Source organism: Embleya sp. L77 (genome assembly GCF_055557415.1).
The window spans coordinates 4,680,738-4,738,408 of record NZ_CM145709.1 but is presented as its reverse complement, the minus strand read 5'-3'; the positions used below and the strand labels follow the sequence as shown (position 1 = coordinate 4,738,408).

The window sequence follows — 57,671 nt, the reverse complement described above, 5'->3', positions numbered from 1 at the left end:
CCGCAAGCTCGCCTGGCGGATCGGCCCGACCGGCCTCGCCGTGCTCGGCGCGCTGCTGATCCCGCTCACCGGCGGCGCCTCCGCGCTGCCGATGGGCGCCGGCATGGCCGCCTCGGCGGGCGGCATGGTGCTCGGCGAGGTCAAGTCGACGTCGCTGACCGAGGGGCAGCGCGCGCAGGCGATGAAGGCCCTGGAGCCGATGGTCGAGGAGGTGCTCGGCGGCTTCTCCGAGGAGGTCTCCAAGCGCCTGCACACGCTCTACGCCGGGGTGATGGACGAGGCGGTGCGCGGCCAGAAGGCATGGCGGAGCGATCGACAGACCGCGCTGGCCAAGGTCGGCACCGATGGACCCGCATGGCAGGATCTCGTCTCGCGCAGCGAGCAGCTCGGGGTCCAGCTCGACACCATGCTGGGCGCCAGAGGCTGAGCAGCCGTCGAGGAGGGGAGCGTTCAGGGTGGACAGGGGTCATGGGGCGGCCGACGGGGCCTACGCGGGTTACGGCGCGTGGCGGGCACGGCAGGAGACCCTGGTCGGCCTGATCGACCGGCTCACGCCGATCGTGGCCGGACTGCGGATCGGTGCGGGCGTCAAGAAGTTGGACTCGTTGAAGCAGCGGGCCGCGTCCGAGGCGTTCAAGGTGATGATCGTCGGCGAGTTCAAACGCGGCAAGAGCACGGTGATCAACTCGATGCTCGGCGAGAAGGTGCTGCCCTCCTTCGCGCGTCCGTGTACGGCGATCATCAACGAGGTGACGTGGGGTGACACCCGCTCGGCACTGATCTATCCGCTGGAGGCGGACGGCACGGCGGGCGACCCGCTGACCGTCGGCGTGGACGAGATCGCCGACTACGTCACCATCGGCGCGGACGACGACAACACCCCGAACCCGTACGAGCGGGCCGTGGTGCGCTGGCCGCTCGAACTGTGCCGCAACGGCGTCGTGGTGGTCGACTCGCCGGGCCTGAACGAGGCCCCCGAGCGCGAGAAGGTCACCCTGAACTACCTCGAACAGGCCGACGTGCTGGTGTTCGTGGTGGACTGCCAGGCCGCGATGTCGCGCAGCGAACAGCTCTTCCTGGACGTGCACGTCAAGGCGCGCGGGCACGAGGACGTGTTCTACGTCGGGAACAAGATCAATCTGGTCGAGGAGGAGGAGCGCGAGGACGTGCAGCGGGAGATCCGCAAGCGCCTCTCCCCCTACCTCTCCCGCCCGGACCGGGTCTTCTTCGTCAACGCCCGCGCCGCGCTCACCGGCCGGCAGAAGGGCGACCCGGACCTGCTGGCCGGCTCCGGGATGCCCGAACTGGAGCGCGGTCTGGAGGACTTCCTGACCCGCGAGCGCGGCCGGGCCAAGATCCTCTCGCCCGCCCGGGAGCTCAAGTACCTGCTGATCGAGGCGCGCGAGCAGATCGACCGCAAGGAGGCGCTCCTGACCCAGGACGTCGAGGAGTTGCGGGCCACCTACGAGCGGGTCCAGGGTCCGCTGACCCGGCTGGAGCAGAATCGGCGGGTGATCGTCGCGCAGATGGAGGAGCACCTGCGCGAGACCCGCGGCGAAGTCGAGGCCGCGACCCGGCGGTTCATGGACCGGGTCGCCGCGAACATCCCGAACTGGGCGCAGGAGTACGACCCGAGCAACACCATCGGCGCCAATCCGTTCAACGCGCGCGAGAAGATGGAGGCGGCGGTCAAGGAGATCACCGACCATCTCTCCGGGCGGGTCCAGGTCGAGTTCGCGCAGTGGCAGGAGAGCGAGCTCAAGCCGCTCGTCGCGCGTCGCGTCGAGGACATGGAGCGGATGATCGACGACGACGTGAAGCAGTTCGTCACGCGGATCGACGAGATCCGTGCGTCGCTCACCGCCGGCCCGGTCGGCACCGACGAGGACGGCAAACCCTCGACGCCGATCGAGCGGTTGCTCGCGGACGCGGTCAGCTTCGTGCTCGACCCGGCGACCGCGGTCTCCGGCGGCAAGTTCAACCTCAGGTCGATGCTCACCGCGCTCCTGCCGCAGATCGCGGTCGGCACGGCGGCGTTCCTGGTCGGCCTGGGCCCGTTCGTGATCCTCGGCGCGGTGCTCGGCTCGACCGTGTTCAAGGGCGCGCTCCAGTTGAACAAGGCCAACCGCCGACTCAAGGAGCAGGTCGCCGAGCAGGTCCAACTGGAACTGCGCAAGCAGGCCGACACCGACGTGACCAACCTGGGCGAAGAGGTGGTCAAGCAACTCCGCAAGATGCGCGACGCGATCGCCCAGGGCCTGGACGCGGAGATCAAGTCGATCCGCGACGAGGTGGGCGCGGCCCTGCGCACCAAGGAACAGGGCGAGTCGGATGCCAAGCGCGAAGGCACCGAAATGCGCCGCTACGCCCAGGAACTGAACCGCATCGACGAATCCCTGGCCGACCTGATCATGGACGTGGCGATGTAGCCATGGACCCCGTCACCGACCACCGGCCGGGCCGACCACAGCCCGGCCGGCGTTCGAGGCCGAAGGCGCCGATCGACTCCTAGTCGACCAAATCCCGCACGACGGCGTCGGCCAACAACCGCCCGCGAAGCGTAAGGACCGCCCGATCCCCCGGACGGGGCTCGAGCAGGCCATCGGCCACGGCCCGGTCCGCCGCCTTGCGCCCCACCTCCGTCAGGAGCGAGCGCGGGACGCCGTCGGACAGCCGCAGTTCCAGCAGGATCCGCTCGACCCGGCGATCCTCCGCGGTGAGCAGCTCGCGCGCCTGCGCGGGAGACGTGCCCGCGGCCAGCCGCTGCGCGTACGCGGCGGGATGCCGGACGTTCCACCACCGCACACCACCCACGTGGCTGTGCGCACCGGGCCCCGCACCCCACCAGTCGGCGCCGGTCCAGTACAGCTCGTTGTGCCGGCAGCGCGCGGCGGCATCGGTCGCCCAGTTGGACACCTCGTACCAGCCGAGCCCGGCGCCGGTGAACGCCTCGTCCGCCATCAGGTATCGGTCCGCGAGCACGTCGTCGTCCGGCATCGGCAGCTCGCCGCGACGCACCCGGCCGGCCAGCCGAGTACCCTCCTCGACGATCAGCGCATACGCCGAGACGTGGTCGGGACGGGCACCGAGCACCGCGTCCAGCGAGGCCCGCCAGTCGTCGTCGGACTCCCCCGGCGTGCCGTAGATCAGGTCCAGGTTGACGTGCTCGAACCCGGCCGCGCGCGCGTCGGCCACGCACTGCTCGGGCCGACCCGGGGTGTGCCTGCGGTCCAGGATCTGCAACACGTGCCGGCGCGCGCTCTGCATGCCGAACGACAGCCGGTTGAAGCCGCCCGCGAGCAGGGTGTCCAGATAGGCCGGATCCACCGACTCGGGATTGGCCTCGGTGGTCACCTCGGCCCCGGCGGCGAGGCCGAACTCGTCCCGGATCGCGCCCAGGATCCGGGCCAGGTCCGAAGCCGGCAGCAGGGTGGGCGTGCCGCCGCCGAAGAACACCGTCTCCACCGGCCGGTCCACCTCGCCCAGCAACCGCCGGGCCATCCGGATCTCGGCGATCGCGTCGTCCGCGTACGACCCCTGCGAAGCCGATCCGCCCAGCTCGGTCGCGGTGTAGGTGTTGAAGTCGCAGTAACCGCACCGTGACGCGCAGTAGGGCACGTGCACGTAGAAGCCGAACGGGCGACTCGCGCCCGCGAACTCGGCGAGTGCGGACGCGGGCAGCGAACCGTCTTCGGGCACGGGCAGACCGTCGGGGGGTGCGGAGGGCATCTTCCCATTGTCCACGAGCCGGCGACCGGGCCCGGCGGCCGGCGTGCCCCGGGGTCGGGTGGCCGGCGCACCCCCGGGGCTCAGGTGACCAGCGTGCCCTTGTACATCTCCTCCAACAGTTCCGCGTACTGCCGCTCCACCGCCCGCCGCTTGACCTTGAGGCTGGGCGTCAGCTCACCGTGCTCGACGCTCAGGTCGCGCGGCAGGATGGCGAATTTCTTCACCGTCTGCCAGCGCTGGAGGCCGGCGTTGAGTTCGTCGAGACAGTCGGCGATGAGCGCGCGGACCTCGGCGCTGCCGGCCAGTTCCTCGTACGACTTGTCCCGCAGTGCCGGCCGGTCGGCAGCCCAGCCCCGGATCGCGTCCGGGTCCAGGGTGATCAGCGCGGAGCAGAAGTTGCGGCCCTCGCCGTGCACGAGGATGTTGCTGACGTACGGGCACATGCCCTTGAACCGGCCCTCGATCTCACTGGGCGCCACGTACTTCCCGCCGGACGTCTTGATCAGGTCCTTCTTGCGGTCGGTGATGCGCAGGAAGCCGTCCTCGATCACCGCGATGTCGCCGGTGCGCAGCCAGCCGTCCTCGGTGAGCACCTCGGCGGTGGCCTCGGGGTCGTTGTGATAACCCTGCATCACCGCCGGCCCGCGCACGAGCAGCTCGCCGTCCTCGGCGATGCGCAACTCGGAGCCGGGCAGCGCCAAGCCGACGGTGCCGATGCGGTGCGCGTCGTAGCGGTTGACCGAGCTGCCCGCGCTGGCCTCGGTCAGGCCGTAGCCCTCCAGGATGGGGATGCCGATCGCGTCGAAGAACTCCGCGACGTCGGGCGAGAGCGCCACACTGCCGGAGATACAGCCCTTGAGCCGGCCGCCGAACAGGTCGCGCAGCTTGCCGAAGACGAGCCGGTCGGCCAGTCGGTACTTGGCGTTCAGCAACGCGGAGGGGGTGCGACCGGCCTGCCGGGTCTGGGACATCTCCCGGCCGACGCCGACCGCCCACCGGAAGATCTTGTACTTGAGCCCGCCCTCGGCCCGCATCCGCATGTGCACGGAGTTGTACACCTTCTCGAACACCCGCGGCGCGGCGGCCATGAAGGTCGGCCGCACGATCGGAAGGTTGGTGATCAGCTTGGGAATCCGACCGTCGATCGCGGTCGGGTAGCCGATCCGGATCTGGCCGGACATCATCACCTTGCCGTAGCAATGCGCGAGCGGCAGCCACAGGTACTGCAGTTCGTCCGGGTCGGTCAGCCCCATCGCGGCCTGCGCGGCGGCCTGATAGGCCCATGTGTCGTGCGCGAGCCGAACGCCCTTGGGCCGGCCGGTCGTCCCGGAAGTGTAGATCAATGTCGCGAGCTGGTCCCGGGTGATCGCGGCGACCCGGGTCTCGATCAGGTCGGGCTCCTTCTCCAGCCGGGCCCGGCCGAGTTCCTCCAGGTCGGCGAGGGTGATCACCCAGTGGTCGGCGCCGCCGTCGTCGTTGTCGGGCGCGTGGTCGAAGACGACGACCTTGCGCACCGCGCCGAGGGCGGCCCGCTCGCCGCGCAGCTTGGCGAGTTGCGCGTCGTCGGCGACGAAGGCCAGCACACTGCCGGAGTCGGCCAGGATGAAGGCCGCCTCGTCGGCGTTGGTGGTCGGATAGACGGTGGTGGTGGCCGCGCCGGCGCACATGATGCCCAGGTCCGCGAGCACCCAGTCGAGCCTGGTCTCGGCGACGATCGCGACCCGGTCCTCGGGCTCGACCCCCAGCACCACCAGACCGGCGGCGATCGCCTTGGCCCGGTCACCGGCCTGCCCCCAGGTAAGCGAACGCCATTCCTCGCGGTCGCCGTCGCCCACTGCCACCGGGTGCCGATACGCCTCACGTTCGGGCGTCGCGCGAATGCGCTCCAGAAAGTCCACGGCGATGGACGGCGGGCGATTGTCGATGCCGACTGACTCTGGACTCACTGCGGCCTCCATGTCCTGGGCGAGTTGCAGCCTGGGCGAGTTGCAGCCTGGGCGAGTTGCAGCCTGGGCGAATTGCAACCTGGGCGGATCTCGGGGAGTGCTGGCGATGCCGAGTACTGGTGTCGATACCGGTATCCACGGCGACGAGAGCCGGATATCGGCAGCGGACGGAGTGCAGGGGGTTCGGTATAGCGGGAGTAAAAACAAAGCGGGTGCATCGGGTTGTGCCCGATGCACCCGCAACGTACGCCGCCACAGGGCTACGCGGTAGTAGCTTTGCCCGGATCCGCCTGCGAATCGCGTCGCCACACCCCGCCGGCCGACCCGGCCGTGCCCTGCCTGCCGCTCCCGCTCCCTGCCTCCGCGCCCTGCGTACCGCTACTTCCCGCCGCCGTCGGCTACTTCTTGCCGCCGCTGTCGTCGGTGGACAGCGCCGCGATGAAGGCCTCCTGCGGCACCTCCACGCGGCCGACCATCTTCATCCGCTTCTTGCCTTCCTTCTGCTTCTCCAGCAGCTTGCGCTTGCGGCTGATGTCACCGCCGTAGCACTTGGCGAGCACGTCCTTGCGGATCGCGCGGATGTTCTCGCGGGCGATCACCCGCGCCCCGACCGCGGCCTGGATCGGTACCTCGAACTGCTGACGAGGAATCAATTCGCGCAGCTTCTTGGTCATCTCGACGCCGTAGTTGTACGCCTTGTCCTTGTGCACGATCGCGCTGAATGCGTCGACCGCCTCACCCTGGAGCAGAATGTCCACCTTGACCAGCGCGGATTCCTGCTCGCCGGTGGTCTCGTAGTCGAGCGACGCGTATCCGCGCGTCTTGGACTTGAGCGCGTCGAAGAAGTCGAACACGATCTCCGCGAGCGGCAGCGTGTAGCGCAGCTCGACCCGGTCCTCGGAGAGGTAGTCCATTCCGATCTGGACCCCGCGCCGGGTCTGGCACAGCTCCATGATCGTGCCGATGTACTCGCTCGGCGCCAGGATCGTGGCCCGCACCACCGGCTCGTGCACCTCGGCGATCTTGCCGCCGGGGAACTCGCTCGGGTTGGTCACGGTGTGCTCGGTGCCGTCCTCCATGACGACGCGGTACACCACGCTCGGCGCGGTGGAGATGAGCTCCAGGTTGAACTCGCGCTCCAGCCGCTCCCGGACGATCTCCAGGTGCAGCAGGCCCAGGAAGCCGCAGCGGAAACCGAAGCCGAGGGCGACCGAGGTCTCCGGCTCGTACACCAGCGCGGCGTCGTTGAGCTGGAGCTTGTCGAGCGCGTCGCGCAGCTCGGGGTAGTCCGATCCGTCCAGCGGATACAGACCGGAGAACACCATCGGCTTCGGGTCCTTGTAGCCGCCGAGCGCCTCGGTCGCACCGTGGTGCAGCGAGGTGATCGTGTCACCCACCCGGGACTGCCGAACGTCCTTCACGCCGGTGATGATGTAGCCGACCTCGCCGACGCTCAGGCCGTCGGAGGGCTTGGGCTCGGGCGAGATGACCCCGATCTCCAGGAGCTCGTGGGTCACCCCCGTCGACATCATCTGGATCCGCTCGCGCTTCTTCAGGTCGCCGTCGATCACGCGGACGTAGGTGACCACGCCCCGGTACGAGTCGTAGACCGAGTCGAAGATCATCGCGCGGGCGGGCGCGTCCTTGGCGCCGATCGGCGGCGGGACCAGGCGTACGCACTCGTCCAGCAGCTCGGCCACACCCACACCGGTCTTGCCGGAGACCTTGAGCACATCCTCCGGGTCGCAGCCGATGATGTGCGCGAGCTCCGCCGCGTACTTCTCGGGCTGGGCGGCCGGCAGGTCGATCTTGTTCAGCACCGGGATGATCTGGAGGTCGTTCTCCAGCGCCAGGTAGAGGTTGGCGAGCGTCTGCGCCTCGATCCCCTGCGCCGCGTCGACCAGGAGGATCGCGCCCTCGCAGGCCGCGAGCGAACGGGACACCTCGTACGTGAAGTCCACGTGGCCGGGGGTGTCGATCATGTTGAGGATGTGGATCTGGCCGTCGGGGGCCGTCCACGGCAGCCGCACCGCCTGCGACTTGATGGTGATTCCGCGCTCACGCTCGATGTCCATGCGGTCGAGGTACTGCGCGCGCATCTGTCGCGCATCGACCACACCGGTGATCTGAAGCATCCGGTCGGCGAGCGTCGACTTGCCGTGGTCGATGTGGGCGATGATGCAGAAGTTCCGGATCAGCGCCGGGTCGGTACGGCTGGGCTCCGGCACGTTCACTGGCGGGGTCGCGGGCACGCGGGCTTCCAGATTCTCGATCGGGTGGACTGGCGAGGGCTTGCGGGGGTCTTGCGGACTGCGGAATGCGGTCTTGCGGGGTCGTGCGGGGGTGTCCTGCGGTCCTGCGGGGGTCTTGCGGTGTCGAAGGTTCTACGTCCCGTGCAGGTCCTGCAGGTGGCACGTGGGATCGGTGTGGGATCCCCGGTGTTCCCTACATGGTCCCATGCGGCATGGGTGAGCCGTGTTGGTGGAGCCGGCCGAGCCTGTTCGGGTCGCCACCCACACGGGTGAACAGGGTGGGTATGGGCCGCGGACGGGGGCGGATCCGGCCGGGATCGCCGACCGTGTCGTGGGAGCCCGCCGATGACTGGTAATCTGATGGATCGCGTGTGGCGTACGTGTCTCTGCCACGCAAGTCAACGTCCGAACGGGCCCTCTCCCTGGATCGGATCCCGACCTAGTACTCAGAAGGCTCTTTCGTGGCGAACATCAAGTCCCAGATCAAGCGCAACAAGACGAACGAGATTGCGCGTCAGCGCAACAAGGCCGTCAAGTCGGAGCTCAAGACCTTCGTGCGCAAGGCGCGCGAGGCGGCCGAGGCCGGCAACGTCGAGCAGGCCGAGGCGCTCACCCGCCTCGCGGCCCGCAAGCTCGACAAGGCCGTCAGCAAGGGTGTCATCCACAAGAACCAGGCCGCCAACAAGAAGTCGGCGCTGGAGAAGCGTGTCGCGACGGCCAAGGCCTGATTCGCGCATCCGCACCGTGTGACACCCGAGCGCTTGCGCTCGTAGTGACTTCGAAGGCGCCGTCCCCGGATCTCTCGGGGGCGGCGCCTTTGTGGTGTCCGCGGGGCCGTGGCGTCCGCGGGGCCGTGGGGGGTGGGCCGTTGTGGTCGGCGGCGCCTGCGCGGCGGGCGACGCCTGTGGTGGGCGGCCGGTTGGGGCGGGCGACGTCTTCGCGCTTCGGATGGGGTGAGGCCGGGGCCGGGGCCGGGGCCGGGGTGGTGGGTCGAGGGCCCCGATCAGATGTTGCGGACCGTGGAGACCGTCACGACGGCCTTCTCCAACGCATAGGCCGGATCCGTACCACCACCCTTGACCGCCGCATCCGCGTCGGCGACGGCGCACAGCGCGCGCACGATGCCGTCCGGGGTCCAGCCGCGCAATTGTTGCCGCACCCGGTCCACCTTCCACGGGGGCATGCCCAGGTCGCGGGCCAGGTCGTTGGGCCGGGCATTGCGCGGGGCGGCCCCGACCCGAGCGATCTGCCGCACACTCTGCGCGAGCGCACTGGTGACCATGACCGGCGCGACACCGACCGAAAGCGCCCAGCGCAACTGCTCCAGCGCCTCGGCGGTACGGCCCTCGACGGTCTTGTCGGCGACGGTGAAGCTGGACGCCTCGGCGACCCCGCTGTAGTAACGCGCGACCACTTCCTCGTCGACCACGCCGTCGGTGTCCGCCATCAGCTGGCTGCACGCGGACGCCAATTCGCGCAGGTCGTTGCCGATCGCCTCGACCAGCGTGCGGCATGCGTCCTCGGTGAGCGAGCGGCCTGCGATCCGGAACTCGGACCGGGCGAACGCGACCCGATCGCCGACCTTGGTGACCTTGGGGCACGTGACCTCGCGCACGCCGACCTTGCGGACCGCGTCCAGGAGGTTCTTGCCCTTGGGGCCGCCGAGATGGGCGAGCACGAGCACGATCTCGTCGGCCGGATCGGCGATCAGCTTCTTGACCTCGCCGGCCAGGTCCGCCCCGAGGTCCTGCGCGGACCGGATCACGATGACCTTGCGCTCGCCGAACAACGACGGACTGGCCAACTCGGACAACATCCCCGCCTGCAGCGCACCCGGCGCGAGGTCGCGCACATCGGCATCGGGGTCCTGCGCCCGCACGGCGCGCACCACTTCGCCGATCGCCCGATCCACCAGCAATTCCTCGGGCCCGACGACAAGCGTCACAGGCGCGAGCGGGTCATCCTGCATTCTCCTGGCCACCCGACCAAGCATCCCACGCCCGACGGACACCGATCCCCCGACGCCGGGTGGTCACCACACACCCGAGGAGCGGCGGGTACCCACGCGGTCACCACGCCGAATTCGGACGGCGGCGCTGCTCGGCGGCGGACGGCGGCGGACGGGTTCGGCGGCGCCTGGTCGGTCGCCGTCGATCGGGACAGCACCCGCACAGGGCAGCGACTCGGGCTGTACGCCAGACGTGGGCGGGCGACACGGGGCGGGTCGCCCGCCCATCGGAACAGGAAGGGCAGAACCTGCCCGGCCCGATCCGCGGCACCGACAGCGCACTGCACGCACCCGATCCCCACGCGGAGCAGCCGCCCACACCCCGGATGAAACCCACACGGGCAGCGCACGGCACAAGCCACGCACCGCACGCGCACCCAAGCAATGCACAGTCGCCGTCGCCGACCGGGGCCAAACCCACGCGGGAGGCGACCGGCACGGGTGCCGGCGAGGGGCGGGCAGCCGTCGCGGGCGGGGGCGACGACCTGCACCGCCACGAGCGTGGGGCGGGTGACCTATTCGCCTCGCCGACCGGGGCTGAACCCGCGCGGGAGGCGACCGGCACGGGTGCCGGCGGAGGTGGCTGCCGTGGCGGGGCGGGAGCGATGGCCCGCAGCGCCGCGGGGGCTGTCGGGCGGGCGGCGTCGCCGACCGGTGCCGAACCGCGACCGGCACGGGTACCGGCGGGGGCGGGCAGCCGTGGCCGGGCGGGAGCAGCGGCCTGCACCGCCACGGGCGCAAGGGCGGGCGACCGATCCGCCTCGCCGACCGGGGCCGAACCCGAGCGAGAGGCGACCGGCCGGGTGCCGGCGCGGGCGGATGGCCGTCGCGGGGCGGAGGCGACGACCCGCACCGCCGCAGGCGTGAAGGCGGGCGGGCGGTCCGCGACGCCGACCGGGGCCGAACCCGCACAGGAGGGGGTTGGCGCGGGTACCGGCGGGGGCGGACGGCCGTCGCGGGGCGGAGGCGACAACCCGCACCGCCACGGGGGGCAGTCGGTCGGGCGGCGTCGCCGATCGGGGCCGAACCCGCGCGGGAGACGGCCGGCGCGGGTGCCGGCGGGGGCGGGCAGCCGTGGCCGGGCGGGAGTAACGACCCGCACTGCCACGGGCGTGAGGACGGGTGACCGGTCCGCCTCGCCGACCGGGGCCGTACCTCGGCGAGAGGCGACCGGCGGGGGCGGACGGCCGTGGTCGGGCAGGAGCAATGACCTGCACCGCCGCGGGGGTGGGGGCGGGTAGGTGGTCGGCGCGGGTGGCTGTGTCGGGGCCGCGGGCCACCGCGTTCAGATGGCTCGGGGAGCCGGTTACCGCGATAGGGCCGTCGGTGTCGGTACGCAGGAGACGGGCGCCGCTGGCCGCCACCAGGGCGCGGGCGGAGGGGGACGGATGGCCGTACGGGTTGCCCTTACCCACCGAGACGAGCGCGAGGCGTGGGTGCAATCCGAGTACGAGCCCCGGATCCTGGCGGGCCGAGCCGTGATGAGCGACCTTGAGCACGTCCACCCGCACCCCGGCCAACCGCGCCCGCAGCACCTCTTGGGCCTCGGTCTCGGCATCCCCCGTAAGCAACATCCGAACGCCGTGCCGCTCCGCAAGGACCACGAGACTCGCATTGTTGGCCACCGACCCACCCACCACACTCCCCGCCGGAAGGCCGGGCGCTGCCGCCCACTCCCGCACGTCGGGCCCGACCGGTACGTCCGATGATGACAACGCGAGACCACGAACCGAGCCCTCGGGCAACCCCGGGACCGCGAACTCGGACGCGACGGCTCTCGCCGGGGGTACGTCGGGCCGAGTACCTACGGCGGGACCGTGGACGACCTGATGGGCGGCCGGCGCATCGAGCGGCGGCGCTGAGATGCCTCCGCTGCGCACGGCGGGGCAGGGGGCGGCCCGGTGGGTGGCTGAGGCATCGGACCACAGCGGCGAGGTCGGCCCGACGCGCGGGACAGGATCGAGATCGGCCGAGTAGACGGCCGGCGCGGCAGGACACGGCAGCGAGATTTGCCCGGTGCGCGAGACGGGGCCGGGATCGGTCGAACAGGCGGTCCGCCTGACGGACCGCGGCAACGATGCGGGGCCCACACCCAGACCGGCACCGACCCGAGCCCTCTCGTCGGGCACCGGCGACCACACGACTGCAGTCCGAGAGGCGGGCGCCGAGTCGGCCGCGTGGGCAACCCGAGTACCGAGTCGCAGCAACGAGGCAAGCACGGTGTGTGCACTGGGGCGGAAATCGACCGGCCCGCGGCGCGATGGCAACGACACGGGCCGGAAGCGCGGGGCCGAGCCGGGGGTGGCCGGGTGAGCGGTCGGCGCATCGACCGGCAGGGCGGCCGGGATACATGCGGCCAAGCCACGGTTGGCAGGCACTTCGGGCGACGGCGACCACACGACCGCAGTCCGAGAGGCGGGCATCGGGTCCACCGCGTAGCCGGTCCCTGCGCCAGACGACGAGACGGGCCGGGAAGGCGGGGTCGAGCTGAAGGCGGCCGGGTGAGCGGTCGGCACATCGACCGGCAAGGCCGCCGGGATGCATGCGGCGGAGCCGCGAGGCACATCGGGCGACGGCGACCACACGACCGCAGTCCGAAAGGCGGGCGTCGAGTCGGCCGCGTAGCCGGTCTGTGCGCCAGACGGCGAGACGGGCCGGGAAGGTGAGGCTGGGTCGGGGGCGGCTGGGTGAGTGGTCGGGGCCTCAGGCGGCGAGGTGAGCGGGGCGTGGGCGGCGGAGCCGAGGTGGTTGGGCGGCTCGTCGGGCGACGGTGACGATGCGGTCGCGGTTCCGGAGGAGGGGGCCAGGTCGGGCGTGGGGGTGGCCTGCGCATCGGGCGGCGGCGGCGAGGCGTGGCTGGGTCGAGGAGGCTGGGCCGGGGCGGCTGCCCGGGTTGCCGGTGGGGCGGGCGGCGGTGGGAGCGGGGCCGGCCGGGAGGCAGGGGGTGGGTTGGGCGAATGGGCGTCGGAGAGTGGGGTGTTGGGGCGGGTGGGTGTCCCGGGTGCGGGTCTGGGGCGTGGGGTGTTTGGGAGTGGGGTGAGGGTTTGCCAGGTCAGGGCGGCCCGGGTGCGGCGTTCGCCGTCGGTGGGGGTGGAGAGCGGGATGCCGGCGGCAGTGGCCCAGCGGCGGACTCGGATGACCTCGCCCATCGGTTCGAGGACCGGCGTGCCCTGGATCAGGCCCACCGCGCGACCGCGCAACGCGCCCGGCAGGCCCTCGACATGGTCGGCATGGAAGTGGCTGAGCAGGATCAGCGGCAGGCGACGGATCCCGAGGTCGCGCAGGCAATGATCGACCGCATGCGGGTCGGGTCCGGCGTCGATCAGGACTCCGGTGCCGGGGCCCGCGTTGAGCACGATGGCATCGCCCTGGCCGACGTCGCACATCACAAGGTGCCAGTCCGGGGGCGGCCAGCCGGTCAGCGGGCGGACCACGGCCGGCGGGCGCAGCAGGAGCACCACCGCGAGGATCGCGAGCAGCGCGGCGGTCATGGCGCGCGGCCATCCGGTGGGTCGGGTCGACCGTGGACGGCGCAGGACACGCAGCGTCGGTACGGCCGCGACGGTGATCGCCGCGAGCGCCACACCGCCGAAGACGCCGGTCGGCCAGGTGACGGCCGCGCCGGGCAGCGCGGCGCCGGTGTGGGCCACGGTCACGATCCACCCGATCGGCCAGGAACCCAGCCACGCGGCCGACTGCGCGAGCGGCAGGCATACCGGCGCCAGCACCAGGGCAACGAAGCCGAGGATCGTGGCCGGCGCTACCGCCAACTCGGCGAGCAGGTTGCACGGGACGGCCATCAGGCCTACCCGGCCCGCAAAGGTCACCACGAGCGGTCCACACACGGCCTGCGCGGCCAGTGGCACGGCGACCATGACCGCAGCCCACTTCGGCCAACCACGGGCACACAGCCGCGCCGCCCAGTGCGGAGCGAGCAACAACAGCGCACCCGTGGCCAGTACGGACAGCGCGAATCCGTACGAGCGGGCCAGGGTCGGATCGAACAGCACCAGGCCCAGCACGGCGACGGCCAGCGCAGGAAGCCCGCGCCGGGGCCGGCCGGTGTACAGCGCGGCCACGGTGACCAGGCCCATCACCGCGGCGCGCAGCACGCTCGGTTCGGGCCGGGCCACGACCACGAAGCACGCCACGGCCACCGCGCCCGTGATGGGCAGCGCCCGACCGCGCAGACCGCTGCGGCGGAGCACCAGGAGGACGAAGCCCAACAGGATCGTGATGTTGGTGCCGCTCACCGCCGTCAGGTGGGTGAGTTCGGTGGTCTGGAAGTCGGCTTCGAGGTCGGCGGGCAGCATGCTCGTATCGCCGACCACCAGACCCGGAAGCAGACCGCGGGCAGCGGGTGGCAGGTCCGCACACGCCGCGCGGAGGTCGGCACGAAGCCGCCCCGCGAAGCGCTGGTGAGCCGCGGGCACGCCGATGCGCTCCGGGGCGGACCGCACCAGGAGAAGGGGCCGCCCGTCCCGCCCCGGAACGAGGCGACCATGGACCCGGATCGGCGTACTCGGAAGCAAACCGATCCAGGATCCGGCCTCGGCCCCGCTGACCAGGACGGTAACCGGGGTACGAACTCGCGTACCACTAGGGCCAGTCGGGCCACTCGGTCCACTCGGTCCACTCGGGCCCAAGGGGCCGGGTCGGCCGGATCGGCTACCGGCTGGGCCGAGTTCGACTGGCCCGCCGAAGTGGCCCGACAGGTCGAATCGGCCGCCAGCCAGGCCTGGTTGGGCAGGTCGGCCGGACCGGGCCAGGTTGCCCGATGGGTCGGATCGGCTGCCGGCCAGGTCGGGTTGACCCAAGCGGCCCAACCAGTCGAGTCGGCCGGATGGGCTCCCGATTGGGTCAGGCCGGCCCACTCGGACCGGTCCGCCGAAGTGGTCCGACAGGTCGGATCGGCCGAATCGGCTCCCAGCCGGATCAAGCCGGCCGGCCTGGGCCGGTTCGCTGAAGGGTCCCCCCAGGTCGGATCGGGCGGATCGGCTGCCGCCTGGGCCGAATCGGCTCCCAACCGGATCAAGCCGGCCGGCCTGGGCCGGTTCGCTGAAGGGTCCCCCCAGGTCGGATCGGCCGCCGGCTGGGCCGGGTTGGGCTGGTTGGTCGGGCTGGACCAGGTTGCCTGTCGGGTCGGGGCGGCCGGGTTGGGTCGGTGGGTTGGGTCGGGTCGATGAGGTGGTTCGGGTCGGTGGGGTGGGTGTGGTGCTCAGGTGGTCGATGCGCGCGGCGAAGATCGTGGGTGGTTGGCCGAGTTCGTTGCCTCGGACGCGGGTGACCCGACGTTCCGGGTCGGTGCGTACGGTCAGGTCGACGGTGGCCTCGGTGCGATGGCGGGCAGCGGCGGCGACGGGGCCGGCCCGGTCGGCGGCGGTGCGCAGGCCGGCCACCAGGCCGCCGGCCGCGAGGCATACGAGGACGACGGCAAGGACCGCCCGGCGACGGACGGTGGGCACACGTGCGAGCGCGGCGGCGCCGAGGACTGCGCAGGCGCTCGTGGTCGCGGTGGCCCAGAGGGGAACCAGGGGCGCGGTCCACGCCGCTGCCCAGGCGGCGATCGCGCCGGGAAGCAGCCGAGCATCCGCCGAACGCTCGCGCCGGCCGGCGGGGGTCGGACGGCTACGGACCATGAGCGGCAATCACGTCCCGGTCGGGCCGAGAGCGTCCCCGCCCGCACCCCCCGTCACGTTTCGGCACGGAGGCCACGAAGGCCACCAAGGCCACGGATGTGCCGACTCGGACCGGACCCGACCTGACCCCGCGCTCCTGCCCCATCATCGAGCCCATCCCGACTCCGCAACCCACCGACGGCCGCGTTCCGCGCCCCTCGCAGGCCGGCAACGGGCAGAGCCCACGGTTGCGGTGCACTGCCGGGCAGGCGGCCGGGCGATCCATGCCTGCGAGCAGACCGCTCATACTCGGACCTTTGGTTTCAGGTCGCTGTACTTCCGCTCGCCGATTCCGCGGATTTGGCGGAGCTGGTCGATCGTGGCGAAGCGGCCGAGTTGGGTGCGTTTCTCGATGATTTGGCGAGCCAGGACCGGCCCTACGCCGGGGAGTTGCTCCAGTTGTTCGGCCGTTGCCGCATTGATGTCGACGAGCGCGCCCGGAGCCGTCGGGCCACCCGTCGGGGTCGGGGCGACCTGGACCGGGGCGCCCGGGACGCCGACCGGGATCTGTTCACCGTCGGCCAGTGGGCGGGCCAGGTTCAGCGTGGCCAGATCCGCCGCCGGCAGCGCACCTCCCGCGGCCTGTACCGCGTCCGCCACCCGCGCCCCCGGCGGCAACACCACCACCCCCGGACGCGCCACCTTCCCGGCCACGTGCACCGTGATCGGCCCGACCGCGGGCGCCGGTCCGGCAGCCGACGACGGCGCCGGCGGGCCTGCCGACGTCGCGAACCCCGGCGCCGGGACGCCCGTCGCCTGCCCGGCCGGCGCGGGCGCCGCCACACTCTGCGGACGTGCCCGCCACCATCCGCCCACCGCGAGGGCAACCGCCACCAGTGCGAGCACCGCGACCGCGGCCACCGCACGCCGATCCACGCCCACCCTCAGTCGAGCCGGCAGCCGATCCGCGACCGCCTCGGCCATCCGCCGCCCGGGGGCCGGCCCCCGAAGAGCATCCGGCTCCCCCGACGCGAGCAGCGCGGCGACCCGCTCGGCACTCGACCGCGGCAACGCCGAGGACGCATGACCGGGCGACGCAAGATCGGGCGACTCACGATCAGGGGAGGCACGAGCAGGGGTGGCACGGCCGGGCGAGGCGCGACCCGAGAGTCCGGACGCATATCCGGTGGACGGCGCCGAACGCCCGAGATCCGAAAAGCCGGGCGGCGGCGAATAGGTGAAGGACGGCGACGGCGACGAGAACGGGGGCGGTGACGAGAACGGCGACGAGGGCGGTGACGAAGGCGGTGGCGATGACGGAAACGAGGACGGCGATCCGGACATGCCTCGAAGCTAGGTCTCCCCGCTCACCCGCTCCCGCTCACCGAACCCGCCTGTGCACAACCCGGCAGGTTGTGGAAACGGAACCCACCCACGTGGGTGAACCAACCCCCACCCCAACCCCAACCCAGCCCCATCGCACCCCGAGCACCCCGAGCAACCCGACCCAGCCCCGAGCAACCCGACCCCATCCACCCCCACCACCCCCGCCCCACCCCCACACCCCCTCACCGAGGCGAAACCACCACCGCCAACAACCCCGGTCCCGCATGCGCCCCGATCACCGCGCCCACCTCGCTCACATACAGCTCCCCCAGCCCGGGCAACCGCTCCCGCAACCGCCCGGCCAGCGCCTCCGCGCGCTCCGGACTGGCCAGATGATGCACCGCGACGTCGACCTCCCCGGCCCCCGCCCGCTCCACGGCCAACTCCTCCAGTCGGCTGATCGCGCGCGTCGCCGTGCGGACCTTCTCCAGCGGCCCGATCAACCCGTCGCTCACGTGCAACAGCGGCTTGACCGCCAGCGCCGTGCCCATGAACGCTGCCGCCGCCCCGATCCGCCCGCCCCGGCGCAGATACTCCAGCGTGTCCACGTAGAACAGCGCGGACGTGGTCTGCGCGCGCTTCTCCGCCGCGATCGCCGCCTCCTCCAGGGATGCGCCGTCGGCCGCCGCCTCGGCCGCGGCCAGCACGGAGAAGCCCATCCCCATGCCCAGCGTGCGCGAGTCCACCACGCGCACCGGCACCTCGGCGTCCCGCGCCGCGAGCAGCGCGGCCTCGTACGTGCCGGACAACTCGCCGGAGAGGTGGATCGAGACGATGCCCGTCGCGCCCTTCTCGGCGAGTTCGCGATAGACCTCGGCAAACGTCTCGGGCGCCGGGCGCGACGTGGTCACCACCCGGCGCCCGCGCAGCGCGTCGGTGAGTTGGGCGGGCGTGGCCTCGATGCCGTCGTCCAGCGGCCGTCCGCGCAGGACGACCTTGAGCGGGACCACCACGAGGCGGTGCCGCTCCACGAGCTCCTCGGGTAGGTAGGCCGTGGAGTCCGTGACCACGGCAAGATCGGTCGGCATCGTCGGCATGAGCGGGCAACCACCCGGATGTGAGACGACAGGGGGGCGGGGTCGGTGTCTCGGCTACCCCGTGTCGGGTCGCTGAGTCGAGACACCACATTCAATATTCGGTCACCATGCCACGCCCCGACGCGCGGGTGACGCGCGCCGCGGTGCGGCCGGCGCGTCCCGTCGTCGGGGCCCGCCGGCGGCGGCTGCTCAGGTCAGCCGCTTGGTCTCGGATCGGCTCTCGTCCGCGTGTGCGCGCAGGGCCGCGGCCTCGCGCTCGACGTCCGTGCCGAGCCGGTCCAACTCGTCCTCGCCCAAGTGGCGTTCGCGATCCTGGACGGCCCACCGCAACGAGGCCGCGGCGTGCTCGATGCGGTCCGCGCGGTCCTTGAGGCCGGGCAACTCGCGGGCGACCCGGTCCCGATCGGGCTCGCGCTCGACCAGCTTGAGATCGGTGTCCAGGGCCTTGGCGAATTCGTCCAGCCGGCGCAGCAGCGCGACCGCGTCGGAGAGCTGCGCGTCCTGCGCGTAGCCCGCTTCCAGCACCCGGCGGGTCTGGTCCAGCGAACGCCGCACCGACCCGCGCATGCGCGCCGCCTCGCCCGCACCACCCGTGAGGGTGTACGCACGAGCCTTGGATGTGGCGTCCTCCACGAGGCCGCGGACCCGGGGCGCGTGCCGGTCGATCCGGCGACGCACCGCCCGCCGCGTCATCGTGATCAGGCCCACCACCACGCCCACGAGCACGAGACACGCGAGCACACCGGCGCCCAGCACCACGCCGAGGGTCTCGGCGCCATCGGCCAACGAGTCGGTGGTCGCGGGAACGTCGGCGAGGGCCACGAGGCGTCTCCTGCCTGGTCGGGGCCGGAAGGTGTCCCCTCACACTAACGCCGCTCGGCCGCTCCGATACGCACGCGGCGGAAAACACCGCGTTCCAGACTGATCGTCACCGACCGGAAACGGTCCGGACACAGCCCGGAAATCGCTTACCGCGCACGGCCGACCGCCCAGCGAACGAGCGGCCGCCCCCACCGACGGAAGCCGACCGGAAGCCGACCGGAAGCCATCCGGACACAGCCCGGAAATCGCCCACCACGCACAGCCGACCGCCCACCGAACAGGCGGTCGGCTCCCACCGACCACCCCACCCGGCAAGCGACCGACCCACCCGACCGGCCGACCCGACCCCGACCGACTCCCACCGACCGACGCCAGCCGACCACCCGACCCCGACCGATGCCAACCGACCCACCGACCAACCGACCCACCGACCAACCGACGCCAGCCGACCCCACCGACCGCGACCCCCACCGCCCTAAGCCGGAACGATGTTCACCAGCTTCGGCGGCTTGACGATCACCATCCGCACCCCGGCCCCGTCCAGCGCGGACAGCACCGTCGGGTCGGCCAGCGCCAGCGCCTTCAGCTCGTCCTCGCCGATGCTCGGCGGGACCTCCAGGCGGGCCCGTACCTTGCCCTTGATCTGCACGACGCAGGTGACCGTGTCCTCGACCAGGTAGGCCGGGTCCGCCTGCGGGAACGCCTCGTAGGTGACCGTGTCGCCGTGCCCCAGCCGGGACCACAGCTCCTCGGCCACGTGCGGCACCAGCGGCGCGACCATCAGGACCAGCTTCTCCGCGATCTCGCGCGGCACGGCCGGCAGCTTGACCAGCGCGTTGTTCAGTTCGATCGCCTTGGCGATGGCGGTGTTGAAGCGCAGCGCGTCCATGTCCCGCCGCATGCCGTCGATCGCCTTGTGGGTGGCCCGCAGCGTGGCCTCGTCGGCCGGCTCGTCGACCACGGTCGGCGCGCCCGTGCGCTCGTCCACGATGTTGCGCCACAGCCGCTGCAGGAAGCGGTACGAGCCGACCACCGCGCGGGTGTCCCACGGCCGGGAGATCTCCAGTGGGCCCATCGACATCTCGTACAGGCGCAGCGTGTCCGCGCCGTACTCCTCGGCCATCTGGTCGGGCGTCACCGAGTTCTTCAGCGACTTGCCCATCTTCCCGTACTCGCGGCTGACCGCCTGCTCGCCCAGGAAGAACTTCCCGTCCCGCTCCTCGACTTCGCTCGCCTCGACGTACACGCCGCGCTCGTCCTTGTACGCGAACGCCTGGATGTAGCCCTGGTTGAACAGCTTGTGGAACGGCTCGGACGAGGACACGTGGCCCAGGTCGAACAGCACCTTGTGCCAGAAGCGCGAGTACAGCAGGTGCAGCACCGCGTGCTCGACGCCGCCGACGTACAGGTCCACGCCGCCGGTGTGGCCCTCGTGCTTCGGCCCCATCCAGTACTTCTCGACCTCGGGGTCGACCAGCACCTCGGTGTTGGTCGGGTCCAGGTAGCGCAGCTCGTACCAGCACGAACCGGCCCAGTTGGGCATGGTGTTGGTCTCGCGGCGATACTGCCGGGGCCCGTCGCCCAGGTCCAGCGTGACGTTCACCCAGTCGGCGTTGCGCGACAGCGGCGTCTCCGGCTTGGTGTCCGCGTCGTCCGGGTCGAAGGTGCGCGGGCGGTAGTCGTCGATCTCGGGCAGTTCGACCGGCAGCATCGAGTCCGGCAGCGCGTGCGCGACACCGTCCTCGTCGAACACGATCGGGAACGGCTCGCCCCAGTAACGCTGCCGGGAGAACAGCCAGTCGCGCAGCTTGAAGTTGATCGTGCCCTCGCCGATGCCGCGCTCGGCCAGCCACTCGGTGATCGCCTTCTTGGCGTCGACCACGCCCAGGCCGTCCAGGGAGATGCCCTCGCCGGAGCTGTTCACCAGCTTCGCGTCGTAGGACACGAACGCGTCGGCCCAGTCCGTGGTGTCGTCGATCGAGCGGTCGTCGGTGGGCTGCACCACGCAGCGGATCGGCAGCTCGAAGGCGCGCGCGAACTCGAAGTCGCGGTGGTCGTGCGCGGGCACCGCCATGATCGCGCCGGTGCCGTAGCCCATCAGCACGTAGTCGGCGATGAAGACCGGCACCCGCGCGCCGTCGACCGGGTTGGTCGCATAGGCGCCGGTGAAGACGCCGGTCTTGTCCTTGCCCTCGGTCTGTCGCTCGACGTCGCTCTTGGAGCCGGCGAAGCGGCGGTACGCCGCGACCGCCTCGGCGGGGGTGGCCGCGCCGCCCGTCCACACCGCCGGGATGCCCTCGGGCCAGGCGTCCGCAACGATGGCGTCGACCAGTTCGTGCTCCGGCGCCAGCACCATGTAGGTGGCGCCGAACAGCGTGTCGGGCCGGGTCGTGAAGACCTCGATCGGCGCCGCGTCGGTGGCGAAGGAGACCTTGGCGCCCTCGGATCGGCCGATCCAGTTGCGCTGCATGATCTTGATCGGCTCGGGCCAGTCCAGCTTGTCCAGGTCGCCCAGCAGGCGGTCGGAGTACGCGGTGATCCGCATCATCCACTGCCGCAGGTTGGACTTGAACACGGGGAAGTTGCCGCGCTCGCTGCGGCCGTCGGCGGTGACCTCCTCGTTGGCCAGCACGGTGCCCAGGCCCGGCGCCCAGTTGACCGGGGCCTGCGAGACGTACGCCAGGCGGTACTCGTCCAGCACGGCCGAGCGCTCGGTGCCGGTCAGGTCGGCCCACGCGCGCCCGTCCGGAGTGGCCCGGTCGCCCTTCTCGAACTGCTCGACCAGTTCGGCGATCGGGCGGGCACGACCGACGCCGCCGTCCGCGCCGGGCGCCTCGGGGTCGTACCAGGAGTTGAAGATCTGCAGGAAGATCCACTGCGTCCAGCGGTAATACGCCGGGTCGGTGGTGGCCACCGAGCGGCGCTGGTCGTGGCCCAGGCCCAGCCGGCGCAGCTGGCGGCGCATGTTGGCGATGTTCGCCTCGGTGGTCACCCGCGGGTGCGTGCCGGTCTGCACCGCGTACTGCTCGGCGGGCAGGCCGAACGCGTCGTAGCCCAGGGTGTGCAGCACGTTGTGGCCGGTCATGCGCTTGAACCGGGCGTATACGTCGGTCGCGATGAAGCCCAGCGGGTGTCCGACATGCAGGCCCACACCCGAGGGGTACGGGAACATGTCCATCACCATCATCTTGGGCCGGCCGGCGACCTTCTCCGGCTCGGCCAGCGGGCCGGCCGGGTTCGGCGCCTCGAACGTGCCGTCGGCCTCCCAACGGTCCTGCCACCGCGCCTCGATGTCGCCGGCCAGGACGGCGTTGTAGCGGTAGGGCTCGGTCGGGGCGTCGGTGTTGCCGGCAGAACCCTGCGTCATCTCGGTCATCGTCCTCAACCATCGGGGTGTGGGCAGCCTTCGGCTGCTTCCGGTTTCGTCGCTTGCGCGAAGCGACCGTTTCTGGAAACGAAAAGACCCCTCGCTCAGGAGGGGTCGCCGCGCCGAGTCGGGTGGGAGCGGTCCTCCACCCGGCCTGCTCAGCGCGGCCCGGTAAGCAGCAGTACGGCACGCATGCCCTCAGGTTACCGCAGGCGGCATGAGGTTACTTCAATACGGTCGCGGCCCGGTGGCAGCGCCCGGCCCACGCGGTCACGATCCCGAGGCGGCCCGGTGGCGGCACCAGCCGCCGCCACGATCCCGGGGCGCCATCCTCGCCCCACCCCGGTCCCGGGCCCCGCGCCGCCACGGTCACAGCCCCGGAGCCGGCCCGGTGGACAGCGACAACACCAGCAACATCTGGGCGAGGTGATAGGCGACCACGATCAACACCGGCGCGTACGGCGTCGGGGCACGGAACCGGTTCCAGCCGACCAGGGTGTCGGAGACGTAGAACAGGAACGCGCCGGCCACCGCACTCGGTCGGCCGGTGGCCGCCGCGGCGACCACCATCAGCGAGACCACGCCGACGTAGAGCAGCACCATGCCGACGTAGGTGGGCGCGCTCTCGCGTGCGCCGGTGACCAGGCGCACCGCGTAGGCAGCCGCCGCAAAGAGCACGACCACGATGCCGGCGGCGGCCCACAACCAGGACCACCCCATGCGTTGGAAGCCCGCCACGTAGCCGACGTGGGCGAGCAGCGAGGCCGCGACCGCGCCGGCGAACCAGCGCGGGGCGAGCAGGTCACGCAGCAGCGACAGCGCGAGCGCGACGCTGAACAGCGCGCGCAGTGCCCCGTCGACCTCGTCGAACGACCAGACGACGACCACCAGGGCACAGATCACCGCGGCCTTCAGGAGGCGATCGAGGGGGAGCCGATCGAGCGGGAGACGTCCCCGGGCGACGACCACCCAATCGGCGACCGCGAGCAGGCTCGCGAGCACCAGCACGAGTACTGCGGTGAGGGTCACGTCCGGCGACACTACTGGCCGGAAACCGGACCATTCGCCCACTCGTTCGACCCGTCACGCAACCGTGACGGGAAAGACCTCAATCGTGATCACCCGGTGCCCGCGGAACCGGTCGCGCCCGCTCACCCGCCCCGCCGGCGCCCGCTCGGATCCGACCGATCGGGGCTCCCGTCGATTCCGGCCATCCAAGCGCACCCGGCGCGCCGAGCGGGGGCTTTCGCTCTTCGAGGTGACGATCGATGAGCCATGCGACGGGCGGAGCCCGGGCCCGTACCCTGAAAGAACCCGAAGGGAGCCACAGCTGTGACGACACTGCCCGACTGGATGTATCCGCCGAACCCCGGGGGCTGGACGGCCGACGACCTGGATTCGCTGCCCGCCGACGCTCCCCGCCATATCGAATTGATCGACGGAGCACTGGTCTTCATGATGTCGCCGCGGCGTAGTTTTCATGGTCGGGTCATGGGCCGCCTGTGGCAGGCTCTGGACGAGCACGCGCCTCTCGGCTTCGTCGTCGAGATGGAGATGGCCGTCAAGCTCGGCAAGCGCAATCGGCCCGAACCGGATGTGTTGGTCGCCAACGTGCCCTACGACTCGAACCGCACGCATCACGTGGCCGCGGACGTGGTCCTCGTCGTCGAGATCGTGTCGGACGAATCCGAGGAACGAGATCGCGATACCAAGCCGCTCAAGTATGCGAAGGCCGGCATCCCGCATTTCTGGCGGATCGAGGAGGAGAACAACCTCCCGGTGGTCCACGTTTTCGAGTTGGAGCCGGCCACGGGTACGTACGTGGCGACGGCCATCGAGCGGGTGCGGCTCGAACTGCTCGTACCGTTCGCGATCGACATCGACTTGGCCTCGCTGGTGCGCTGAGTGTTCACGCCCGCGGCGGATCAGGCGGTGTCGCTCGGGCGTAGCGGGTGGCCAAGGTGCGTAGGTGGGTGACCAGTTCCGGGGGGTCGGTGACGTCGAAGTCGTGGCCGAGCATGCCCAGGTGCACGGCCAGGTTGTCGAGGGAGTCGGCGCCGGTGTCCAGGACGCAGGTGTCGGCGTCGATCGGTTCGACCGTGCCGACGGCCGGGTTGATCCGGTCCAGGACCTCGGCGGCGGGCGCGTGGACGAGGACCCGGGCGCGGTGGCGCCACGCGGCGGCGGAGACCTTGCCCGCGACGTAGGTCGCCGCGTCGCCGTCCGGGTCCTCGCGCGGCGCGAACCTGGGGCCGGTCGGGGTGCGCGGGGTGATCCGGTCGACCCGGAAGGTGCGCCAGTCGTCGCGATCCACGTCCCACGCGACCAGATACCAGCGTCGGCCCCAGTTGACCACGCGTTGCGGCTCGACGGTGCGCCGGGTGACCCCGCCGGCGTGGTCGAGGTAGTCCAGGCGCAGCCGCTCGCGGTCCCGGCAGGCCGCGACCAGGGCGGTGAGCACGTCGGTGTCCACCTTCGCGCTCGGCCGGTCCGCGGGCACCGGCACCGCGTACCGCTGCAACGTCCGCACCCGTCGGCGCAGCCGCGCCGGCAGTACCTGTTCCAGTTTGGCCAGTGCCTGTATCGCGGTTTCCTCCATGCCCGCCATCGCGCCTCGGGCGACCGTGCCCAGCCCGATGGTGACCGCGACCGCCTCGTCGTCGGTCAGCAGCAGCGGCGGCATCGCGGCGCCGGCGGCCAGCCGATAGCCGCCGGTGGACCCGCGGGTGGCATCGACCGGGTAGCCGAGTTCGCGCAGCCGCTCGACGTCCTTGCGGATCGTGCGACCGGTCACGCCCAGGCGTTCGGCCAGTTCCGAACCTGGCCACTCGCGCGAGGTCTGGAGCAGGGACAACAGGCGCAGCAGGCGCGCGGAGGTTTCCAACATTTTCTCAGCCTGACGCTTGTATGGGAACGTAGTGTTCCTAATGGGATCCTAGTCTTCTTCTCATGGAGACCAGCAGCAACACCGCAGCCGAGACCGCCACCGCCGACGCCACCGCGATCCGCCCCTTCCGGATCGAAATCGCCCAGGCCGATCTCGACGACCTGCGCGATCGCCTCGCCCGCACCCGCTGGGCCGCCGACGTCCCGGGCGTGCCCGGCTGGACGCGCGGGGTGCCGGCGGACTACCTCCGGGAACTGGCCGCGTACTGGGCGGACGGATTCGACTGGCGCAAGGCGGAGGCCCGGCTGAACGAGTTCCCGCAGTTCGTCACCGAAATCGACGGCCAAGACATCCACTTCGCACACGTGCGCTCGGCCCGGGCCGACGCTCCCGCGCTGTTGTTGATCCACGACTGGCCGGGCTCGTTCGTGCAGTTCGTCGACGTGATCGAGCCGCTGTCGCGCGACTTCCACGTCGTGGTCACCGACACCCCGGGGGTCGGCTTCTCCGGCCCGTTGTCCGGTCCCGGCTGGAACACCGGCCGGATCGCGGGTGCGTTCACCGCGTTGATGGCGCGCCTGGGCTACGCGCGCTACGGCGTTCAGGGCAACGGCGGCGGTGCGTGGATCGCGGGTGAGATGGGTCGGATCGCGCCGGAGAACATCATCGGGATCCACGTCAACGGCCTGGTCACCTTCCCGTCCGAGGACCCGGCCGACTTCGTCGGGTTGACCGAGGGCGAGCAGTCCAGGCTCGCCCGGCTCCAGGAGTTCCGGGACGACAAGATGGGCTTCAACGCGATCCAGTCGACCCGGCCGCAGACGCTCGCCCACGGGCTGCACGACTCCCCGGTCGGCCAGCTGGCGTGGATCGTGGAGAAGTTCAAGGAGTGGACGGACACCGCGAGCGAGCTGCCCGAGCACGCGGTGGACCGGGACACCCTGCTCACGAACATCAGCCTCTACTGGTTCACCGGCACGGCCGGTTCCTCGGCCAACCTCTACTACGAGACGGCGCACGACCCGAGTGCGTGGGCACCCAAGGAGCGCGGCACGGTACCGACCGCGGTGGCCGTGGCGCTGCCGCAGGACGTGGCGATCCGTCGGTTCGCCGATCGCGACCACAACGTGGTGCGCTGGACCGAGTTCGAGCGCGGCGGCAACTTCCTGTCGCTGGAGCAGCCGGAGCTGCTGATCGGCGACGTCCGGGAGTTCTTCGCGGGTCTGGACCGGTAGCACTCGGCGAGCCGATCGGGCGGGCCGAACCGACCGGGCAGGCGCGAAACGATCGGGCGGCCCGCAACGACCGAAGGCCGCTTCCTGAGGGAAGCGGCCTTCGGGATTGCCGTGGAGCTACGGAGAATTGAACTCCGGACCTCTTGCATGCCATGCAAGCGCTCTACCAACTGAGCTACAGCCCCGCGTGAATACGTCACAAGTCTACCGGGTCGGCCGCAGTGCTCACGACCAAGGGGGTCCGCAGCGGCGCCGGTTTGCGCAGCGGCCCGACCATCCGCAGCAGCACCGCGGCGGTGAGGCCGCACAGCGTCGCGAACAGGTGGCCGAAGTCCCAGATGGTGTGGTCCACGATCACCGGCAGGCCGACCGAGACGAACATCACCGCGGCGCCCGCGAGCCGGATCCAGCCGGACATGATCAGCACCGCCGCCGCGCACGAGCCCACCTCGACGTAGCTCACCCCGACGTCGGTCGCGAACGCGATTTTGTCCGGGAGACGGCCCGCCTCGATCGCCCCCTTCTCCACGGCGGCCGTCAACAACGACCCGAACACGTGCGCGCTCGCCCCGATCAGCAACATCCTGGGCGACCCGTAGCGGCGTTCCGCCCAGGCCACCAGGGTGCCGAACACGACCACGTAGGTAGCCAGTCCCGAGCCGTGGTCGGCGACCCAGAACGCGCTGGTGAGCAGCGCCTCCAGCGGATCGTCGCCGAGCCGGAGCAGGTTGGTGCTGTTCAGCTTGGTGAGCAGGTCGATCAGCCGGGGTGGCGACGTGCGTTGCACCACGGTGGACGCGGTGAAGACGGCGATGTAGGTGAAGGTGATCGGCGCGGACAACACCCACGCGTGCAACCGTGCGGTCCACGGGCTCAGCACCCGCACGCAGTACCGGGCCCAGCCCCAACGGCGGGCGAGACCGCGCAGCGCGTACCACGCGATGACGAGGCCCAGCCCGAGTCCGACGGTCACCCGCCTCCGGTGCCCGCACACGATCGAACGCAATCGTGCGGAGTGGCATGGGGCGAGGGGCTACGCCGTGGTGCGGAAGCGGGCGCGGTAGGTGGAGGGGGTGATGCCGAGGCGGCGGAGGAAGGCTCGGCGGAGCGACTCGTCGCTGCCCAGGCCGCTGTGGGTGGCGGCGGCGGTGACGGTGGCGCCGGCGGCCAGGAGGGATTGGGCTGCTTCGATGCGCACGGCCTCGACGTAGACCGCCGGGGTCGAGCCGACCCGCTCGTGGAACAGGCGGGTGAGGTGGCGTGGGCTGAAGCCGCTCAGCCGGGCGAGTGCGGGCAGCGAGTGGTCGGCCGTCGGGTCCGCGGCCACCGCGTCCAGGACCGGGCGCAGCGGGTCGTCGGCGCCGGCGCGGGCCCGGGAGGGGACCGAGAACTGCGATTGGCCGCCCGGTCGGCGCAGGAACACCACCAGGTCGCGGGCCACCTCGCGGGCCAGATCGGCGCCCTCGTCGGCCTCGACCAGGGCCAGTGCGAGGTCGATGCCGGCGGTCACCCCCGCGGACGTGTAGACCGAGCCGTCCCTAACGAAGATCGCGTCCGGCTCGACCGAGACGCTCGGATACCGCCTGGCCAGCATCGCCGTGTGTCGCCAGTGCGTCACGGCCCGACGCCCGTCGAGCAGCCCCGCCCGGGCGAGCAGGAACGCGCCGGTGCACACCGACGCGATCCGCCCGGAGGTCGCGGCGAGCGCGGTCACCGCCTCCAGGAGTTCCGCCGACGGCGCCTGGTGCGGGAAGTCGACCGACCCCGGCACGACCAGCGTGTGGGCGCCGTCGATCTCCGTCGCAGCCGCGTCCACCACCAGCCGGGTGCCCGCCGACGTGGTCACCGGCGCGCCGGTCGGCGAGCACAGCGTCAGCGTGTACGCGCCGCCCAGTCGCTCGGCCGTGCCGAACACCTCCAGGGGCGCGGTCACGTCCATCAGCCGGACCCCGTCGTACCCGAGCACCGCCACGTTCCTTCGTCGCATGACCCCGACGCTACCTGCCGGCCGTGTCCGAATGCGAGGGATCGGTGTCCGGATGGACATGGCGCCGATCGGGCACGCGGAGAGAGGCTCGAGGCACCGAAACAAGCCGCCTCATCTCGGAAAGGACCGCCCTCATGCCCGACCGCATCGCCGACGTCGACATCCCCGACAGCGCGCCGGCCAAGGAGGCCACCGAACTGGTCCGGGACACCGCCGGACCGCTGCTGTACGACCACTCGCGCCGCGTGTACCTCTTCGGCGCCCTCCAGGGACGTCGAAGAGGTCTGGACTTCGACCCCGAACTGCTCTACGTGGCCGCGATGTTCCACGACCTCGGGCTGACCGCCGAGTACCGGGCATCACAGCAGCGCTTCGAACTCGACGGCGCGGACGCCGCCCGCGACTTCCTGCTCCGACACGGCCTGTCCGCCGACCGCGCGCGGATCGCGTGGACCGCCATCGCGCTGCACACCACCCCCGAAATCCCGACCCGGATGGAGCCGGAGGTGGCGCTGGTGACCGCCGGTGTCGAGCTGGACGTGCTCGGCTTGGGCCTCGACGACATCCCGGCTCCGGCGCGCGCCGCCGTGGTCGCCGCGCACCCCCGCCCGGACTTCAAGCGGCGGATCCTGCGGGCCTTCACCGAGGGCATCGAACACCGCCCGCGGACCACGTTCGGCAACGTCAAGGCCGATGTGCTCGACCGGTTCGTACCGGGCTTCGAGCGGACGAACTTCGTCGACGTGATCGAGCAGTCGGGGTGGTCCGAGTGAAGCCGCCGCTGCCCCCGTTCACCGAGGCCGACGCGCGGGCCAAGGTGCAGGCCGCCGAGGACGCCTGGAACACCCGCGATCCCGAACGCGTCGCGCTCGCGTACACACCCGACTCGGTCTGGCGCAATCGCGACCGGTTCGTCACCGGGCGTGCGGCGATCGTGGCCTTCCTGACCGAGAAGTGGGCCCGCGAGCACGACTACGCACTGCGCAAGGAACTGTGGGCGTACACCGCCGACCGGATCGCGGTGCGCTTCCAGTACGAGTGGCACGACGGCGCGGGCGGCTTCCGGCGCAGCTACGGCAACGAGTTGTGGGAGTTCGCCGAGGACGGTCTGATGCGGCGGCGCGAGGCGAGCATCAACGACGTGGTGATCGCCGAGGCCGACCGCCGCATCCACGGGCCGCGCCCGGTCGAGGAACACGGGATCACCTTCCCGCTCGCGTGACCGCGCCGGGGGGTCGGGGCCGGGTGGAACCGGGTCTATGCCTGGTCCGCGCGGCTGCCGCACTCGGCCGCCCACGGGTGGGTCAGTTCCTGGCAGCGGCGCCAGAACCAGGCCCGGTCCGGCCGGCTCTCCCGGGTCGTCGTCCGGTAGTGGGTCGGCCGCGGGGCCCGGTCCTGCCAGAACAGGCCGGTCTCGCGGCCCGGTTCGTCGGCCGCGCACAACCACACGGCGGTGTCCGCGCCCTGTTCCGGAGTGCGCAGCAGGGGCGCGGTCAGCCGGCGGAAGGTCGGCATCGACGCACGCAGGCCCGGGGTGTCCACCCACCCCGGGTGGGTGGCGTGCACGACCGGGCCGCCGGCGCCCAGGTGTTCGGCCCACAGCTCGGTCAGCACGACCTGCATGCGCTTGGTGCGCGCGTACGCGACGGCCGCCCGGTACGGGCCGCGTTGGTACTCGATGTCGTCCACCGGCAATCGCTGGGTGTACATCCCGCCCGAGCTCATCCACACCACCCGCGCGCAGGACGCGGGGTCGGCGGCCACGAGGCGGCTGAGCAGGTGCGGCCCGAGCACGTGCACGGCGAGCGACAACTCGTGTCCCTCGGCGGTCTCGGTGCGCTCGGCGGGCATCGCGCCGGCGTTGTGCACCAGGGCGTGCAGCGGGCCGTGTTCGGAGCGCAGTGCCTTGGCGAACCGGGCCACGTCCGGCAGGCTGCCCACGTCGCAGCGGCGCACGGTCGCCTCGGCGCCCGGGACCTGCTCCAGCACCCGCCGACGGGCCGCCTCGGTGCGCTCCTCGTCGCGTCCGACCAGGACCACGGTCGCGCCGAGCCGGGCCAGGCCGGTCACCGCCGCCTCGCCGATGCCGGAGGACGCGCCGGTCACCACGACGGTCCGCCCCTTGAGCGCCGCCGGCTCCGGATCGCCGGGGAACCCGGCCCGCCGGCGCACCCCGTACCCGATCCGGCTGTATCCGGGCACGATCGTCCGGTCCATCGCCCGCTCCCAGAACCGACTCTCCGTCATCGCACGCTCACCTTCGTCGTAGTCACGGAGAGACAATGCCCGGTACGAGGCTTTCATACTATTTACCACCGACTCGGCGCCGACCCTGCCCGCGCCCGTCCGGCGCCCGCCTGGTCCGCCGCCCACTCACGAAGCGCCCGGATACGAAAAAGACCGCCTCCCGGACGGATCCGGGAGGCGGTCTTGTCTGTGGAGCTACGGAGAATTGAACTCCGGACCTCTTGCATGCCATGCAAGCGCTCTACCAACTGAGCTACAGCCCCGCTATTCAACTGAGCCGACCGGCTTACCCGCTCGACCACGAGTACTTTACACGCTCCCCCGCGCCGCATCCAAACGCCTTTGCCGGGGCCGCTCCCGGGAGGCTCCGGGGTTCGCGGTGTGTTCCCCGCGAACCCCGGAGGCGATTCAGAAGCTGCCGACGGGCCGGGTCATCCCGGCCATCGCACCGCCGTCGACCACCAGCTCGGTGCCGGTGAGGTAGGACGCCGCGTCGGAGGCGACGAAGGCGACCACCTCGGCGACCTCCTCCGGCGCGGCGATCCGGCGCAGCGGGACGGACGGGAACCGGCCCGCGCCCTGTTCCAGGCCGACCGCGGCGATCATCGGGGTGTCGATCGTGCCCGGGTGCACCGAGTTGACCCGGATGCCGTGCTCACCGACCTCCAGGGCGACGGTCTTGGACAGGCCGCGTACGGCCCACTTGGTCGCGCCGTAGGCCGCATGCCCCGGCATGCCCTCCAGGCCGGCCTGCGAGGAGATGTTGACGATCGAGCCGCCGCCGCGCTCCTTCATCGCGGGCAGCACCGCCTGCATCCCGTGCCAGACGCCGAAGAAGTTGACCTGGAGGATGCGCTCGACCCGCTCGGGCGTCTCGTCCGCGAAGCCCCTGGTCCAGTAGATCGCGGCGTTGTTGACCAGGATGTCGAGGCCGCCGAACTCGGCGACGGCGACGGCGACCACCTCGGCCCAGTCGGCCGGATCCGAGACGTCGTGCCGGACGAAGCGCGCGGCCTCGCCCAGCTCCGCGGCGATCTTCGTGCCCTCCTCCGCCAACAGGTCGGTCAGCACGACCCGGGCGCCGTGCGCGACGAACAGCCGGGCCTCGGCCGCGCCCTGGCCGCGTGCGGCGCCGGTGATTATCGCGACCTTGCCGGTCAGATCCGCCATGGGATGCCACCTTTCCTCGATCGATGCGAACGCCGCGACATCACGGCCGTCATCTCGTCAGCCGCCCATCACGTACTTCACCGTCGGCCCGGTGGTCCAGCCGCCGTCCACGGCCAACTCCGCGCCGGTCACGTAGGACGCGGCGTCGGAGAGCAGGAAGGCGACCGCCGAGCCGATCTCGCTCGGCTCGCCGACCCGGCCCATCGGGGTGTTCGGGTAGTTGCCCTCGCCGCGCAGGATGCCCACCGACGAGGTCATCGGCGTGTAGACCATGCCGGGGTGCACCGAGTTGACCCGGATCCCGGCCGTGCCCAGTTCGACCGCGGCGACCTTGCTCATCCCGCGCACCGCCCACTTGGACGCGCCGTAGGAGCCGGTCATCGCCAGGCCCATCAAGCCGGCCGCGGAGGAGATGTTGACGATCGAGCCGCCGCCGCCCGCCTTCAGGTGCGGGATGACCGCCTGCATGCCCAGCCAGACGCCGGTCAGGTTGGCCTTGATCACGAACTCGAAGTGTTCGAGCGTCTCGGTGTCGAACATGGCGCCGGTGGACACGCCCGCGTTGTTGACCAGCCCGTCGATCCGGCCGAACTCGGCGATCGTGAAGTCCACGACCGCCTTCCACTGCTCCTCGCTGGTCACGTCGTGCTTGTGGAAGCGCGCGTTCGCACCCAGTGCGGTGGCCGTGTCGGCGCCCTCGTCCAGCAGGTCGGAGATCACCACGCGCCCGCCGCCGGCGACGATCTGCTCGGCCGCGGCGGCGCCCAGCCCGCGGGCGCCGCCGGTGACGACGACGACCTTGTCGGTCAGATTGGGGCCCTGGAGTTCAGCCATGATGCGTTCCTTCGATCTGTGCCTGCCGACTTCTCGGCTCGCATTTGCATAGTACAACTAAGCAAATCCGACGTACGGACGAACGGTTGCCGAGTGGCCACCGCGTGCCGCGGCCGTTACCCCCGCACCGGCGGCACGATGCCCGCCATCGAGCCCCCGTCGATGACGAACTCGGTCCCGGTGATCCACGAGGATTCGTCCGACGCGAGGAAGACCACCAACTCGCCGATGTCCTCCGGCTCGCCGACCCGACGCAGCGGCACGGTCGGGAAGTTGCCCGCGCCGCGCGTGAAGCGGTTGCCGATCATCGGCGTGTCGACGGCGCCGGGATGCACCGAGTTGACCCGGATCCCGTACTCGCCCAGTTCCAGAGCGGCGGTCTTGGTCAGTCCGCGGATCGCCCACTTGGAGGACCCGTAGGCCGCATGCCCCGGGATGCCCTGGAGCCCCGCGAGCGAGGAGATGTTCACGATCGACCCGCCACCGTCGGCCCGCATCAGCGGGGCCACCGCCTGGATGCCGTGGAAGGTTCCGAACAGGTTGACCTTGAGAATGCGATCCAGTCCCTCGGGCGTTTCCTCCAGGATCGGCTTGGTCCACAGGATGCCCGCGTTGTTGACCAGGACGTGCACGCCGCCGAACTCGCGCACGGCGACCTCGACGACCGCCGCCCAGTCCGCCGCGTCCGAGACATCGTGCCGCACGAACCGCGCCGCGTCCCCGATCCCGGCGGCGACCGCGGTCCCCTCCTCCACCAGCAGATCGGTCACCACGACCTTCGCCCCGCGCGCGGCCAACAACCGCGCCTCGGCCTCCCCCTGCCCCCGCGCCGCCCCGGTGACGATCGCCACCTTGCCCCTCAGATCAGCCATGCGTACCGCCTCCGCAGGTTCCGTCCTCGACCCGACCACGACCGCGCCCGACAAGCGGCCCGGCCGGACCCGGTCCTCCGCACCGGATCCGACCGGGCCGGTCTCGTCCGGGACGACCACGGCGTGCGTACCACGTCCCGAACGAAGTCTCGATCCCCGTGCACCGGCCCACCCGGGCCGGCGCGCCCGTCAGGCCCCGTACTTGGCCCGGAAGTGCGGGATGACCTTCTCGCCCCAGATGCGGATCGTCTCCATGCAGTCCTCCTGCGGGATCGTGCCCATCTGGATCAGGCACATGATCTCGTCGGCGCCCGCGTCGATCAGCTTCTGCACATAGCCGATCGCGTCCTCGGCCGTGCCGTAGGCGTGGTTGATGTTGTACGTGGCGGTCGCGTTCACCGTGACCGGGATCTTCGCCTCGTGCAGCATGGCGACCTGCTGCTCGGCGGCCTCGTTGATGATCGCCACCTCGTCCCGACCCTCGACCACCGCCTCGTCCGGGATGCCGGACTTGCCGCCGGAGAACCAGTGCGCGATCGACTGCGCGAAGAAGCGCTGGCCGCGGGCACCCACTTGGCGGGCGCGGGCGCCGTCCTCGGAGACGATCGTCGGACACAGCGCGACCAGGTGGTCGTTGGTCACCGAGGACACGAACCGCTCGCCGGTGCGCTCCTTGATCGCGTCCCGATAGATCTGGTTGAGGTTGGCCACCTCCTCGGGACCGGCGAACCCGAGCACCAGCGCGCCGACGCCGTACTCCGCCGCCTCGACCAGGCTCGGCTGCTTGCTGCAGGCCAGGAACAGCGGCGGGTGCGGGGTCTGCACCGGGCGCGGCAGGATCGGGTGCGAGCCCTCGATGTCGAGCACGTCGCCGTGCCAGACCAGTTCGTCCTGCTGCCACGCGGCGCCGATGATCCGCAGCGCCTCCTCGACCTGGGCCTTGGTCTGCTCGATGTCCACCCCGCACAGCGAGGACTCCTGGAGCGTGCCGCCGCGGGCCGCGCCGACGTCGAGCCGGCCGCCGGAGAGCGTGTCGAGCATGCCGATCCGCTCGGCGACCCGGGCCGGGTGGTTGAAGTTGAACGGCATGCAGACCGCACCGTGCGCGATCCGGATCCGGCTGGTCCGCGCGGCCACCCAGGTCAGGAAGATCTCCGGGGCGCTCATGTGCGAGTACCACTTGGTCGAGTGGTGCTCGACCGCCCAGATCCGGTCGAAGCCCATCTGCTCGGCGTATACGGCCTGATCCACGGAGTTGAGGATGACCTCGCGCTCGTGCTCTGCCGTGGGGTTGGCCATCTGGGCTTCGAAGATCATCGAGAACTGCATGCCGTACTCCTGGTGCGCGAGGCGTGGAATACTTCAATTAGATATATGACGACCAGTCGGGTCAATAGCCGGCTGACGTAGAATCAGAAAAAGTTGACGCGTACCGATGGAGGCCACGATGACGGGGGATCCGCTCCCGAAACTGCCCGCAACCGCGTGGGCCGTACTCGGCCTCTTGTCGTTCCCGGGCGAGCGCTCCGGATACGACCTCAAGAAGTGGGCCGACGCGTCCCTGCGCTTCTTCTACTGGAGCCCGGCGCTGAGTCAGATCTACAGCGAGCTCAAGCGCCTGGAGCAGCTCGGCTTCGCCGTCTCACGCATCGCGTCCCAGGACGAACTGCGCAACAAGCGGCTGTACAGCATCACCGCGTCCGGCCAGGAGGCCCTGGCGGCCTGGACCCGGGAGACCCCGGCCGGACCGCCCGTGCTCAAGCACGGCGTCGCGCTGCGGGTCTGGCTCGGCCATCTCAGCGAGCCGGAGGAACTGCGCAAGACGCTGGTGGAGCACCGCGACTACGCGGCGGGCACGCTGGACGAGGTGCGCGCAAGCGAGGACTCGGCCCAGGACCGCTGGCCCTTCCCGGCCCTGGTGCTCAAGTGGAGCGAGCGCTACTGGCAGGCCGAACGCGATCTCGCCGACGGCATGCTCGCCGACCTGGAGGAGCTGTACCGCAAGCAGGCCGGGGAGGTCTGAGCACCCGCACCACCGGCGCCGGACGACGAAAACGATCCCGGAGTCGAGGGAAGCGGCCCCAGCGGGGCTCCCTCGACTCCGGGATCGTTTTCGTCTGCGACCGGATCGGTCGTCCTCGTCGCGGCCGGCTCAGACGTCGTCGCCGATGACCGGCTCGGGCAGGGTGCCGGCGTTGTGCTCCAGGAGCCGCCATCCGCGCGCCCCGGGGCCGAGCACCGACCAGCAGCAGTTGGACAGCGCGCCCAGCGCGCTCCAGGTCTCCCGGGGCAGGCCCAGCATCGCGCCGAGTCCGCAGCGAATCGCGCCGCCGTGCGAGACGACCACGAGCGTGCCGTCCTCCGGCAGCTTCTCCACCGCGAGCCCGATCGCCTCGGCCATCCGCTCGGCGACCTCGCTCTCCAACTCGCCGCCGCCGCGCCGCACCGGTTCACCGCGCCGCCAGGCGGCGAACTGCTCGGGGAAGGTCTCCTCGATCTCCCGGTTGGTCAGCCCCTGCCACTCCCCCGCGTACGTCTCGCGCAGCGCGGGATCCAGGGTGACCGGGACGTCGACCAGCCGGGCCAGTTCGGCCGCGGTGTCCACCGCGCGGGTCAGGTCGGACGCCACGATCGCGTCCGGACGCAGCGCCGCGAGCAGCCGGGCCGAGCGCCGGGCCTGGCCCAGCCCCTCGTCGGTCAGCGGGATGTCGGTCTGACCCTGGAAGCGCCGCTCGACGTTCCACGTGGTCTGGCCGTGCCGCCACAGCAGGACACGGCGCCCCTTCCCGCTCAGAGCGCGCCCTCCGCCGCCTCCGCAGCCTTGGCCTGCTCGTTGCCCAGCAGCACCGATTCGGGCAGCTCGATGCGCGGGCAGTCCTTCCACAGCTTCTCGAGCGAGTAGTAGGCCCGCTCCTCTGCGTGCTGGACGTGCACCACGATGTCGATGTAGTCGAGGAGGATCCAGCGCCCTTCGCGCTCACCCTCGCGACGGACCGGCTTGGCGCCGAGCCCGCGCAACGCTTCCTCGACCTCGTCCATGATCGCCTTGACCTGGCGGTCGTTGGACGCGGAGGCGAGCACGAACACGTCGGTGATCGTGACGACCTCGCTCACGTCGTAGGCGACGACGTCGGTGGCGAGCTTCTCTGCACATGCCACGGCAGCCGCGGTGGCGAGCTCCAGGGCGTGGGGGGTTGCGGTCACGATTCGCTTCCTGCGGACGACAAGGGGATTACCGTTCAGGGTCTCACACGCGGGGCGTGCGACGGCCACTCGTTATTCGCGCGGTCCACACCGACGCCCGTTCAACGGACCACGGTGTCCACCCGCCGCGGTGAAGTGCGGCCGACCCCGAACCGGTGTTCGGGGCCGGCCGCACCGGGGCTACGGCTTGTTCGGGGTGTAGTCCTGCCCGAGCGTGACCACCACGTCGGCGAGCATCTCGCCGGTGGCCTTCTTCACCGCGGTCGGTGGCAGGCGCAGGGTCAGCGCGACCTGATCCGCGTCGCCCTTGCGGGCGTCGTCGGCGTACTGCACGGTCGACGCCGGCTGGGTGCGCTTGCCCGCGGCACCACCCGGGACGTACGTGACGCCCGCGTTGAGCAGCCGCACGTTCGCGTCCTGCTGGGCGCCGACCTTTCCGCTCGCGTCCTCCACCATCACCCGGACCGGTCCTGCCGCGACCTTGCCCTGGCGTACCGTGCCGCCGAGCAGCTCGCGCACGATCGGCACCGCCGCCGGGCCGTCCAGGATGCCCTCCGGGGACACCGGGAGCGCCCGGACCTGCAATTGCTTCGCCTGGGTGGCCTTGGCCAGATTCGCCAGCAGCACGCTGAGCTTGTCGTCCGGCAACGAGGGGTCGGGCAGGTTGGCCATGTTGGCGAGCAGCGTCAGGATCGCGTCCGGCTGGGTCGGGAACGAGGCCAGCAGACCCTGGAGGACCCGGCCGAACCGGTCGCCGACCACCGCGGGCGCCTCGTTGGGCTGCTTGTAGGTGGCGAAGGCCAGCGCCGCGACGCCGTTCGCGGGATTGCGGCCCTGCCCGACCAGCACCTTGCCGTCCGGGCCCTTGACCTCGACGTCGGCGTTGAGCTGGATGCCGCCCGCCAGGTCGACCAGCCCCTGCAGGACCGGTTCGGAGATCACCCACGAGCCGTCCAGCTTGACGCCGAGCAGGTCGGAAAGCGCATCCCGGGACGCCCCCGGGCCCTCCTCGGCCATCAGCCGGCCGAGCGGGAACGAGTTGTTGTCGGAGTTGACGACCACGACCGAGGACACGCTGACCATGGACGCGGTGTTCTTCGCCGGGTCGACGGTGAGCAGCGCGTTGGCCGACGCCTGGCCGTCCTTGGCGCGCAGTTGCACCAGCACGCCGCCGTTCTTGCCGGGCGCGGCGACCGCCTTCTCGTCGCGGATCCAGGTGTCCCAGGCGAAGTAGCCGCCGACGCCGAGCAGGGCCACCGCGAGCACCACCGCGAGCGCGATCAGCCGCTGCCGGATCGCCCGGCGCTTCTCGTCCCGGCGCTCGGAACGGGTCTCGGCGAACGACAGCCAGTCGATCACGTCCTCGGCCTGCTCGCTCTCGTCGTCGACGAACGCGAACTCGTCCGAGCCGTAGCCGGGTCGGCCCGGCCGACCCGATCCCGGCCGCCGTGCCCTGGGCGCCGGCACCCGGCCGTCCTCGGCCGACGACCCGGACCTGCCGCCGCCGGACCCGGGTCCGGATCCGGACCCTGTCTCGACCGAATCCGGTGCAGAGGACGTCGGCGCCGAAGCCCCGGAGGCCCCGGCCGCCGCGGACCGCGAACGGTCGGACCGCGAACGGGTCGGGCCGGCCGGGCGAACCGGGATCGAGCCCGCCGCGATCCCGGTCGAGGCCGGATCCGCACCGGCCGCCGGCAGCGGCCCGGCGGGCGCCGGCCGACTCGCCGGCACCACCGGCACCACCGGCACCACCGGCGGCGCGGGCGGCGCGGGCGGCTGCTCGTAGGGGGCCGCGGGCTGCTGCGGTTCGTAATAGCCCTGGGCCGGCCCCGGGTACCCGGTCGCGCCCTGCTGCGGGTCCGGGTAGCCGCCCGCGCCACCCTGCTGCGGAAACTCCGGGGCGGCATAGGCCGTCGGGTCGTAGCCGCCCTGCCCGGCGCCGCCGTAGCCGTTCGGGTCGTACGTCCCGGCGCCCTGGTCGTACCCGTTCGGGTCGTAGCCGCCCGAGGGATGGGCCCCGGACCGATAGGCGTTCGGGTCGTACGCGTTCGGGTCGTAGCCGCCCTGGCCGTACGCGTTCGGGTCGTACGAGTACTGCTGCGGGGTGAAGCTCACCGGGTCGAGCCCGTCCGGCCCCGGCTGCCCGGGCTGCACCGGCTGCCCGTCGTACCCCGGGTAGCCGCCGTCCGGACCGTACGAGCCGTACCCGGGCTGCTGCCCCTGTGCCTGCGCGCCGTCGCCTCGCCCCGTGTCGTAAGGCTCCTGCGCCTGTCCGCCGTCCCCTCGCTCGGTGCCGTAAGGCTCCCACTCGCGCCGGTCGTCGTTGCTCACGAAGCTCCCCGGTACAGCCGCCGCTTGCTGATGTATTGGACGACCCCGTCCGGCACCAGGTACCAGACCGGATCACCCCCGGCCACCCTTGCACGGATGTCGGTCGACGAGATGGCCAGTGCGGGGACCTCCACCAGGCTCACGCCGCCGTCCGGGAAACCCGGGTCGGACAGAGTGTGCCCCGGACGGGTGCAACCCACGAAATGCGCCAGCTCGAACATCTCGTGCGCGTTGTGCCAGGAAAAGATCTGAGACAGCGCGTCGGCGCCGGTGATGAAGAATATTTCGGTCCCCTCGGGCGAGGACTCGCGCAGATCGCGCAGTGTGTCGAGGGTGTACGTCTCGCCCGCGCGGTCGATGTCCACCCGGCTCACCGAGAAGGTCGGGTTGGACGCGGTGGCGATCACCGTCATCAGGTAGCGGTCCTCGGGCGAGGACACGTCCTGTACGGACTTCTGCCACGGCCGCCCGGTCGGCACGAACACCACCTCGTCGAGCCCGAACTGGCCCGCCACCTCGCTCGCGGCGACGAGGTGTCCGTGGTGGATGGGATCGAAGGTGCCGCCCATGACACCGACACGTCTGTTCCGCTCGCTCATGGCGCGAGAATCTATCGGTCCCTACTCCTTGACCGCGCCCGAGGTGATGCCCGCGACGATCCGCTTCTGGAAAACCAGCACCAGGGCGACCACCGGAATGCTCACCACGACCGAGGCCGCGGCGATCGCGGCGGTGGGCTGCTGGAACTGCGAGGCACCGGTGAAGAAGGCCAGTGCGGCGGGCACCGTACGCGAGCTGTTGGTCGAGGTCAGCGACACCGAGAAGACGAAGTCGTTCCACGCGAAGAAGAACACCAGGATCGCGGTGGTCACCACGGCGGGCACCGCCATCGGCGCGATCACGTAGCGAAACGCCTGCCACGCGGACGCGCCGTCGATCCGCGCGGCGTCCTCCAGGGCCCACGGGATCTGCTTGAAGAACGAGGTCAGGGTCCAGATCGACAGCGGCATGGTGAAGGACAGATACGGCAGGATCAGCCCGATCCAGGTGTCGAACAGGCCGATGCGCCGCCACATGTCGAACAGCGGACCGACCACCGCGATGGTCGGGAACATCGCGATCGCCAGCGCGCCGAGCAGGATCAGCTTCTTGCCCGGGAACTCCATCCGCACGATGGCGTACGCGGTGCCGGTCGCGCAGGCGACCGCGATCACCGTGGCGATCACCGAGATGCCGATCGAGTTGCGCAGCGCGTCGGTGAACAGGTCGTTCTTGAAGACGGTTCGGTAGTTGTCCCAACTCCAGGTGCTGGGCAGGAACTTCGCGTTGTTGATGTCGTCGCCGCCCTTGAACGACAACGACACCATCCAGGCCAGCGGAAGCACCGTGATCGCGATCACCACGACGCTGACCAGGACACGGGCGCCCTCCCGGGCCGGGCTGGGCTGACTCACGCGGGACTCCCGAGCTTGCTCACGTCGGTACGGAAGAGCTTGATGAACAGGAACGCGATCAGCAGCACGCAGGCGAACAACAGCACCGAGATCGCCGAACCCAGACCCAGCGCGGTGCGGCTGACCAGTTGCCGGTAGGCCAGGAAGGACACCGTCTCGGTGTCGTTGGCGCCGCCGGTCATCACGAAGACCGAGTCGAAGATCCGGAACGCGTCCATCGTGCGAAACAGCAGCGCGACCAGGATGGCCTGCTTCATGATCGGCAGGGTGACCCGGGTGAGCCGCTGCCACGGGCCCGCGCCGTCCACCCGCGCCGCCTCGTGCACGTCCGGGGAGACCTGGATGAGCCCGCCGAGCAGCAGCAGCGACATGAACGGCGTGGTCTTCCAGATCTCCGAGAGGGCGATCACGAACAGCGCCGACCAGCGGTGGTCGAACCACGCGATGTCGGTGCCGAACCAGTCGTTGACGAACCCGGTGGACGGGTCGAACGCGTAGCGCCACGCGTAGGCGGAGACGACGGTGACGATGCCGTACGGGATCAGCACGATCGTGCGCAGGGTGCGGCGCAGGTACAACGCGCGCTGCATCAACTGGGCGAGCCCGAGGCCGATCACGAACTCCACCGACACGGTGGCCACGGTCAGCGCCAGCGTGGTCCACACGTCGGTCCACCACAGCGGGTCCTTGAGCACCACCCAGTAGTTGGACAGGCCCGCGAACGAGTTCGCATCCGGTGTGGTCAGCCGCTTGTGGAAGAGCGAGAGCCAACCCGCGTCCACCAGCGGCGCGATCGCGACCAGGATCATGATCGCCACGGCGGGCGCGGAGAGCAGCCACCCGGTACGCCGCATCCGCTGGGCGTGGTCGAGCTGCTTGCGGGGCTTCTTGTGCCGAGGCGCGGCGTCGGCCGTGGATACCGTGCTCACAGCAGCACCTTGTCGTGCAGGACCCCGGTGATCAGGTCGTCGGTCTCGCGCGGGGCGGTGTTCGGATCGACGTCCGCGGGCGGGTGGTACATGCGCTGTACGGACGCGGAGACGTCGTTGTAGTACGGGGTGCGCGGGCGCGGGCCGGCCTGGTCGAGCGATTCCTTGATCAGATCGGCCATCGGCAACGCCTCGCGCACTCGCGGATCGTCGTAGGCGGCGGCCTTGGCCGTGGTTTCCTTGGACTCCAGCATGTAGGTGATCTGGTTCTCCAGCGTGCCCGCGCAGCGCACCGCGCTCACCGCTGCCGCGCTGTGCCTGCCGTACTTGCTGACGCCCAGCGCGATGCCGCCGAAGGGCGGCTTGGAGGCCTTGCCGGCGTCGGTCTGCGGGTAGCGCGCCCAGCCGTAGTCGTCGAGCACCTCGCGCGCGAGTTGACCGTCGGCCACCGCCTCGACCGCGGCGCCGCGCGCGTACGTCCAGTTGACCATGAAGCCGCCGGAGCCGGACTGGAACGTGGTACGGGTGTCGTCCTCGATCGAGGTGGCCAGGTTGGGCGGCGCGGCGGACGAGCGGCCGAGTCGGCGCATGATCTCGGCGGCGCGCCTGCCCGAACCGCCCTCCTGGAGCGTGGCCTCGAGGTCGACGCCCTTCTCCACGTCCCGCACGATCGCACCGCCGGCGCCGGTGACCAAGCCGTTGACCCAGACGGTGATGCCCTCGTAGCGCTTGGCGGGCACCGCGAGGGTCTTGTGCGTCTTCTCGGCGGCGCTGATCACCTCGTCCCAGTCGACCGGCCGGCTCAGGTCGAGCCCGGCTGCCGCGGCCACCGACTTGCGGTACCACAGCAGTTGGGTGTTCGCCCGAAACGGCGCGGCGACCAGTCGATTGCGCCAGCCCGAGGACTCCACCGCGCTGCTCAGCATGCCCTCGGTGAGCGCCGCGGCCTCGGCCGGATCGAACGGGCGCAGGAAGCCCGCCTCGGCGAACTCCGGTACGAAGACCGGGTCGAGCGCCATCACGTCGATCGAGGAGTCCTTGGCGGCCAGGCGCCGCACCAACTGCTCACGCTGCCCGGACGCGTCGGTGGGCAGCACCGAGACCTTGACCCGATAGGCGCCGCCCGACGCCCGGCTGCACCGGTCCGCGAGCTTTTGGTAGGCCCCGTTGTCCGGTGGCACATACCAATTGAGCACCGGTGGGCCCGAACTGCCGCCTCCACACCCGACGACGGAGGCGACGAGTGCGAGCGCGACGGCCCAAAGCCCGCGACGACGCAGCATGTGGTTCACCGGGTCAGCAGATCAAGCAAACCGCCCTTGTCGCTCTATTTACCCCCAACGGTGGCGTGTCGATGCCGGTGGGCTCAGCCGCCGACGGGGGTCAGGGACCAGTCGCCGTCGGCTTCGAGTTCGATCAGGCACGGGCCCTTGGGCAGGATCGACTCGCCCTCGTAGTCGCCGATCGCGTTGGCCAGAGTGCCCAGGTAGGCGTCGTCCCCGCCGTGTTCGGCGAAGGTGCCGACGATGAAGTTGCTGACGCCCGCGTGGGTCATCGCGAGCACCGTGCGCGGGCCGGTCCAGCGCACCGTCTCCGGGCCGCTGCCGGTCAGCCGGTCGGTCAACACCCGGGCCGCCTCGGGAGCGAGCAGTCGCACGGTCCACTCGCCGTCGGCCTCGATCTTCAGCCGCGAGGTGTGGCCGCCGCGTTCGTCCACCAGGGCCCGGCCCCGGTAGGCGCCGATCGCGTTGGCCAGCAGCTTGTCCGTCTCCAGGTCGGCATCCAGCGTCCACACCACGAAGTTGTCGCTGCCGCGGGCTTCCAACTCGACCAGGAAGGGGCCGACTTCGACCGGACGGGTAATCGAGAGCACCCTGTCACCGCGACCGTCGTACACGGCGGCGGGAGCGGACGGCTCCTCGACGGCGGCGGGTACGGGCAACGGCTTTGGCTCCGGCTCCGGCTCCGGCTCCGGCTCCGGCTCCGGCTCGCGCGTCGGCTCCGAGTCGGACGTCGGTTCCCGGTCCGCCTCCGCACCCGATGCCGCTGATGCCGTCTCCGCGGCCGATTCCGCACCCGATGCCGTCTCCGGCACCGACTCCGACGGCGCGGCGGGCTCGGCGTCGCGCTCCGCGACGATCGGCGCGGCCGGCTCGGGGTTCGTCTCCGGCTCGGCATGCGTGGCCGTCGCGTCGGGACCGGCCACGTCCGGCCTCGCAATCGCCGGCGACGGGCGCACCGGCTCGGCGTCGGCCGGTATCGCCGCCACGATCAACGTCTGTTCGGGATCCCCGCCCAGGTCGCGTACGAGTTCCTCCACGCCCGCCTCGTAGCCCTGCCCGACCGCGCCGAACCGCCAGCCGTCCCGCCGATAGACCTCGGCCAGGATCAGCGCACGTTCTCGGGTCAGGTCCGCCACCGGCAGCACGAAGCGCCCGATCTCGCCGTCGGCGCCCGACAGGCGGATCAGCGACCCGGCGCCGAATCCGGGTGCCTGCGCGCCGATCGCGAACACCAGGCGGTCCACCGCGTCGTCCACGGCCGAAAGGTCCACATGGAACTCGGCCGTTCCGGCGCCGCCCGCCACCAGCGCGACCGCGCTCGTCAGCGACGCGGGCCGGGCAGTACAGACCACGTCCAGGTCCGCCGTGCCCAGGCTGAAGCAGTACGCGGCCAGGCCCTCGCCCGATACCTCGAACTCCACCCCGATGGCCGAATCGTCCAGCTTCGTCTTCTCGCCCATGGCGAATGTGCGCATCGCGTCCTCCCCCGGCCGCCCCTGATCTGGCGTCACCTTAACGCGCACGGCAAAGTGCGGGGACGGCACAGGACCGCCTCGGCCGGCAGGGGAAGGAATCGACGAACCGGACGCCCGCGCCCGGCCTCGGCACCGGGTGCTCAGCGGTCCTTGTTGTACCGCGTCACCACGAACAGCAGGATGAGGAGCACGGCCAGCGCACCGATGCCGGCGCCCAGCGGGTTCAGGTTGTCGTGCTTGCCGCTCTCGCCGGCCAGCGTGGTCAGGACGGTCGTCGCGTGCTGGGTCATCCGTGGTCAGCCCTTGCGTAGTTTTTGCCGACGTGTGCGCACGACATCGTACGGGCGCACCCAACGAATCGCGCGTCCAGGCCCCGCCCCCACCACGGCCGACCCGACCACGCCACCTCACCCACCCCGGCCGGCCGGCACCTCCGGCCCTCGCGCGCCCGACTCACCGCACCCCGACTGCCGCCCGACTCCCCGTGACTCGGATGGTCCGCGGTGCTGGGCCCTACTGTGGGAGGCACGTTGGTCGAGGCAAGGGGGCAGGGCATGCCGGACGACAAGACGATCGAGGCCTTCGAGGGGCGCAGGCGATTCCCCGGGATCTCCTCCCGGGCGTACGAACATCCCGCCGACCGCACCGCGCTGGTGGCGATGCGCCGGCTCAGCGGGTTCGACACGGTGCTCAAGCAGATGTCGGGCATGGTGTCCGAACGGGCCATCCGGCTCGCCTTCCTCGCGGGCTCGGTGCGCACCAGCGAGCAGCAGTTCCGCCGGTTGCACGAGATGGTCCGCGAAGCCGCGTACATCCTGGACCTGCCCGCCGTGCCCGAGCTGTACGTCAGCATGGACCCGCAGCCGAACGCGATGGCGATCGGCATGGACAGGCCGTTCATCGTGGTCACCTCGGGCCTGGTCGAGTTGCTCGACGACGACGAGATGCGCACGGTGATCGGGCACGAGACCGGGCACATCCTGTCCGGGCACGCGGTGTACCGCACGATGTTGCTGATCCTGACCCGGTTCGCCTCCGCGCTGTCCGGGATCCCGCTCGGTTCGCTGGGTGTGCACGCGATCATCACCGCGCTGCAGGAGTGGTTCCGCAAGTCCGAACTGTCCTGCGACCGCGCCGGTCTCCTGGTCGGACAGGACCCCGAGGTGTCGATGCGCGCGCTGATGAAGGTCGCGGGCGGCTCGCAGTTGCACGAGATGAGCACGGACGCGTTCCTGGAGCAGGCCGCCGAGTACGAGGGCGCCGGCGACCTGCGCGACAGCGTGCTCAAGTTGATGAACCTGCTCGGGCGTTCGCACCCGTTCCCGGTGGTCCGGGTGGCCGAACTGCGCAAGTGGGCGGACGGCGGGGAGTACGCGCGGATCATCGCGGGCGAGTATCCGCGTCGCGCGGACGACCCGAACGCGTCGGTGCGCGAGGAGGCGAAGGCCTCGGCGAGCGCCTACCGCGAATCGGTACGCACCACCACCGACCCGCTGTTCGGGCTGCTGCGCGACCTCGCCGACGGCGCGGCGGACGCGGGCGGCAAGCTCCGCGACAGGTTCACCGGGCGCCGTGAGGAACCGGGGGCGACCTCGACGAACGGCGGCGGCGCCTGACCGGTCGTCAGGGCGGGCCCGCCAACCGGGCGCACGTGCCGGTCGGGGCCGAGCGGAACGGATCCACCCGCTCGGCCGCCGGCGGCGCGTCGCTCGGTGCCGGGCCGGTGAAGGCCGGCCGGAACCAGAGCGAGGAGTCCGCGTCGCACGCCTGCGGCCCGGCCAGGGTGACGATCCGGCGGACTTGGAGCAGCCCGTCGCGCAGCATCGCCGGGTCCAGATGGAAGTCCCACACCCGGTGCAGCACGAATCGGGTCCAGCCCGGCCCGCCGACCTGGGCGACCGCGTACACGAACACCACGTCGGCGGTGATCACGAGGTCGGTGCGCGCGTGCTCGGCGACCGCGAGCGTGCCCGCGACCTTGATCGGCGCGTCCAGGACCTTGACCGCGGCCGGATCGAATCGGGTGATCCACCCGGTGGGCGCCGACGTGTCGTCGTCGCGCGGAGCGATCAGCGCCGCCTCGAGTTGATCGCGCTGCTCCGATCGCAACAGCGGCAGTGCGGCCCACGGTCGGCCGCCCGCGAGCACGGCCGGGTCGAGCTGGGTGCCGACCACGAACTCGCGCACCAGGTCCAGGGCTTGGCCGACCCGGGTGGCGGAGAAGTGTGCGGTCGCACGGCGTTCGCCCACGACGATCCCGGCGGCGCCCTGTGCCCAGCCGGCGGCCGGACCGTCCGCCATCGGATCGGCGGGCAACGCACCCGTCGCATAACCCACCGGGGGCAGCAGCGAGACCCGGTGCAGCACCGCCGGGCCGATCTCCACTCGCGGACCGGGCGCGGCGGCCCGCCGCGCGCCCAGATAGCTCGCACCGCCGATCACCAGCAGTACGAGCAACGCGCCCAGCGTGCCGCGCAGCGTGCGCACCCGGACGCCGAACACCCGACGCCGGCGATGCGGACGCTTGCCCCCGTGCAGCCGTTCCCGCGCCGACGGCTCGTGCAGTCCCGCGGCGCGCACGAAGGTCGCGTCGAATACGACGGCGCTGAACTCGTCCTCGCCGTCGGGCCCACCCCGGTTCGGGCCTTCGGGGGGCACTCCCCGTCCGGACATGGACCCAGCTTAAGTCGCCCGCGAGCGGGTGGATACGCACCCGGGCAGGGGGTTGCGCCCGGTCAGCCGGGCCCCGAACGGGCCGAACCGGGCAGCGACGTGGCCGGTACGGACCGGTCCGTCACACCGGGGTCCGCGGGCGGCACGGTGACCAGCACCTCGGACGTGTCCTGCCCCGGAAGCGGCGCGAACACCGGGTTGTTGTCGGTCGTCGCGCTCCGGCCCGAGCCCACCGAGGGCTGCCGGGGCGTGGTGGGGCCCTGCGAGGATCCGCTGCGGTAGAACGCGGTCACCGCAATCGCCACCACGCCGACGCCCATCAGCAGCGCCAGCACCCAGGCCACCCCGCGCCGCCAGCGAGTGGACCGCGCGGATCGGGTCCACGGCTCGCTCGCGAACCAGGTGGGCACGTCCGCCGACAGCGGCGTGTGGTCGTGGCCGGACAGGGTCCGGGCCCGCCATGGGTCCTCGCCGTCCGCCGGATACCCGTCGTCGAACCAGTCGGAACGATCGGCCTGTTCGGCCTTCTTGTCGGTCCGCTCGGGCGCGGCCGGGGTGGGTGTCGGCGCAGCATCGATCGCCGCACCACGCTCGTTCGCCGAGGGCTCGTGCACGCGGGCGGCGCGCACGAACGACTCGTCGAAAACGACGGAGGAGAGCTCATCCTCCGAGAACTCGGGAAAGTCTGGGCCGTCCGGGAACTCTGGCCCTGGTGATTCGGGCACTCCTAGACAGTATTACCGCAGGCGCCCGGATGGGTACCGATTCATCGCACCGGTCGAGCGCCCGAGCACGATCCGGGCCGATCGCGGGCCCGCCGACCCCGGTCCGGGTGCTCCCGGATCAGGAACGCACATGACCGTCACCGGTGACCACGTACTTCGTGCTGGTCAGCTCGGGCAGACCCATCGGCCCGCGGGCGTGCAGCTTCTGCGTCGAGATGCCGATCTCCGCGCCGAAGCCGAACTGGCCGCCGTCGGTGAACCGGGTCGACGCGTTGACCATGACGGCGGTCGAGTCCACCAGGCTGACGAACTCGCGGGCCGCGGCCTGCGACGTGGTCACGATCGCCTCGGTGTGGCCGGAGCTGTGCCGACGGATGTGTGCGACCGCGTCGTGCAGCGAGGGCACCACGGCGGCGGCGATGTCGTAGGAGAGGTATTCGGTGTCCCAGTCGGCGTCCGTGGCGGGCACCACGTCGGCCGAGAACGCCTGCACCGCGGCGTCGCCGTGCACGGTCACGCCCGCGCCCTTCAGGGCGGCCAGCGCGAGCGGCACGAAGGCGTCCGCCACGTCCCGGTGCACGAGCAGCGTCTCGGCCGAGTTGCACACGCTGACCCGGTGCGCCTTGGAGTTGACCAGGATGTTCACCGCCATCTCCAGGTCGGTCTGCGCATCGACGTAGACGTGGCAGTTGCCGACGCCGGTCTCGATCACCGGCACGGTCGAACCCTCGACCACGGTGCGGATCAGACCGGCCCCGCCGCGCGGGATCAGCACGTCCACCAGGCCGCGCGCGGTCATCAGCTCCTTCACCGAGTCGTGCGTCTCGCCCGGCACCAGTTGGATCGCGTCGGCGGGCAGGCCGGCCGCGACGATCGCGTCGCGCATCACCGCGACGATCGCGGTGTTCGAGCGGTAGGCGGACGAGGAGCCGCGCAGCAGCACCGCGTTCCCCGACTTCAGGCACAGCGCGGCGCCGTCCACCGTGACGTTGGGACGGGCCTCGTAGATGATCCCGACCACGCCGAGCGGCACCCGCACCTGGCGCAGCTCCAGACCGTTGGGCAGGGTCGAGCCGCGCAGCACCTCGCCGACCGGGTCCGGCAGGCCGACCACGTCGCGCACGTCCGAGGCGATCGCGGCGATCCGCTCGTCGGTCAGGGTCAGCCGGTCGATCATCGCCTCGCCGGTGCCGTTGGCGCGGGCCCGCTCGACGTCCTCGGTGTTGGCGAGAACGATCTCGGCCGAACGGGCCACGAGGGCGTCGGCGAGCGCGAGGAGCGCGTCGTCCTTGGCCCGGCGGGACAGTGGCGCGAGGACGGCGGCGGCCTCCCGGGCGCGACGGGCGGTGTCGAGGACGGCGGAGGCTTCGCTGCTGGTCATGGGGGCAAGCCTACCTAGCCGGATCGGTGATCGACACGAGGATTTCGGCGGGCGAGACGCTTCCCCCCGGCGGCCGTGCCGGACACAATGACGCCTCCATGTGCTGCACAGAGGCAAGGAGCCATCCGTGACCGCTGTACAGGCCCGCCGGCACGGCGTCGCCGACCTGCTCGCGCGCACCGCCGCCCGGCTGCCGAACCGGCTCGCGATCGTGGCCGGCGACCTGCGACAGACCTTCGCCGAGTTCGACGCCGCGGTATCGGCCGCGGCCGGTGCGCTCGCCGCACGCGGCATCGGCAAGGGCGACCGGGTCGTGCTGCTCTCCCGCAATTCGCACGGCTTCGCGGTGGCCTATTTCGCGCTGGCCCGGCTCGGCGCGATCTCCGTCCCGGTCAACTTCATGCTCACCGCGCCCGAGGTGGGCTACGTCCTGGAGCACGCGGGCGCCCGCGCCGTCCTGGCCGGTCCCGAGCTGACCGACACCGCCGACGCCGCACTGGCCGGCCGTGAGGCGCTGCGCGTGGTGTTCGGCCCGGCCGCCCCGGGCTGGGAGCCGTTCGCGACGCTGCTCGCCGAAGGCGGCCCGGTGCCCGATCTCGACCTGCACGACGACGATCCGGTGCAGATCATGTACACCTCCGGCACCGAGTCCCGGCCCAAGGGCGCGGTGATGACCAGCCGCAACCTGATCGCGCAGTACGCGACCGCGATCATCGACGGCGGGATGGCCGCGGACGACGTGGAGATCCACGCGCTGCCGCTCTACCACTGCGCGCAGCTGCACTGCTTCCTGACGCCGGACGTCTACCTGGGCGCGACCTCGATCATCCTGCCCGCGCCGGACCCGGCCACGCTGCTCGCCACCGTCGAGCGCGAGCGGGTGACCAAGTTGTTCTGCCCGCCCACGGTGTGGATCGCACTGCTGCGCCATCCCGACTTCGACACCCGGGACCTGTCCAGTCTGCGCAAGGGCTACTACGGCGCGGCCGCGATGCCGGTCGAGGTGCTGGCGGAACTACGCCGCCGGCTACCGCAGTTGCGGCTGTACAACTTCTACGGCCAGACCGAGATGTCGCCGGTCGCCACCATCCTGGGCCCGGAGGAGCAGGAGCGGAAGGCCGGCTCGGCCGGACGCGCGGGGCTGAACGTGCAGACCATCGTGGTCGACGAGCAGGACCGGCCGGTGCCGCCCGGCGTGGTCGGCGAGATCGTGCACCGGGGCCCGCACACGATGCTGGGCTACTGGAACGACCCCGAGCGCACCGCCGAGGCGTTCCGCGGCGGCTGGTTCCACAGCGGTGACCTGGGCGTGCTCGACGACGAGGGCTACCTCACGGTGGTGGACCGCAAGAAGGACATGGTCAAGACCGGCGGCGAGAACGTCGCGGGCCGCGAGGTCGAGGAGGTCATCCACGCCCACCCCGCCGTCGCCGAGGCCGCCGTCTTCGGCGTCCCGCACCCGTACTGGATCGAGGCCGTCACCGCGGTGGTCGTCCCGAAGCCCGGCGAAACGATCACCCCGGAACAACTGACCGAACACTGCCGCTCCCACCTCGCCGGCTTCAAGGTCCCCAAGTACGTGATCCTGACCGACGCCCTCCCCAAGAACCCGAGCGGCAAAATCCTCAAACGCCAACTCCGCGAAGAACACGCATCCCTGGCCACCAAAAACCCCTGACCCACCCAGCCCACAAACCCTCACCCACCAACGCCGGCCGAGCAACCCATCAGCCCGGCCGGCGCTTGAGGCCAAATCAGCCCCGCCGGCACTTGAGACGAACCAGCCCGGCCGGCGCATGAGGCCACTCAGCCCCGCCGGCACTTGAGACGAACCAGCCCGGCCGGCGCATGAGGCCACTCAGCCCCGCCGGCACTTGAGACGAACCAGCCCGGCCGGCGCTTGAGGCCACTCAGCCCCGCCGGCGCTTGAGGCGAACCAGCCCGGCCGGCGCTTGAGGCCAAATCAGCCCCGCCGGCGTTTGAGGCGAACCCACCATCGGCTCACCCGTGCCAGGACCGCCAGAGCGCAGCATATGCACCGTCGGCCGCAATCAACTCCCGATGACTGCCGAGTTCGGTGATCCGCCCGTCCTCCACCACCGCAACCCGATCCGCGTCGTGCGCCGTATACAACCGGTGCGCGATCGCAATCACCGTCCGCCCCGAGATGACCGCACCCAACGACCGCTCCAGATGCCGCGCCGCCCGCGGATCGATCAGCGAGGTGGCCTCATCCAGCACGAGCGTGTGCGGATCGGCCAGCACCAGCCGCGCCAGCGCCAGCTGTTGCGCCTGCGGCGCGGTCAACTCGTGCCCCTTGGGCCCGACTCGGGTGTCCACGCCGGCAGGCAACGCCGCCACCCAGTCCGCGTCGACCGCACGCAACGCATCCCGCATCTCGTCGTCGGAGGCGTCCTCGCGGGCCAGCAGCAGGTTGTCCCGCAGCGTGCCCCGGAAGACGTGGTGCTCCTGCGTCACCAACGCGATCCGGCCGCGCAGCTCGTCCAGCGGCAGACCGACCAGTGGCACTCCGCCCACCGTCACGCTCCCGGACGTGGGTGCGTTGACCCCCGCCAACAGCCGCCCCAGCGTGGACTTCCCGGCCCCGCTGGGCCCCACCACGGCGATCCGCTCCCCCGGCCGGATGGTCAGGTCGATGCCGTGCAGCACCTCGCGGCCCGTCGCGTAGGCGAACCGCACATCGCGCACGGCCAACGTCTCGTCCACCGGCTCGGCGTCGGTCGGCTCGCGGTCGGAGGGCACGTCGGCCACGCCCAGCAGCCGGGCCAGCGAGGCCGCCGAGATCTGCACCTCGTCCAGCCAGTTCAGCAACTCGTCCATCGGCCCGATGATCAACTGCACGTACAGCACCGCGGTCGCCACCTCGCCGAGCGTGGCCCATCCGTGCAGATACGCCCACCCGCCGAAGGCCGTGGTGGCCACCACCGGCAGCATGTAGCCGAAGTCGACCGTCGGGAACCAGATCGTGCGCAACCACAGCGTGTACCGCTCGGCCGCATACGCCTGCGCGACGTCCTCGTCGCCACGCCGCCGGCGCCGGTCCGCCAGCCGCAGCGCCTCGACCGTGCGCGCCCCCTCGACCGTCTCCGCCAGCGAGTCGGTCACCTGCGCCCACGCCGCGTTCTCGCGCAGGTAGCCCGCCGGCGCGCGGCGCAGGTACCAGTACGTGATCGGCACCAATAGCGGCAGCGTGATCAGCAGCGGCAGCGCCAGCAGCGGATTGAGCAGCAGCAGTCCGGCGAAGGTGAGCACGATCGTCACCGCGGCGACCAGCACGGAGGGCACCGCCCGCCGGGCCGACCGGGACATCGCGGCCACGTCGCGGTTCGCCCGCCCGAGCAGGTCGCCGGAGCCGGCCCGCTCGACCGTGGACAGCGGCAGGTCCAGAATCCGGTCCACGAACTCCTCGCGGACCTGCGCCAGCAGTCCCTCGCCCAGCCGCGCGGCGGCCACCGCGGCCTGCCGCACGATCAGCGCCTGGAGCAACAGCGCACCGGCGATGCCCAGGCCGAGCAGGTCGATCGTGCGGGTCGGGCTGTCCGCGCGGACCTTCTCGATCAACACCCCGAGCAACCGCGGCGCCACCAGACCGGCCACCGCGGCGAGCGCGTAGAACAGGACGGTCAGGATCAGATCGCGGCGCCGCTCGCGCAACAGTCGCACGGCGTGCCGGCCGACCTCGGCAGCCGGCGCGATCGGGAGCAGTTCCCGCGCGCTCACGCGACCCCCTCGCTTTCGTGACCCTTGTCGCCGTCGTTGTCGTTGTCGTCGTTGTCGCCTTCGTCGTCCCGGTCGCCTTCGTCCTCCCGGTCGTCCTCGTCGCCCCGGGTGACCAGCGCGGCGTACCGCGGCTCGGTCGCCAGCAGTTCGCGGTGCGGACCGACCGCCATGACCTTGCCGTCCTCGACGTAGGCGACCTCGTCCATCGTGTCCAGCACGAGCGGACTCGTGGTGGCGACCACCGTGGTGCGGCCTCGCCGGTGTGTGGCGAGCCGGGCGGCGATCCGCGCCTCGGTGTGCGCGTCCACCGCGCTGGTGGGTTCGATCAGCACCAACGTCTGCGGGTCGGCGACCAACGCCCGGACCAGGCGCAGGCGTTGCACCTGGCCGCCGGAGAACTCCCGGCCGCGCGCCGCGATCTCGGTGTCCAGCCCCTCGTCCAGCGCGTCGATCACGTCGTCGGCGCAGGCCACCTCGACCGCCGTCGCCAGATCGCCCGTTCCGCCGTCGCCCGGCGTCAGTTCGCGGCGCAGCGGCCCGGAGAACAGCCCGGCGTCGTGATGCCCGACCAGGATCCGCTCCCGCACGTCGGCGAGCGCGAGGTCGGCGAGCGGTACGTCGGCATAGAGCACGTCGGCCTCCTGGTAGCGTCCGAGCCGATCGGCCAGCGCAGGTGCGTCCTGCGGGTCCTCGCAGGCGATCCCGAGCAGCACACCGGGTCGGACCAGCAGGCCCGAGCGCCGGTCCACCAGGTCTCCCGGCGGCGGCCACGCGACCGGCTCGGCGGTGTCCGTCACCCCCGGCTCCAGGGCGAGCACGCGCGTCACCCGCCGGGCCGCGACATGGCCGCGCACCACCCGGTCGGCGAACTCGGTGATGGTGGACAGCGGCACGGTCAGGAACGCCGCGTAGCCGTAGAAGGACACCATCTGACCGATCGTCAACCGGCCGTCCAGGGCGAACCGGGCGGCCAGCCAGGTACCGAATGCGACGAAGAAGCCGGGCACCAGGAACTGCGCGGCCTCCAGCAGGGATTCGACCCGGGCGGTGCGTACGCCGGCCACCCGCAGCTGTTGCGACTCGCGCCGGTAGCGGGCGCCGAACGTGCGCTCGCCGCCGATCCCGCGCAGCACCCGCAGGCCGGAGGCGATGTCCACGGCCCGATCGGCCAGGCCGGTCTGCAGGTCGCGGTAGGCGTTCTGGCGTCGGTGCAGCGGACGCAGCAGCAGCGAGACCAGGCCCATCAGCAGCGGTACGCCGATCAGGACGAGCAGGCCCAGCGGCACCGACATGTTCAGCAGCACCACGGCGACCACACCGAGCGTGACGACCGATGCGCAGCCGCGGGCGGTGATGTCGAGCACGCCGCCGATCGCGTCCACGTCCGAGGTGCCCACACCGACCACCTCGCCGGAGGCGATCCGGTGCTGGAGGGCGGCCCCGAGCCGGGAGGAGTGCCGGGTGACCAGTTGGATCGTGCGGAACGCGCCGTCCAGGAAGTTGGCGACCGCGTTGCGGTGTCGCATGATCCCGGTGAAGCCGATCAGGATCGCGATGCCCAGCAGCGCGCCGGACCAGCCGAGCAGTCCCTGCTCGTCGCGCGCCTCGATCGCGTCGATCGCCCGGCCGACCGCGGCGGGCATCAGGGCCTGTGCGACCATCCAGACCGACGCCCACAGGATGCCCATGGTGATCGTCCGGCGGCAACGAGCGGCGAGCCAGATCAGGTATCGGCCCGCCGACCGGATATCGGGATCGCCGGGGTCGGCGACGGGAAACGTACGCATTGTTCCGCGACGCTAACGCGCGAGAGTTTTTCGGGCCACGCATTATTCGCCCACGCCCGGGCGCACGGCCGGCGCCGATCGGTCCGCCGGCAGCGCGGCGGCGGCCGCGGACCGAGGCCGCCGGCGAGGCGCGATGCCGGGCGGCGCGGCCCCACCAAGGCTCGCCGGCAGGGGCCTAGAAGGGCTGCACCCGGCCCGGTTGCACCGGCAGCGGAGCCGGTGCGCCGGCCCGCTTCTGGTACGTCGGGCGGTCCACCACCTCCAGCCCGATCAGTTCCCACGGCGGCAGTCCCGCGCTCTGCCGGTGCTCGCCCCACAACCGCAGCGCGATCGCCGCGGCGTCGTGCAGGTTGGGCGCCTCCTCCCAGTACCGCACCTCGGCGTGGTCGGCCGCGTAGCGTCCGGCGAGCAGGAAGGGGTGTTCGTGGGCGAGTCGTTCCAGCGCGCGCCGCACGTCCTCGGGGTCACCCGGCTTGCCGGCGAGGGTCAGCGTGATGTGCCACATCCGGCCCGCGTCCTCGTGCTCGACCCGCGCGGTCGTATTCGGCTGTCCCCAGGGGCGTTCCCCACGCTCCGGCACGGCCGGCCTCCCGTCGGCGAGCTGCTGATCTTCGGTGGTCGTCGCTCAGCGGCGCAGCAGCACCAGGTCGTCGCGGTGGACGACCTCGCGCTCGTAGGCCGGACCCAGCTCCCGAGCCAACTCTCGAGTCGATCGCCCGAACAGGCCCGGCAGTTCCTTCGCATCAAAGTTGACCAGTCCGCGGGCCACGATGTGACCGTTTTCGTCAACCAGGTCCACCGGATCGCCGGCGACGAAACCGCCCTGGACACCGGTGATCCCGGCGGGCAGCAGCGAGCTGTGTCGCTCGACCACGGCCCGGACCGCACCCGGATCCAGCGTGAGCCGACCGCGTGCGGTGCTTGCGTGGGCCAGCCACAGGAGTCGGTCGGCGGTGCGAACTCCGGTGCGGTGGAAGAGGGTTCCGGTGTCCTTGCCGGCCAGCGCGTCGGACGCGAAGCGGGCCGCGGTGAGCACCACGGGGATGCCCGCCGAAGTCGCGATGCCCGCCGCCTCGACCTTGGTGACCATCCCGCCGGTGCCCAGGCCGGCCTTGCCCGCCTTGCCGATCTCGATGCCTTCGAGATCCTGTGGTCCGGCCACGAACGGGACCCGGGCCGAGGTCGGCTTCGCCGGGTCGCCGTTGTAGAGCCCGTCCACGTCGGACAGCAGCACGAGCAGATCGGCGTGCACGACGTGCGCGACCAGCGCGGCGAGTCGGTCGTTGTCGCCGAACCGGATCTCCTCGGTGGCCACCGTGTCGTTCTCGTTGACCACCGGCACCGTGCCCATCGCGAGCAGCTTGTCCAGCGTGTTGTAGGCGTTGCGGTAGTGCGCGCGGCGGGTGACGTCGTCCACGGTCAGCAGCACCTGGCCGACCCGCAGGCCGTACCGGGCGAACGACGCGGTGTAGCGGGCCACCAGCAGCCCCTGGCCCACGCTCGCCGCGGCCTGCTGGGTGGCCAGGTCACGCGGTCGGCGCGGCAGGCCCAGCGGGGCCAGCCCAGCGGCGATCGCACCGGAGGAGACCAGTACGACCTGGACCCCCTCGGCCCGCTTGGCCGCTATCACGTCCACGAGGGCGTCGACGCGGTCCGCGTCCAGGCCCCCCTGCGCGGTCGTCAACGAGGACGAACCGACCTTGACCACGATGCGGCGCGCGGAGGTCACGTCCTCGCGCGCCGCGTCGTCCCCAGTGAGCACTTCAGGCCCCGCCTTCCCTGTTCGAAAAGCATCCGGCGCTCGAAAGCGTCCGGAGTCACCCAAAAACGTCGGGAATCACCGTCGTGCGCGAAGCGCCCGTCGGTCAGGAGTCCGAGAAGGGGTCGAACTCCTCGTACTGCGACTCGATCGCGTCGCGCTCGCGTCGGCGGTCCACCGCCGGGCGGTGCGTCTGCAGACGGTGGTCCTCGCCGCGACGACCCAGCATCTCGGCGCCGGCCGCCACGGTGGGCTCCCAGTCGAAGACCACACCGGTGACGTCGTCGCCGATGACGACCTCGGCCCCGGGAACGGCGCCGGCCGACCACAGCGCCTCCTCGACGCCGAGTCGGGCGAGCCGGTCGGCCAGGTAGCCCACCGCCTCGTCGTTGCTGAAGTCGGTCTGGCGCACCCAGCGTTCGGGCTTGGCCCCGCGCACGATGAACGCCTCGTCGCGCCGGGTGACGGTGAAGCCGCTGTCGTCCACGGCGGTCGGCCGCAGCACGATCCGGGTCGCCTCGGGCGCCGGCGCGGCGTCGCGCGCACTTTGCACCTGGGCGGCCATCGCGAAGGACAGCTCGCGCAGGCCGGCCCGGCTGACCGCGGAGACCGCGAACACCTGGAGCCCGCGCGCCTCCAACTCGGCCTTGACCATGTCGGCCAGGTCGTTGCCGTCCGGCACGTCGATCTTGTTCAGCGCGACCATCCGCGGCCGGTCCTCCAGGCCGCCGTACGCCTTCAGTTCGGCCTCGATCGTGTCCAGGTCGCTGATCGGGTCGCGGCCGGGCTCCAGCGTCGCGCAGTCGAGCACGTGCACGAGCGCCTTGCAGCGCTCGACGTGCCGCAGGAACTCCAGGCCCAGGCCCTTGCCCTCGCTCGCGCCGGGGATCAGCCCGGGCACGTCGGCGACGGTGTAGACCACGTCGCCGGCGGTGACCACGCCCAGGTTCGGCACCAGCGTGGTGAAGGGGTAGTCGGCGATCTTGGGCCGCGCGGCGCTGAGCGTGGCGATCAGCGAGGACTTGCCGGCGCTCGGGTAGCCCACGAGCGCGACATCCGCGACGGTCTTGAGTTCCAGGACGAAGTCGCCGGCCTCGCCGGGCTCGCCGAGCAGCGCGAAGCCGGGGGCCTTGCGGCGCGGGGAGGCCAATGCCGCGTTGCCGAGGCCGCCGCGACCGCCCTGGGCGATCACGTAGCTGGCGCCGTTGCCGACCAGGTCCTCGACGAACTCCTCGTCGCCGTTGGGCAGCAGTCGCTTGACCACCGTGCCGTCCGGCACCGGGAGGATCACGTCCGCGCCGTTGGGGCCGGTCCGGTTGGCGCCCGCGCCGGGCTTGCCGTTGGTGGCCTTGCGGTGCGGGTGGTGGTGGTATTCGAGCAGCGTGGTGGTGTTGGCGTCCACGACCAGCGTGACGTCGCCGCCCCGGCCGCCGTTGCCACCGTCGGGGCCGCCGAGCGGCTTGAACTTCTCACGGTGGACGGAGGCCACGCCGTGGCCCCCGTTACCCGCCGCGACATGCAGCACGACGCGG

Annotated in this window: 45 protein-coding genes and 2 tRNA genes (2 of these 47 cut by a window edge); 10 read left to right on the top strand and 37 right to left on the bottom strand. The window is 71.5% G+C overall.

The window, feature by feature from the left end; translation table 11 throughout:
- Positions 1-427: the final stretch of a dynamin family protein gene (locus tag ACZOOI_RS20340; protein WP_465277181.1), read on the top strand. It extends 2,258 nt beyond the left edge of the window; the window shows 427 of its 2,685 coding nt (coding positions 2,259-2,685); the start codon falls outside the window, past its left edge; its stop codon occupies positions 425-427.
- A gap of 28 nt (positions 428-455) precedes the next feature.
- Positions 456-2,429 (top strand): dynamin family protein, encoded by a 1,974-nt coding sequence (locus ACZOOI_RS20335; protein WP_391582859.1) that lies wholly within the window; start codon positions 456-458, stop codon positions 2,427-2,429.
- A gap of 79 nt (positions 2,430-2,508) precedes the next feature.
- Here ACZOOI_RS20335 and hemW read toward each other — a convergent pair whose 3' ends face one another.
- The 3 genes from hemW to lepA form a co-directional block, all read right to left on the bottom strand.
- Positions 2,509-3,729: a radical SAM family heme chaperone HemW gene (hemW, locus tag ACZOOI_RS20330; RefSeq protein WP_465277180.1), complete on the bottom strand. Its 1,221-nt coding sequence runs from the start codon at positions 3,727-3,729 to the stop codon at positions 2,509-2,511.
- A gap of 80 nt (positions 3,730-3,809) precedes the next feature.
- On the bottom strand, positions 3,810-5,687 hold the full coding sequence (locus ACZOOI_RS20325) for an AMP-dependent synthetase/ligase (RefSeq protein ID WP_465277179.1): 1,878 nt from the start codon (positions 5,685-5,687) through the stop codon (positions 3,810-3,812).
- A gap of 386 nt (positions 5,688-6,073) precedes the next feature.
- Positions 6,074-7,927 (bottom strand): translation elongation factor 4, encoded by a 1,854-nt coding sequence (lepA, locus tag ACZOOI_RS20320; RefSeq protein ID WP_391582862.1) that lies wholly within the window; start codon positions 7,925-7,927, stop codon positions 6,074-6,076.
- A gap of 461 nt (positions 7,928-8,388) precedes the next feature.
- Between lepA and rpsT the strand changes: the two genes are divergently transcribed.
- Entirely contained in the window at positions 8,389-8,655 is a 267-nt protein-coding gene (gene rpsT, locus ACZOOI_RS20315) for a 30S ribosomal protein S20 (protein WP_020553196.1), read from the top strand.
- Between the two features lie 275 nt (positions 8,656-8,930).
- Here rpsT and holA read toward each other — a convergent pair whose 3' ends face one another.
- The 7 genes from holA to ACZOOI_RS20280 form a co-directional block, all read right to left on the bottom strand.
- The gene (holA, locus tag ACZOOI_RS20310; RefSeq protein ID WP_465281247.1) at positions 8,931-9,920 is read right to left on the bottom strand and encodes a DNA polymerase III subunit delta; all 990 of its coding nucleotides are present in this window, start codon (positions 9,918-9,920) and stop codon (positions 8,931-8,933) included.
- Between the two features lie 530 nt (positions 9,921-10,450).
- Positions 10,451-14,395, bottom strand: a complete 3,945-nt coding sequence (locus ACZOOI_RS20305; RefSeq protein WP_465277178.1) for a ComEC/Rec2 family competence protein — start codon at positions 14,393-14,395, stop codon at positions 10,451-10,453.
- A gap of 1,461 nt (positions 14,396-15,856) precedes the next feature.
- Positions 15,857-16,624, bottom strand: a complete 768-nt coding sequence (locus tag ACZOOI_RS20300; protein WP_465277177.1) for a helix-hairpin-helix domain-containing protein — start codon at positions 16,622-16,624, stop codon at positions 15,857-15,859.
- Positions 16,625-17,121: 497 nt separating this feature from the next.
- Positions 17,122-17,967, bottom strand: a complete 846-nt coding sequence (locus ACZOOI_RS20295; RefSeq protein ID WP_465277176.1) for a DegV family protein — start codon at positions 17,965-17,967, stop codon at positions 17,122-17,124.
- Positions 17,968-18,165: 198 nt separating this feature from the next.
- Positions 18,166-18,798, bottom strand: coding sequence for a hypothetical protein (locus ACZOOI_RS20290; protein WP_465277175.1), 633 nt, complete (start codon positions 18,796-18,798; stop codon positions 18,166-18,168).
- A 475-nt stretch (positions 18,799-19,273) separates the two neighbouring features.
- Positions 19,274-22,174, bottom strand: a complete 2,901-nt coding sequence (leuS, locus tag ACZOOI_RS20285; RefSeq protein ID WP_465277174.1) for a leucine--tRNA ligase — start codon at positions 22,172-22,174, stop codon at positions 19,274-19,276.
- A 360-nt stretch (positions 22,175-22,534) separates the two neighbouring features.
- Positions 22,535-23,194: a lysoplasmalogenase family protein gene (locus ACZOOI_RS20280; protein ID WP_391582868.1), complete on the bottom strand. Its 660-nt coding sequence runs from the start codon at positions 23,192-23,194 to the stop codon at positions 22,535-22,537.
- A gap of 303 nt (positions 23,195-23,497) precedes the next feature.
- On the opposite strand from ACZOOI_RS20280, the gene ACZOOI_RS20275 reads away from it, so the two are divergent.
- A complete protein-coding gene (locus ACZOOI_RS20275; protein ID WP_465277173.1) occupies positions 23,498-24,070 on the top strand; it encodes a Uma2 family endonuclease in 573 nt (190 codons plus the stop codon).
- Between the two features lie 4 nt (positions 24,071-24,074).
- Here ACZOOI_RS20275 and ACZOOI_RS20270 read toward each other — a convergent pair whose 3' ends face one another.
- The gene (locus ACZOOI_RS20270) at positions 24,075-25,052 is read right to left on the bottom strand and encodes a helix-turn-helix transcriptional regulator (protein ID WP_465277172.1); all 978 of its coding nucleotides are present in this window, start codon (positions 25,050-25,052) and stop codon (positions 24,075-24,077) included.
- Between the two features lie 62 nt (positions 25,053-25,114).
- Between ACZOOI_RS20270 and ACZOOI_RS20265 the strand changes: the two genes are divergently transcribed.
- Positions 25,115-26,287 (top strand): epoxide hydrolase family protein, encoded by a 1,173-nt coding sequence (locus tag ACZOOI_RS20265; RefSeq protein WP_465277171.1) that lies wholly within the window; start codon positions 25,115-25,117, stop codon positions 26,285-26,287.
- A gap of 112 nt (positions 26,288-26,399) precedes the next feature.
- On the opposite strand, the gene ACZOOI_RS20260 is transcribed toward ACZOOI_RS20265, so the two are convergent.
- The 3 genes from ACZOOI_RS20260 to ACZOOI_RS20250 all read right to left on the bottom strand — a co-directional run bounded on the left by ACZOOI_RS20260 (position 26,400) and on the right by ACZOOI_RS20250 (position 28,274).
- Positions 26,400-26,472: transfer RNA gene (locus ACZOOI_RS20260), tRNA-Ala, on the bottom strand.
- A gap of 11 nt (positions 26,473-26,483) precedes the next feature.
- Positions 26,484-27,260 (bottom strand): rhomboid-like protein, encoded by a 777-nt coding sequence (locus ACZOOI_RS20255; protein ID WP_465277170.1) that lies wholly within the window; start codon positions 27,258-27,260, stop codon positions 26,484-26,486.
- Positions 27,261-27,320: 60 nt separating this feature from the next.
- A complete protein-coding gene (locus tag ACZOOI_RS20250) occupies positions 27,321-28,274 on the bottom strand; it encodes a GlxA family transcriptional regulator (protein WP_465277169.1) in 954 nt (317 codons plus the stop codon).
- A 134-nt stretch (positions 28,275-28,408) separates the two neighbouring features.
- On the opposite strand from ACZOOI_RS20250, the gene ACZOOI_RS20245 reads away from it, so the two are divergent.
- Positions 28,409-29,047, top strand: a complete 639-nt coding sequence (locus ACZOOI_RS20245; protein ID WP_465277168.1) for an HD domain-containing protein — start codon at positions 28,409-28,411, stop codon at positions 29,045-29,047.
- Positions 29,044-29,496: a nuclear transport factor 2 family protein gene (locus ACZOOI_RS20240; protein WP_396005384.1), complete on the top strand. Its 453-nt coding sequence runs from the start codon at positions 29,044-29,046 to the stop codon at positions 29,494-29,496. The genes ACZOOI_RS20245 and ACZOOI_RS20240 overlap by 4 nt, the downstream gene beginning before the upstream one ends.
- Positions 29,497-29,531: 35 nt before the next feature.
- Here the strand turns inward: ACZOOI_RS20240 and ACZOOI_RS20235 are convergent, their stop codons facing one another.
- The 6 genes from ACZOOI_RS20235 to ACZOOI_RS20210 all read right to left on the bottom strand — a co-directional run bounded on the left by ACZOOI_RS20235 (position 29,532) and on the right by ACZOOI_RS20210 (position 34,726).
- Positions 29,532-30,521: an SDR family NAD(P)-dependent oxidoreductase gene (locus ACZOOI_RS20235; protein WP_465277167.1), complete on the bottom strand. Its 990-nt coding sequence runs from the start codon at positions 30,519-30,521 to the stop codon at positions 29,532-29,534.
- 190 nt (positions 30,522-30,711) lie between these two features.
- Positions 30,712-30,784: transfer RNA gene (locus tag ACZOOI_RS20230), tRNA-Ala, on the bottom strand.
- A 145-nt stretch (positions 30,785-30,929) separates the two neighbouring features.
- A complete protein-coding gene (locus ACZOOI_RS20225; RefSeq protein WP_465277166.1) occupies positions 30,930-31,691 on the bottom strand; it encodes an SDR family NAD(P)-dependent oxidoreductase in 762 nt (253 codons plus the stop codon).
- A gap of 57 nt (positions 31,692-31,748) precedes the next feature.
- Positions 31,749-32,525, bottom strand: coding sequence for a glucose 1-dehydrogenase (locus tag ACZOOI_RS20220; protein WP_465277165.1), 777 nt, complete (start codon positions 32,523-32,525; stop codon positions 31,749-31,751).
- A 116-nt stretch (positions 32,526-32,641) separates the two neighbouring features.
- Positions 32,642-33,397: a glucose 1-dehydrogenase gene (locus tag ACZOOI_RS20215; RefSeq protein ID WP_391582878.1), complete on the bottom strand. Its 756-nt coding sequence runs from the start codon at positions 33,395-33,397 to the stop codon at positions 32,642-32,644.
- 189 nt (positions 33,398-33,586) lie between these two features.
- Positions 33,587-34,726, bottom strand: a complete 1,140-nt coding sequence (locus tag ACZOOI_RS20210) for an LLM class flavin-dependent oxidoreductase (RefSeq protein ID WP_355544145.1) — start codon at positions 34,724-34,726, stop codon at positions 33,587-33,589.
- A 118-nt stretch (positions 34,727-34,844) separates the two neighbouring features.
- Between ACZOOI_RS20210 and ACZOOI_RS20205 the strand changes: the two genes are divergently transcribed.
- The gene (locus tag ACZOOI_RS20205; protein ID WP_465277164.1) at positions 34,845-35,420 is read left to right on the top strand and encodes a helix-turn-helix transcriptional regulator; all 576 of its coding nucleotides are present in this window, start codon (positions 34,845-34,847) and stop codon (positions 35,418-35,420) included.
- A 129-nt stretch (positions 35,421-35,549) separates the two neighbouring features.
- Here ACZOOI_RS20205 and ACZOOI_RS20200 read toward each other — a convergent pair whose 3' ends face one another.
- The 9 genes from ACZOOI_RS20200 to ACZOOI_RS20160 all read right to left on the bottom strand — a co-directional run bounded on the left by ACZOOI_RS20200 (position 35,550) and on the right by ACZOOI_RS20160 (position 44,363).
- Positions 35,550-36,191, bottom strand: coding sequence for a histidine phosphatase family protein (locus ACZOOI_RS20200; protein ID WP_465281246.1), 642 nt, complete (start codon positions 36,189-36,191; stop codon positions 35,550-35,552).
- Positions 36,188-36,601 carry a ribosome silencing factor gene (gene rsfS / locus ACZOOI_RS20195; protein WP_465277163.1) on the bottom strand — a complete coding sequence of 138 codons (414 nt, stop codon included), beginning with the start codon at positions 36,599-36,601 and terminating at the stop codon, positions 36,188-36,190. Before rsfS ends, ACZOOI_RS20200 begins: the two co-directional genes overlap by 4 nt.
- A 180-nt stretch (positions 36,602-36,781) precedes the next feature.
- The gene (locus tag ACZOOI_RS20190; RefSeq protein WP_465277162.1) at positions 36,782-38,932 is read right to left on the bottom strand and encodes an LCP family protein; all 2,151 of its coding nucleotides are present in this window, start codon (positions 38,930-38,932) and stop codon (positions 36,782-36,784) included.
- Entirely contained in the window at positions 38,929-39,531 is a 603-nt protein-coding gene (nadD, locus tag ACZOOI_RS20185; RefSeq protein WP_465277161.1) for a nicotinate-nucleotide adenylyltransferase, read from the bottom strand. The genes ACZOOI_RS20190 and nadD overlap by 4 nt, the downstream gene beginning before the upstream one ends.
- Before the next feature lie 21 nt (positions 39,532-39,552).
- Positions 39,553-40,386, bottom strand: a complete 834-nt coding sequence (locus ACZOOI_RS20180; protein WP_465277160.1) for a carbohydrate ABC transporter permease — start codon at positions 40,384-40,386, stop codon at positions 39,553-39,555.
- Positions 40,383-41,315: a carbohydrate ABC transporter permease gene (locus tag ACZOOI_RS20175; protein WP_465277159.1), complete on the bottom strand. Its 933-nt coding sequence runs from the start codon at positions 41,313-41,315 to the stop codon at positions 40,383-40,385. Before ACZOOI_RS20175 ends, ACZOOI_RS20180 begins: the two co-directional genes overlap by 4 nt.
- Complete coding sequence (locus tag ACZOOI_RS20170; RefSeq protein ID WP_465277158.1) at positions 41,312-42,496, bottom strand: extracellular solute-binding protein; 1,185 nt, start codon at positions 42,494-42,496, stop codon at positions 41,312-41,314. Before ACZOOI_RS20170 ends, ACZOOI_RS20175 begins: the two co-directional genes overlap by 4 nt.
- 185 nt (positions 42,497-42,681) lie before the next feature.
- Positions 42,682-44,073, bottom strand: a complete 1,392-nt coding sequence (locus ACZOOI_RS20165; RefSeq protein ID WP_465277157.1) for a TerD family protein — start codon at positions 44,071-44,073, stop codon at positions 42,682-42,684.
- Between the two features lie 140 nt (positions 44,074-44,213).
- Entirely contained in the window at positions 44,214-44,363 is a 150-nt protein-coding gene (locus tag ACZOOI_RS20160; RefSeq protein ID WP_465277156.1) for a hypothetical protein, read from the bottom strand.
- 264 nt (positions 44,364-44,627) lie between these two features.
- Here ACZOOI_RS20160 and ACZOOI_RS20155 point away from each other — a divergent pair, with 264 nt between their 5' ends.
- Positions 44,628-45,689: a M48 family metallopeptidase gene (locus ACZOOI_RS20155; RefSeq protein WP_465277155.1), complete on the top strand. Its 1,062-nt coding sequence runs from the start codon at positions 44,628-44,630 to the stop codon at positions 45,687-45,689.
- A 7-nt stretch (positions 45,690-45,696) separates the two neighbouring features.
- Here ACZOOI_RS20155 and ACZOOI_RS20150 read toward each other — a convergent pair whose 3' ends face one another.
- The 3 genes from ACZOOI_RS20150 to ACZOOI_RS20140 form a co-directional block, all read right to left on the bottom strand.
- Entirely contained in the window at positions 45,697-46,746 is a 1,050-nt protein-coding gene (locus tag ACZOOI_RS20150; protein ID WP_465277154.1) for an SCO2583 family membrane protein, read from the bottom strand.
- A 62-nt stretch (positions 46,747-46,808) separates the two neighbouring features.
- Positions 46,809-47,471, bottom strand: a complete 663-nt coding sequence (locus tag ACZOOI_RS20145; RefSeq protein ID WP_465277153.1) for an SCO2584 family spore wall biosynthesis protein — start codon at positions 47,469-47,471, stop codon at positions 46,809-46,811.
- Positions 47,472-47,589: 118 nt separating this feature from the next.
- Positions 47,590-49,032: a glutamate-5-semialdehyde dehydrogenase gene (locus ACZOOI_RS20140; RefSeq protein ID WP_465277152.1), complete on the bottom strand. Its 1,443-nt coding sequence runs from the start codon at positions 49,030-49,032 to the stop codon at positions 47,590-47,592.
- Here ACZOOI_RS20140 and ACZOOI_RS20135 point away from each other — a divergent pair.
- Positions 48,980-50,530, top strand: coding sequence for a fatty acyl-CoA synthetase (locus ACZOOI_RS20135; protein WP_465277151.1), 1,551 nt, complete (start codon positions 48,980-48,982; stop codon positions 50,528-50,530). The genes ACZOOI_RS20140 and ACZOOI_RS20135 overlap by 53 nt on opposite strands.
- Positions 50,531-50,853: 323 nt before the next feature.
- Here ACZOOI_RS20135 and ACZOOI_RS20130 read toward each other — a convergent pair whose 3' ends face one another.
- From ACZOOI_RS20130 to obgE, 5 genes are all read right to left on the bottom strand, one after another.
- Positions 50,854-52,593: an ABC transporter ATP-binding protein gene (locus tag ACZOOI_RS20130; RefSeq protein WP_465277150.1), complete on the bottom strand. Its 1,740-nt coding sequence runs from the start codon at positions 52,591-52,593 to the stop codon at positions 50,854-50,856.
- Positions 52,590-54,380 (bottom strand): ABC transporter transmembrane domain-containing protein, encoded by a 1,791-nt coding sequence (locus ACZOOI_RS20125; protein ID WP_465277149.1) that lies wholly within the window; start codon positions 54,378-54,380, stop codon positions 52,590-52,592. The genes ACZOOI_RS20130 and ACZOOI_RS20125 overlap by 4 nt, the downstream gene beginning before the upstream one ends.
- Positions 54,381-54,555: 175 nt before the next feature.
- Positions 54,556-54,960, bottom strand: coding sequence for a hypothetical protein (locus ACZOOI_RS20120; protein WP_391582893.1), 405 nt, complete (start codon positions 54,958-54,960; stop codon positions 54,556-54,558).
- 45 nt (positions 54,961-55,005) lie between these two features.
- A complete protein-coding gene (gene proB / locus ACZOOI_RS20115; RefSeq protein ID WP_465281245.1) occupies positions 55,006-56,109 on the bottom strand; it encodes a glutamate 5-kinase in 1,104 nt (367 codons plus the stop codon).
- 136 nt (positions 56,110-56,245) lie between these two features.
- Positions 56,246-57,671, bottom strand: partial view of a GTPase ObgE gene (gene obgE / locus ACZOOI_RS20110; protein ID WP_465277148.1) — the 3' portion only. 17 nt of this gene lie beyond the right edge of the window; 1,426 of the gene's 1,443 nt are visible here — the last part of the coding sequence; its start codon lies off the right edge, out of view — the gene reads right to left on this strand; it ends in the stop codon at positions 56,246-56,248.

Excerpts from the sequence above, each read along its gene's own strand:
- hemW (WP_465277180.1), bottom strand. The coding sequence starts at position 3,729 with ATGCCCTCCGCACCCCCCGACGGTCTGCCCGTGCCCGAAGACGGTTCG.
- ACZOOI_RS20325 (WP_465277179.1), bottom strand. The coding sequence starts at position 5,687 with ATGGAGGCCGCAGTGAGTCCAGAGTCAGTCGGCATCGACAATCGCCCG.
- holA (WP_465281247.1), bottom strand. The coding sequence starts at position 9,920 with ATGCTTGGTCGGGTGGCCAGGAGAATGCAGGATGACCCGCTCGCGCCT.
- ACZOOI_RS20295 (WP_465277176.1), bottom strand. The coding sequence starts at position 17,967 with ATGCCGACCGATCTTGCCGTGGTCACGGACTCCACGGCCTACCTACCC.
- leuS (WP_465277174.1), bottom strand. The coding sequence starts at position 22,174 with ATGACCGAGATGACGCAGGGTTCTGCCGGCAACACCGACGCCCCGACC.
- ACZOOI_RS20270 (WP_465277172.1), bottom strand. The coding sequence starts at position 25,052 with ATGTTGGAAACCTCCGCGCGCCTGCTGCGCCTGTTGTCCCTGCTCCAG.
- ACZOOI_RS20265 (WP_465277171.1), top strand. The coding sequence starts at position 25,115 with ATGGAGACCAGCAGCAACACCGCAGCCGAGACCGCCACCGCCGACGCC.
- ACZOOI_RS20250 (WP_465277169.1), bottom strand. The coding sequence starts at position 28,274 with ATGCGACGAAGGAACGTGGCGGTGCTCGGGTACGACGGGGTCCGGCTG.
- ACZOOI_RS20245 (WP_465277168.1), top strand. The coding sequence starts at position 28,409 with ATGCCCGACCGCATCGCCGACGTCGACATCCCCGACAGCGCGCCGGCC.
- ACZOOI_RS20235 (WP_465277167.1), bottom strand. The coding sequence starts at position 30,521 with ATGACGGAGAGTCGGTTCTGGGAGCGGGCGATGGACCGGACGATCGTG.
- ACZOOI_RS20225 (WP_465277166.1), bottom strand. The coding sequence starts at position 31,691 with ATGGCGGATCTGACCGGCAAGGTCGCGATAATCACCGGCGCCGCACGC.
- ACZOOI_RS20220 (WP_465277165.1), bottom strand. The coding sequence starts at position 32,525 with ATGGCTGAACTCCAGGGCCCCAATCTGACCGACAAGGTCGTCGTCGTC.
- ACZOOI_RS20215 (WP_391582878.1), bottom strand. The coding sequence starts at position 33,397 with ATGGCTGATCTGAGGGGCAAGGTGGCGATCGTCACCGGGGCGGCGCGG.
- ACZOOI_RS20210 (WP_355544145.1), bottom strand. The coding sequence starts at position 34,726 with ATGCAGTTCTCGATGATCTTCGAAGCCCAGATGGCCAACCCCACGGCA.
- ACZOOI_RS20205 (WP_465277164.1), top strand. The coding sequence starts at position 34,845 with ATGACGGGGGATCCGCTCCCGAAACTGCCCGCAACCGCGTGGGCCGTA.
- nadD (WP_465277161.1), bottom strand. The coding sequence starts at position 39,531 with ATGAGCGAGCGGAACAGACGTGTCGGTGTCATGGGCGGCACCTTCGAT.
- ACZOOI_RS20165 (WP_465277157.1), bottom strand. The coding sequence starts at position 44,073 with ATGCGCACATTCGCCATGGGCGAGAAGACGAAGCTGGACGATTCGGCC.
- ACZOOI_RS20160 (WP_465277156.1), bottom strand. The coding sequence starts at position 44,363 with ATGACCCAGCACGCGACGACCGTCCTGACCACGCTGGCCGGCGAGAGC.
- ACZOOI_RS20155 (WP_465277155.1), top strand. The coding sequence starts at position 44,628 with ATGCCGGACGACAAGACGATCGAGGCCTTCGAGGGGCGCAGGCGATTC.
- ACZOOI_RS20150 (WP_465277154.1), bottom strand. The coding sequence starts at position 46,746 with ATGTCCGGACGGGGAGTGCCCCCCGAAGGCCCGAACCGGGGTGGGCCC.
- ACZOOI_RS20125 (WP_465277149.1), bottom strand. The coding sequence starts at position 54,380 with ATGCGTACGTTTCCCGTCGCCGACCCCGGCGATCCCGATATCCGGTCG.